This is a genomic window from Streptomyces macrolidinus (assembly GCF_023887685.1).
In the GTDB taxonomy this organism is placed as follows: Bacteria; Actinomycetota; Actinomycetes; order Streptomycetales; family Streptomycetaceae; genus Streptomyces; species Streptomyces macrolidinus.
Map to the genome: position 1 here is coordinate 55,233 of NZ_JAMWMR010000022.1, position 56,775 is coordinate 112,007.

Consider the following 56,775-nt stretch of genomic DNA (forward strand, 5'->3'; position numbering starts at 1 on the left):
GTCACTACGGCGACTGGGGCCGCGACCGGCACCACCACGGTGGGTACGGCCACCGGCGCTGGGACTGGGGCCACAGCCGTCACCACGGCGGGTACGGCCACCACCACGGTCACCACCGCGGCCACGGCCGCTTCGGCGGCTACTTCGGCCACTTCGGCCACCGCTGACCGGCCCCTTCGAGGGCGTGCTGTAGCACGCGCCCCGGGAGCATGACCGTGTTCGCCCATGCTTCCCGTCGGGCACCGTGACACAGCGGACTCAGCGACGCGGCCTTCGCGCTGGACGCGTACTCCGTTCCCCGGAGCACATGTTCGGCCGAAGGCCGCTTGCGTGTGCGCCGACTGCCGCGTCAAGAGACCTCAGACACCTACGTAGTTCTCGGCGAAGCAGTCCTGGTGTGCGCGGGAGGTGCGCAGGGTCTCCAGGCGGGCGAGTTGGAGGCCACTGAGGAAGACCACCTCGTCGTCGTCTCCCGAGGGCGCGTGCAGCAGGTTGATCATCCAGTGGGAGAACTCCTGCGCCCGCCAGATGCGCGGCAGACAGTCCGCCGAGTAGCGGTCGAGGAGCGTCTCGTCATGGCTCCCGAGCGCGGCGACGAGGGCCCGCGCGAGGATCTCGGCCTCCATCACCGCGAGGTTGGCGCCCTTGGCGGCTGCGGGGCTGATCAGGCTGGCGGCGTCCCCCACCAGGTACATCGATCCGTACCGGATCGGGTCCAGGACGTCGGACTGCATGTCGACGACGCCGCGTTCCAGGATCGGGCCCTCGTTCAGCGCACCGAACCGGTCGACGCGCATCCGCAGGTTCAGCTCTTCCCAGATCCGCTCGTCGCTCCAGCCCTGCGGGTCGGTTCCCTTGGGGCGTTGGAGGTAGTAGCGGGTGACGGAGGGGGTGCGGGCCATATGTCCGGCGAAGCCCCGCTCATGAACGGCGTACCCGATGGCGGACATGCTCGGCGGTGCCTCGGCCAGCAACGCCAGCCAGGTGACGCCGTGATCGCGTCGGTGGTACCGATACGTTCCTTCGGGTATCGCGCGGCGGCTGACGCCGTGCCGACCGTCGCAGCCGGCCACATACCGGCCACTGCGTCGGAGCGCGGTGCCGTCGGCGGTCCGCGCGGTGATGCACGGTCGGTCGCCGTCCAGGCCGGTCACCTCGGTCACTTCGGTCTCGAACCACAACTCTCCACCGCGCGCGAGGAATTGGGCGACGAGGTCGGTCACGAGGTCCTGTTGCGGGTATACATGATGCACCTCACCGCGCCCCAGCGTGCCGTACTTCAGCTCGAACCGGCCCTGTTCGGTGAGGAAGGCGCAGGCGTCATGACGCTGCCCCCGGGCGAGCAGGCCGTCCGCGAGGCCGTTCTCGGTCAGCACGCGTACGGTGTTGGCGGCCAGGAACCCGGCGCGCGCCCGCCGTTCGACATGTTCCCGGCTCTGCCGCTCCACCACCAGGCAGTCGACTCCGGCGTCCAGCAGGAGGTTGCCCAGGACCAGTCCGGCCGGTCCGGCACCGATGATCAGGACCGCTGCCCCGTCCTCCACGACACGGCTCGTCATGGTCGCTCCCCCGCTTCCCCGTAGACCTTGGGGAAGTCATACCAGATCGGTGGCGCAAGTGAGCTGCGTATGCAGGGCACTTGGCGAGTTGTCAGGTTCCAGACATGCCGGTTTCGGACAGGAAGCCGTCATTCAGCAATGGGCCGTCGGGATTACAGACTGGGCGGCGCCCACGGATGCCCCCTCCGGGCACCCTTGAAAGGAGTCCCGTGAAGAAGACCCTCTCCATGGCGGCGAGCCTGGCAGTCGCCGCGACCTGTGCCCTCGGTATGGCCCTTCCCGCTCACGCCGCCGATGCGGCCGGGACCACGACCGTCGCCAGCCGGTCGCTTCCGGCGTCCATCGACACCTCCGCCCTGTCTCCGCAGACCAAGGCGCTGGTCGACCGGATCCTGGCGAAGCTGCCCGCCGACTGGGAGTCCCGTCTCAGCACGGCTCGCGCGCAGTACGGCCTGAGTGACTCGCAGTGGAGCGAGATCCGCGACAGCGCGATCAACCCCGGCGACTACCAGTGCCAGACCACCGACCTGTCGACGTACGCCAACTCGCTCCTGGACGGCGCCCAGGACCCGTACACCCTCCTCATACTCCAGCTCTTCGGTGGCTTCGACCTCCCGACCTACGACGCACTGATCTTCGGCACGCAGTCGTCGTCCAACACCTTCGGTGTCCACGGCGAGTACACCCAGAAGCTCACCTCCGAGATGAAGAACCTCAAGCGGTTCTGGGACATCGACTCGGCGGGTATCTCCCTGGTTCCGATGCACGGTGCGGATGTCTTCTCCAGCCCCGAGCGGCTCTCCCGTACGCTCTCCGTGCTGTACGGCGGGACGCCCGAGGAGAACATGGACCTGGCCGACATGTTCATCGAGCTGGTCGACTCGGAGCCGGTGCTCCAGGGTGGCGCCAACCCGATCTTCACCTTCAACGCCTTCGCCTACAGCGAGGCCGGTGACCCGGAGCCCCTGGGCATCTCCGACCGGATCATCATGGGTGACGGCATCCTCCAGGGCATGGACGCCGTCGGTCTCGGCGATGTCGCGCCGAAGGGCATCCTGGGCCACGAGTTCGGGCACCATGTGCAGTACCAGGACAACCTCTTCGAGAGCGACCTGACCGGCCCGGAGGCGACCCGCCGTACCGAGCTGATGGCCGACGCGTTCGGGACGTACTACCTGACGCATTCGCGCGGCGAGTCGCTGAACGCCGCCCGGGTCCTCGACTCGGAGAAGTCCTTCTACCAGGTCGGCGACTGCAGCTTCAACAGCTCGGGCCACCACGGCACACCGAAGCAGCGTCTCGCGTCGTCGACTTGGGGTGCGAGCGTGGCCAACGAAGCGCCGAACCAGGGCCACATCCTGCCGTCGCTCAAGCTGGACGAGATGTTCGAGGCCAAGCTCCCCGACTTGGTCAAGCCGGACACCCAGTGACAACTGCGGTTCCTACGCAGGGCGTTGAGCGCCTGAGCGGATGAGCCGCTGAAGCTGCGCGGGGTGGGGCGGGTTCATCCACCGGCCCACCTCGCGCTTCCATGTACGGGCCCGGTGCCCGGCCCGCTCGGGGCCGTGGTTCAGAGCCAGCCGCGGCGGCTGGCCTGGACGCCGAGTTGGAAGCGGGTCTGGGCGCCGAGCATCTCCTGGAGGCGGGCGATCCGCCGGGCTACGGTCCGCTCGCTCACCCCCAGCTCACGGGCGATGGACTCATCGGTCAGCCCGGCACTCAGGTAGCTCAGAAGCTGCCGGCTCTCGGGACTGGCCTCGCTCTTGACGGACTCACCGGCCGGGAGCGGGGCGGCGATCCGCCAGTACGACTCGAAGACGCCGATCAGCCCGTCCAGCAGACCCGACGGCTGGACGACGACGCTGTGATGGCCCCTGCCGTCCGGCGCGGTGACGGACACCACGGCGAAGCGGTCGTCACAGACCAGGACGTTCAGCGCGACATCGGGGAAGACCCGCGCCTGCTCCCCGCGTTCGACGCAGGAGTGCGCCACCTCCAACGCCTTGGGATCCTGAAGGATGTTGGCGCTGTACACCACCCGGTGGGCGATCCCCCGGTCCAGCGCGTCCAGCGTTCCGGGGCCGACCTCCGGCTCACGGTCACCCCCGCCCACCGGACCGATCGACAGCGCGCGCACCTGCTCCATCGCCTCGCTGTGGACCCGGAGTTGGATGGCCTCGGGATGCCCGGAGGTGTCGACGACCTCGACATAGCTCGACCCCGCGGTGTGGTCGAGCCAGAACCGGGACAGGACCATCGCGCTCTCGTACGCGATCCGGGCCTCGCGCGCGCGTTGCTCGGCGACCGCCTCCACCATCGCGCGCGGCGGCTGTGCGGTCAGCCGGTCGCCGGTGCGTGCCACCAGACCGATGTCACCGAGTTCGGTCACCGCGCGCTGCAGGACTTCGAGAGGCAGCCCGGCCAGCGTCGGCCGGTCGGTCAACTCGGCCAGGGTCCGCGGCCCTTGCTCCACCAGCGCGACATAGGCGGCCTCGGCTGTCGCGGAGAGACCGAGGGCCTGTAGTGGACGCAGGTCGCGCATGTCCCGTCCCCCCAACCCGGCGGCGCTCGCGACGCCGGCCCCTGGCTCCGTCTCCACGGTGACTGTTCGCCTGCTGAAGATCGCCAGAGTAGCACCAGGCGATCAACCGAATGGTGGGGCGAAGAAGGCCGGCCGTACGACGTCGGTCGGCGGCGATTAGCTGAAAGCTAATATCCGGCGCATTCGGCGCCTGTCAACTCACCCCGTGCCTACGATCGTTCGACCGGTACATCAGCCTCGCAGGGACGGAACACCACATGACTCGCGCCTCTTCGACACCCCAGCTCTCCGGGCCCCGGACAGGTGGGGGTGGCCTCGGCGACCAGGTCTTCAACAGGCTCCTCGACGAACGCATCGTCTTCCTCGGTCAGGCCGTGGACGACGACATCGCCAACCGGATCACCGCCCAACTGCTCCTGCTCGCAGCGGACCCGGACAAGGACATCTTCCTCTACATCAACAGCCCGGGTGGCTCGATCGCCGCCGGTATGGCGATCTACGACACCATGCAGTACATCAAGAACGACGTCATCACCATCGCGATGGGCATGGCCGCGTCGATGGGACAGTTCCTGCTGACCGCCGGGACGCCGGGGAAGCGGTTCGCGCTGCCCAGCGCGGAGATCCTGATCCATCAGCCGCTCGCGGGCCTCGCCGGATCTGCCACGGACATCAAGATCCATGCCGAGCAACTGCTGCGCACCAAGAAGAAGATGACCGAACTCTCGGCTCTGCACAGCGGCCAGACGGTGGAGCAGTGGACGCGCGACGCGGACCGGGACCACTGGTTCAGCGCGCAGGAGGCGAAGGAGTACGGGCTGATCGACGAGGTCATCACGTCGGTGGCCGACATGCCGGGAAGGGCAGGAGCATGACGTACCAAGACTGGCAACTCGACGGCATCACAGGGCACTTCACCGGCCTGACGGCCGAGGCCCGCTATGTGGTCCCGCGCTTCGTGGAGCGTACGTCGCAAGGTGTGCGTGAGTACGACCCGTACGCGAAGCTCTTCGAGGAGCGCGTCATCTTCCTCGGCGTCCAGGTCGACGACGCCTCGGCGAACGACGTCATGGCGCAACTGCTGTGCCTGGAGTCGATGGACCCCGACCGGGACATCTCCCTCTACATCAACAGCCCGGGCGGCTCCTTCACCGCGCTCACCGCGCTCTACGACACCATGCAGTACGTCAAGCCGGACATCCAGACGGTGTGTCTCGGGCAGGCGGCCTCGGCCGCCGCGGTGCTGCTGGCCGCGGGCACACCGGGCAAGCGCATGGCGCTGCCGAACGCCCGCGTCCTGATCCACCAGCCCTACAGCGAGATCGGCCAAGGTCAGGCGTCCGATCTGGAGATCGCCGCGAACGAGATCCAGCGCATCCGCTCGCTGCTGGAGGAACTGCTCGCCAAGCACTCCAACACCCCGTTGGAGCAGGTGAGTCGGGACATCGAGCGAGACAAGATCCTCACCGCCGAGCAGGCGCGGGACTACGGGTTGATCGACCAGGTCATCACGGCGCGCATCCCCCACAACGCCGCCCTCCGCTGACCTGTCGTGCGAGGATCGGCGCGGGAACCGACACTCCCCGAGGGGGATGAACTGTGCTGGAAGGCAAGACCGCCGTGGTCACGGGTGGCTCCCGCGGCATCGGCCGAGCGATCGTGGCACGTCTCTGCGGCGACGGGGCGCACGTCGTCTTCACGTACCGCACCGACGGGGAGGCCGCGGAGGCGGTCGTCAGCGGCGTACGAGCGAAGGGAGGCCAGGCGCGAGCCATGCGTCTGGACCTCGCGGATCCCGAGGGGCCGGAAGAGTTGATGGCAGCGGCCGAGGCCCTACTCGGCGGTCTGGACATCCTGGTGAACAACGCCGCGGTGTCGCATGCCCGGATGCCTCTCGCGGAGACCGATGTGACGTTCTTCGACCGTGTGATGGCGGTCAACACCCGGTCGGTCTTCCTGACCATGCGTTACGCGGCCAGGCGGATGCGCGACGGGGGCCGGATCGTCAACATCTCCTCGGTGAACACCGCGCGGCCTGTCCCGGGCGTCGGCCCCTACAGCGCCAGCAAGGGCGCACTCGAGCAGTTGACCGCGGTCGCCGCGCAGGAGCTCGGGCCACGCGGCATCACGGTCAACACCGTCTCTCCCGGTGCGACCGACACCGAGATGCTGCATGGCGCCAATCCCCCTGAAGCGCTCGAGACGGTCGCGCGCATGACGCCTCTCGGCCGGCTCGGACAGCCGACCGACATCGCCGATGTCGTCGGATTCCTCGTCGGCCCGGACGGCCGGTGGGTCACCGGGCAGAACCTGCGCGCGTCGGGCGGCCTGGCCTGACAGACGGCGACGGACGACGCAGGTCGCGGCTCTCTCCGCGACCTGCGCGCCTCTGTACGGCGTCCGCGTCTGCGCGTCTATGCGTCGAGGCGCGTGCGCGCGGCCTTGAGCGCCGTGTCCAGTGCGTCGTCCGCCGGGACGGGGACGTCGGGGATCACGCCGACACCTTCCCAGTTGGTGCCGGTGACGCTGTTGACCGTGCGCGCGGTCGGCACGGTCACGAGGATGTGTTCGGTGACCACATGGCGGGCCGTCGGGTGTGCGCCGCCACGGGTCGTCTCACCGACGAGGACGGCGCGGCCATGTGCCTGGAGGGTGTAGGCCACGTCCTCGCCACCGGAGAACGTGGTCGCGCTGGTGAGTACGTAGACGGGGCGGTCCGGGTAGCGCGGGGCGGGCAGATGTGCGGTCGTCCAGTACTGCCGGGTGACGCCGGTGGAGCGCTCGTAGATGTCGTTGAGGTGTACCTCGTCGTCCGGGAAGAAGTAGCTGCACCACATCGCGGCGCCCGACGGTGCCCCGCCCGTGCATGCGCGCAGGTCCAGGACGAGCGCGGCGCTGTTCGCGACCAGGTGCATGGCCGCGCCGATCGCGGTGGCGCCCTCGTCGGCGGAGGCTATGCGCCGGATGTCGATGAGGGCGATGTTCCCGTCCAGGTGCTCGACGCGGCGGATGCCCTGGTGCTCCGCGCGGAGCAGCGCGAGGAACGCGGCCTGTCCCCCGTCCTCGTCCTCCGGTTCCAGTGACTGCGGCTGGTCCGTCCAGAGCAGCCGCAGATGCCGGTCCGGGCACACCTGCTGAAGGTGGGTGGTCACGGTCGCGCAGAGGGTCGGCCCGTCCAGGTCGTCGTACTCCCCCGCCGCGAGACGGCGCCGGATCGCGGCGTCGATGTCCACGGTCTTCTCGGGGAAGACGTAACCCGCCCCGATCCGCTCCAGAGCGCGCTCGACTGTCTGTTCGTTGGTAAGCATCGGGGCTGATGCTATGAGGGGAATCGACCGGTGGGTAGCCCGATTCGGGCGGCTGCTCCGCCGCTCGTTCTCGGCCGGTTCCCGGCTGTGGTGGGAGGCGGGCTCGCACCGCGTGGTGCAAGCTGCCGGTGGTGGGTGCGACCCGATCCGCGAAGGGCGGTCATGAGTGTGAGGGATCCGAAGGGCGAAGGTGTGGGGGCCGACGCCGGAGCGCCGTTGTCCGGATGTGCGGCATTGGTGACCGGTGCGTCCAGTGGCATCGGGGCGGCGACCGCCTGGGAGTTGGCGCGGCAGGGGGCGGCGGTGGCACTCGTCGCCCGGCGTACCGAGCGGCTGGAGGAGTTGGCCGCGAGGATCCGTGCTGAGGGCCGCTCGTGTGCCGTCCTCACCGCCGATCTGGGGGACGTGGGGCAGGCACGTCAGGCTGTCGAGGACACCGTCGATCGCTTCGCGCGGCTGGACGTGCTGGTGAACAACGCCGGTTACGTGGCCATGGGTCCCGTCGAGGAGGGTGACCCGGCGAACTGGCGGCGCATGCTCGACCTCAACGTCGACGCTGTCCTGCGTATGTCCCAGGCGGCGTTGCCGCACCTGCTGCGGGCGGCGGCGGACGGGCCGCGGCAGGTCGCCGACCTGGTGAACGTCAGCTCGGTCGCGGGCCGTGTGGCGCGCCGGAACAACGCCGTCTACTCGGCGACGAAGCACGCGGTGTGCGCGTTCAGCGAGGCCCTGCGCCAGGAGGTGACCGGACGGGGCGTCCGGGTGGGGCTGGTCGAACCGGGGATGACCGTGACGGAGATGACGACCGACGCCTCCGGCTACCTCGCCGCCCGTGACATGCCGCAGGAGGCCTGGCTCCACGCCGAGGACCTCGCCCGTGCGATCGCCTTCATGGTCACGCAGCCCGCACACGCGGCGATCAACGAGATCATGATGCGCCCGACGGCCCAGGAACACTGACACACCCGAGGCAGCAGCCTGCCCGTCGGCCCAGGTACATGACGTACCCGGCGGCCTGCCCGAAGACGTCCCGAAGCGACCCGCGGTCCCGTGCGGGAGGCCGTCGTCCACCACCCGTACGGACGGCCCACCGGTCATGTCGAGCACGTTTCGGGAACAGCTCACCCTATGGGTCCGAACCACGACGAGGCGCCCGTCCTCGATGCCCTCGCCCGCTATCACGACACCGACGAGCTGGGGTTCTCCCCGCCCGGGCACAAGCAGGCACGGGGCGCGGACCCCCGCGCCCGGTCCGTGCTGGGGGACGCCGCGTTCTTCGGTGACGTCCTGGCCAACGGCGGTCTCGACGACCGGCTCACCCGTGCGCGCGTACTGCGGCGGGCCGAGGAACTCATGGCCGACGCGGTGCACGCCGACCACACGTTCTTCTCGACATGCGGCAGTTCTCTGTCGGTCAAGGCCGCCATGCTGGCGGTGACCCGCCCGGGACACCGCCTCCTCGTCGGGCGCGACGCCCACAAGTCGGTGGTCGCCGGGCTCATCCTCTCCGGCGTCGAACCGGTGTGGGTGGAGCCCCAGTGGGACACCGGGCGGCATCTCGCCCATCCCCCGTCGCCCGCCGCGTACGACAAGGCGTTCACCGACCATCCCGACGCGGACGGAGCCCTCGTCACCAGCCCGACCCCGTACGGAGCCACAGCCGATCTCGTGGGCATCGCCGACCTCTGTCACCGCCGTGGCAAGCCGCTCATCGTGGACGAGGCGTGGGGCGCGCATCTCCCCTTCCACGAGGACCTTCCGTCCTGGGCCATGGACGCGGGCGCCGACATCTGTGTGACCAGCATCCACAAGATGGGCAGCGGACTCGAGCAGGGCTCGGTGTTCCACCTTCAGGGCGACCTCGTCGACCCCGCCGAGTTGTCCTCGCGGGCCGATCTCCTCAGCACCACCAGTCCGAACGTCCTGCTCTACGCAGGCATCGATGCCTGGCGTCGGCAGATGGTCCAGTACGGCCGCCAACTCATCGGCCGAGCCCTTGAGTTGGCCGCGCGTACACGCGAGGCCATCGAGACGATCGACGGCTTCCACGTCCATGGCGCCGCGGACTTCTGCGGTCCCGGGCTCGCCACGGGCTTCGACCCGCTGCCGGTCGTGATGGACATCAGCGCACTGGGCACGACCGGTTACCGGGCCGCCGACTGGCTGCGCGAGAGCCATCACCTCGACGTCCACCTGTCCGACCACCGGCGTATCAGCGCCCAGCTCACGCACGCCGACGACGAGGAGACCACCGCGCGTCTTCTGACGGCCCTGCGCGATCTGTCCGACCATGTCGCCGAGGTGCGGGGCGCGCCCGGCGTCGCCGTACCCTCCCCGGCCGAGCTGCGGCTGGACCAGGTCCGACTGCCCCGTGACGCCTACTTCGCGCCGCATACGCCGGTTGCCACCCGTGAGGCCGCCGGCAGGATCACCGCCGAGATGATCACCCCCTATCCGCCCGGCATCCCCGTCGTCCTGCCCGGCGAGCGCCTGACCGAGCCCGTGCTGAAGTACCTCATCACGGGGGTCGCGGCGGGGATGTTCCTGCCGGACGCGGCCGACCGCCGTCCGGACACCGTGCGTGTCCTCGCGGAGAGCTGATTCGCTGATTCCGGCATCGGAAGTCGGGGATCAGGCGCGCCCCGGGGCCGGGGCCACGTTCCGACTGGTGGTGGTCCGGGTACTCGGTGGCTCGTCGGGCGGCCACGGCCACCGTCCCTCAGGAGGTGTGATGACCGGGTTCGGGTACTTCCTGTCATGTGAGGAGCACGGTCCGGGTGCGCTTGTGGAGCAAGCGCGCATGGCCGAGGAGGCGGGCTTCAGCGCGCTGTGGATCTCGGACCACTTCCATCCTTGGAACGACCGCCAGGGGCAGAGTCCCTTCGTCTGGTCGGTGATCGGTGCTCTCTCGCAGGCCGTGTCCCTTCCGGTGGAGACCGCCGTGACCTGCCCCCTGGTCCGTGTCCACCCGGCCGTGATCGCACAGGCGGCTGCCACCGCCGCGGTGCAGTTGGACGGGAGGTTCCGGCTGGGGGTGGGCACGGGTGAGGCCCTCAACGAGCACATCCTCGGCGACCGTTGGCCCTCGGCCGCGGTGCGCCTGGAGATGCTCGAGGAGGCGATCCGGATCATCCGGCAGTTGTTCACCGGTGAGCGGACCAGCCATCGCGGCGCCCACTACACCGTGGAGAACGCCCGGCTGTACACCCGGCCCGAGGAGCCGGTGCCGATCGACGTCTCCGCGTTCGGGCCGCGCTCCGCCGAGGCGGCGGGGCGGATCGGCGACGGGCTGATCACGATGATGCCGGACGCCGATCTGATCAAGCACTTCCGGCGAGGCGGTGGCATCGGCAAGCCGGCCTGCGCCGGGCTGAAGGTGTGCTGGGGGCCGGTCAAGAGCGAGGCCGTACGGACGGCTCACCATCTGTGGGCCAACGAGCACCTGCCCGGAGAACTCGCACAGGTCCTGCCGACCCCCCGCCACTTCGAGCAGGCCTCCCGGCTGGTCACCCAGGAACAGGTCGAGGAGTCCGTACCCTGCGGCGATGACCCCGCCGCGCACATCGAGGCGCTGATCGCCTACGTCGATGCCGGATTCGACACGGTGTACGTCAGTCAGATCGGCGCGGACCAGCAGGGCTTCTTCGACTTCTACCGGGCCGAGGTGCTCCCTCACCTCCGCCGCTGAAGAGCTGGTGATCACCGTGCCGGGCACATCCGAGCGACCCTGTCGCATCGCACTGACCGACGACGGCCCGCTGCTCGTGCCGGGCCCGGTGGAGGTCACGCTGCCCGACGGCACCGTGGCCGTGTCCACGCGGTGCGTCGTGGCGCTGTGCACATGCCGCCGCAGCGCCATCTACCCGTGGTGCGACACCAGCCACCGCCGCCGGGCCTGCCACGCGGAGGAGGGTGGCTCGCCATGACCCCGCTCACCCCTCCTGCACCGGCACCGCCACTCCCCCGTGGCCCGCTGTCGTCCGCCGTCGTGACGGCGCTGACATCGGGACACACGGCAGGGCTGCCGTCACCTGAGGCTGTCACCCGCACGGATCCGTACGGCGATGACCTGCAGCTCGCTCTCTACAGTCTGTACGAGCAGCACTACTGGGGCTTCGCGGGCGTCGACCCGCGCCGGGAGTGGGACCCATGTCTGCTGGAGCTGCGCGCCACCCTGGAGGACCGCTTCATGGGTGCGCTCCGGCGTGACGTCGGCGGGGACGGCAGACCCGTACACGGCTCCGTACGCGAGGCGCTGGACGCACTCCTCGTGGAGCCGGTGCGCGATGACGGCACCAGTGTCAGCCACTACCTCCAACGCCACGGAGAACTCCGGCAGTTGCGCGACTACGCGGCGCTGCGCTCTCTCTACCATCTGAAGGAGGCCGACCCGCACGCCTGGGTCATCCCGCGGCTGCGCGGCCGGGCCAAGGCGGGCATGGTGGCCGTCGCCTACGACGAGTTCGGGGCGGGCCGCGCCGAGGACATCCACGCGGTGCTCTTCGCGGAACTCATGGCCGACCTGGGGCTGAACACCACGTACGGCCACTACCTGGACGCGGCGCCCGCAGAGGCCCTCGCCACGGTCAACCTGATGTCGCTCTTCGGCCTGCACCGGGTCTGGCGTGGCGCGTTGGTGGGTCACTTCGCGTCCGTCGAGGTGACCTCGTCGCCCGATTCGAGACGCTTGGCCCAGGCGATGCGCCGGACCGGCGCCGGTCCGGCCGCCGAGCGCTTCTACACCGAACATGTCGAGGCCGACGCCGTCCACGAGCAACTCGTACGCCGCGAGGTCATCGGCGGGCTGCTGGCGGACGAGCCGGACGTCGAGTCGGACGTCGTCTTCGGTATCGAGGCCACCGGGGAACTGGACCGGCGCCTGGCCACCCTCCTACTCACGACGTGGCGCCAGGACAGAAGTGTTCTCCGGACCTCCCCGGAGGCGCCACCGCTGTCGTGACCGGCCCCGTCCCGGCCCGTCAGCCCTGGCACACCGGGCACCAGACGGTACGACGTCCGGCGACGCGACCGGCGCACAGATGGTGGCCGCAGCGGGGACACCGCGGCTCGCTGTCGTCCCGCCGCCCGGTGAGCCAGGTACGTCGCGGTGGTACACAGGCGGCGCGCACGGCGGTCTCGAGTACGCGGCCCATCGCGGTGTGGACGCGCCGGAGGGCCGCCTCGCCGAGGTCCCGTACCGGGGTGCGTGGCTCGACACGGGCCCGCCAGAGGATCTCGTCGCACAGGAGATTGCCGAGCCCGGCGATCACGGACTGGTCCATCAACGCGCCCTTGACGGCGCCTCGTCGCCCCGACAGCAGCTCCCGGAACTCCGCTCGGCCCACGGTCAAGGCGTCGGGGCCGAGGCGGCCCAGGATCCGGTCGAGCCCGTCCCGGTCGGTCAACTGAACGCCCTGGAGCTTGCGTTGGTCCCGGTAGCGCAGGTGCCGGGTGTCGTCGAGGGTGAACACGATGCGGTCGTGCCGTTCGATCGGTTCGTCCGGGCGGCAGCAGCGCAGTGAGCCCGTCATACCGAAGTGACAGACGAGTGTGACATCGCCGTCGGTGGGCACGAACAGCCATTTGCCGTGGCGCCAGGGCTTCTTGAGACACCGTCCTGTCAGTTCGCCGCACAGCCGTCTCTCGGTGACACCGCGGAGTACACCGGCGTCCCGCACGTCGACGTCCGTGACGCACCGTCTGCTTCCGCACCTCATGAGGACCTGGCGGAACCCTTCGACATCCGGCAGTTCGGGCATGGGTCCGTACGTATACCCGCGCCGCCCTCGTCACCCGCCCCCCTGCGCGCGGTGGGGCCGCTGGTTCAGGCGGCGGGCCGCTCGGTCGTTGAGGGCGCCGCACCAGTCACGCAGTCGCCATGCCATCGTATGCCGCGCCCCGTCCGGACCCGGCGTGATGTCCCGCCCCTCGTGCAGCCCACCGCCGCCCTCTGCGCGGTCCGGCGCGGAGGGCAGCAACCCGGCCATGAGCGCGCTGAGTCGGGTGGTCAGCGCGGGGGCCACGCCATGGGCGAGCGCGGCTGCCTTCGCCATCGGAGTCAGCACGATCCGGGTCCGCCGCCGCTCCACGGCCGTCACGATGCGGTCGGCGGCGCGGCGCGCGTCCATCGACACCAGAGGGGCACCGGCGAGGGCCGAGAACCACGCGAACTCCGCGGCCTGGTCCCCGCCGAACTCGGCGGCCAAGTGCGAGCCGGTACGCATCAGTCCGGGGTGGACGGCCGTCACGCTCACGCCCTGGCCGCGCAGTTCGGCGTGCAGACCTTCGGCGAGCGCTGCGACGGCGGCCTTGGCGCAGGAGTACGGCAGCAGATGCGGTACGGCGAGCAGCCCGCCGACCGAGCCGATCAGCGCCAGCCTGCCCCCATTGGGGCTGCGCCGCAGCCAGGGCAGGGCTTCGAGCGAGGTGTGCAGGGCGCCCAGGTAGATGGTGTCCAGGGTCGAACGGAACGCGTCGGCGTCGAGGGACTCCAGGGGTGCGACCTGGATGACACCCGCGTTCGCGATCACCACGTCCACCCCGTCGTGGGCCTCGGCCGCTTCGGCCATCAGTGACGTGACCGACGCGCGGTCGGTCACGTCGCAGGGCACGCAGTGCACGCGCGCGCCGGACCGCGCGTGGGTGAGGAACTTCCGCGCGCGGCCCAGTTCCTCCTCGTTCCGCGCGGCGATCGTGACCGCGCACCCGCGCATCAGCAGATGCTCGGCGAGCAGCAGACCGAGGCCACGCGATCCGCCGGTGACCACCGCCGAGAGGCCTGCCATGGATTCGAGGTACGACCGGGACCGCAGCGATGTCATCAGGTTCACCTTCTGTGTCCTCGGGGTGTGCCGTTGGGGGTGTGCCTTGTGCGTGCGTGTGCCTGCCTGTGGGTGCGGGTACCGCGAGGACGCTGGTTCACACAGGTATGCGACTGGTGCCGTGCCCCTCGGGTACCCGGAAGGTCCCGGCGCGGACGGACCGTGTGACAGTGGCGCCACCGCTGACCTGCGGACGGTCGAAGACGGCCCTCCGCCTCCGCGCCTCTCTCCTCGCCCCTCAGGAAGTGGATCATGAAGGCAGCCGTATACGAAGGACCCCGGAGCGTAGCCGTCAAGGACGTGCCGGACGCGAAGATCGAGCACCCCTGCGACATCCTGGTGAAGATCACCACCACCAATATCTGCGGTTCGGATCTGCATATGTACGAGGGCCGCACCTCGTTCGAGACCGGGCGCGCCTTCGGGCACGAGAACCTCGGGCAGGTGGTCGAGGTCGGCTCCGCGGTGCGCAAGGTGAAGGTCGGCGAGTACGTCGTCCTGCCGTTCAATATCGCCTGCGGGTTCTGCAAGAACTGCGAACGCGGTCTGTCCAACTACTGCCTGACCATGCAGCCGGAACCGGCCATGGCGGGTGCGGCGTACGGGTTCGCCGACATGGGCCCCTACCAGGGCGGCCAGGCCGAGCTGCTGCGCGTGCCCTACGGCGACTTCAACGCTCTTCGCCTCGGCGAGGACGCGGCCGAGCGCCAGAACGACTATGTGATGCTCGCGGACATCTTCCCGACCGGCTACCACGCCACCGAGATGGCCGACGTCGAGCCCGGTGACCAGACCGTCGTCTACGGGGCCGGTCCCGTGGGGCTGATGGCCGCGTACTCGGCGATCCTCAGAGGAGCGAGCCGGGTGTGGGTGACCGACCACCAGCCGGACCGGCTGCGCGTGGCGGAGGCCATCGGGGCCATTCCCGTCAACTGCGCCGAGCAGGACCCCGTCGAGGTCGTCAAGGAGGCCACCCTCGGTCTGGGCGCCGACAACGGCTGTGAGTGCGTCGGCTATCAGGCGCATGACGACCGCGGCCACGAGGACGCCTCCCTCACGCTCAACGGGCTGATCGACGCCGTACGGTTCACGGGGTCCATCGGGGTCGTCGGTGTGTTCGTGCCCGAGGACCCGGGCGGCGCCAAGGCCCAGAACGACATGGAAGCGAAGGGCAAGGTGCCGATCGACTACGGCCTGATGTGGTTCAAGGGCCAGCGGATGGGCACCGGTCAGGCGCCGGTCAAGCGGTACAACCGTGCGCTGCGTGATCTGATCGCGGGCGGCAGGGCCGAGCCGGGCTTCGTCGTCTCCCATGAACTCCGCCTGGACGAGGCGCCGAGCGCGTACGAGCACTTCGACGCCCGTGACGAGGGCTGGACCAAGGTCGTCCTGCACCCCGACGGGTCCCGCTGACAGGCCCCAGGGGCCGGTACCCCCGACCGGCGGATGTCTGACGTCGCCCCAGGCGACGTTTCCCGCACTCGCGGCGTGAGACTCGTGAGTCCTGAAGAGGTTGTGACCGCACAGCTCGGAAGGAGAGGCCATGGGTGACGCACGCGAGGCCTCCACCGCGACGGACAGGGACGTGGTGGACATCCTGCAACAGCAACACGCCGAGATCCGCAAGCGTTTCGACACCGTGAACGCGGCGCAGGGCGCTCCGAAGAAGAAGGCCTTCGACGAACTGCGCGCTCTTCTCGCCGTGCACGAGACGGCCGAGGAGATGATCGTGCGCCCCGTCGCGGCCACCACCGCGGGCAAGGACGAGGCTCAGGCGCGCAACGCGGAAGAGAAGGAGGCCAACAAGGTACTGGCCGGCCTGGAGAAGATGGAGATCGACAGCGACGAATTCCGACGGGAGTTCGCCGAGTTCGAGGCATCCGTGCTGGAACACGCCGCGCATGAGGAGAACGAGGAGTTCCCGGCCATCCGGGCGGGCCGAAGCCAGGACGACCTCGTCAGGATGGGCCGGCGCCTCCAGCTCGTCGAAGAGCTGGCACCCACGCACCCGCACCCGTCGACGGCGGGCGCTCCCGCGGCGCAGTGGATGGTCGGCCCGTTCGCGTCGATGGTGGACCGGGTGCGCGACACACTCGGCCGCTGAGACCGACACCCTCAGCCGCAGACACGGAATGGGGAGCGCGACCGCCGCAGCGGTCGCGCTCCCCATCTACATCTACTCGGACTCAGTCGACGGCTCCCGGGTTGAGCAGACCGGGCCGTCGCATGAAGCGGTGCCGCTCGATCGCGGAGACGAAGGCGTCGGCGGCCTCGTCGGCGCTGTCGGCACTGATCACGCCCTGCTCGGGGGCGTTCAGCACCTCGCCGGGCACCCTGGCGGCGACCAGCAGCCGCTCGCCGTCACCCTGGACCGCGATGGGCTTGCCATGTCGGTAGCTCTCCTCGACGAAGCGCACGGCGGCCGGGTCGTCCAACAGAGTCTGCACCGCCTGCTTGCCTCCGGGCACCAGCAGCGTGTCGTACAGCACGGACGCCATCGTCGGCAGGGCCCGGTCCACCTCCAGTACCGCGCTGTCCTCGCCGTGCACACTGCCCTCGGCCGCCGCCAGGACCTCGACCAGGGCTCCCGCCTCGGTCAGCTTGGCGCGCATCGCCTCGACGTACGCCACATCGGTACCGTCCGCCGCGAGCACGGCGACCTTGCGGGTGCGGATGCCCTCGGCGCTCAGGTTCTCCTGGCTCAGCGCAGGTGAGGACAGGCTCGGGACGGTGGGGTCCGGTTGCGGCGCCGGCAGTCCCAGGCCCGCCGCCACGGCCCCGGCCAGGTCGCCGTGCACATGGGCCAGGTTCCCCACCATGCGCTCGCGCACCTCGTCGGACGTGACCTTGCCGAGTTCGAACCGGAACGCCTCGACGATATGGGCCTTCTCCCAGTCGGACATGCTGTTCCAGAACAGGGTGGCCTGGCTGTAGTGATCCTTGAAGCTCTCGCTGCGCACCCGGACCTTCTCGCCCGCCACGCTCTCCTGGTAGTGCCGGAAGACGCCGCTGAGGTCACCCGATCCCGCGTGCGCGGGACAGCCGCCGCTCAACGAGTTGGGGAAGTAGCTGTCCCCCGGCTGGATGACCTGCTGGCCGTAGCCGTCACGATGGTTGGTGTAGACGTCGGCGAGGGGCCGGTTGACCGGCAGTTGGGCGAAGTTGGGACCGCCCAGGCGGATCAACTGGGTGTCCAGGTAGGAGAAGTTGCGGCCCTGGAGCAGCGGGTCGTTGGTGAAGTCGATGCCGGGGACCACATTGGCGGTGTGGAAGGCGACCTGCTCGGTCTCGGCGAAGAAATTCTGTGGGTTGCGGTCGAGGACCATGCGTCCGATGGGCCTTACCGGTACCTGCTCCTCGGGGATGATCTTGGTGGCGTCCAGGAGGTCGAACGCGAAGGCGTGCTCGTCCTCCTCCGCGACCAGTTGCACACCCAGTTCGTACTCCGGGCAACTGCCGGACTCGATCGCCTCCCACAGGTCCCGGCGGTTGAAGTCGGGATCCCGGCCCGCGGCGATCTGCGCCTCGTCCCACACCAGTGAGTTGACACCGAGCAGCGGCTTCCAGTGGAACTTGACGAACGTACCGCGTCCTTGGGCATTGACGAACCGGAAGGTGTGGACACCGAACCCCTGCATCATCCGGAAGCTGCGCGGGATGGCCCGGTCGGACATCAGCCACATCAGCATGTGGGTGGACTCCGGTTGCAGTGAGCAGAAGTCCCAGAAGGTGTCGTGCGCGGAGGCGCCGGTGGGCATCTCGTTGTCCGGTTCCATCTTCACCGCGTGCACGAAGTCGGGGAACTTGATGGCGTCCTGGATGAAGAACACGGGGAAGTTGTTGCCCACCAGGTCGTAATTGCCCTGGCGTGTATAGAACTTGGTCGCGAAGCCCCGTACGTCCCGGACGGTGTCCGCCGAGCCCCGCGGGCCCTGCACGGTGGAGAACCGTACGAACACCGGGGTCTGCCGACCCGGCTCCTGGAGGAAGTCCGCGCAGGTGTACTCGGCCAGTGACTCGTACGGCTCGAAGTGGCCGTACGCCCCGGAGCCGCGGGCGTGGACGACCCGCTCCGGTATGCGCTCGTGATCGAAGTGGGTGATCTTCTCCCTGTTGTGGAAGTCCTCCAGCAGGGTGGGACCGCGCTCACCGGCGCGCAGCGCGTTGTCCGTGTCGTCGACCCGCACTCCCTGATCCGTGGTGAGCGCGTCGGACTCGGGTGCCGCGCGGAAGTCGTCGAGTTGCCTGTCCTTGTCGTCGTGGCCGTCGTGGCCGCGCCGCTTGGAGATCGGGTTCTCCGGGGCCATGGCTGCGCTCCTTCGCTGTCGGCTGCACTGTCGGCTGCGCTGTCGGCGAGCGGGAACTGCCCCGCGGGCTTACCCTGCCCGCCGGAGTCGCACGGTCCTGCGGGCTTGCGCCCGGCCTCCTTCAGCCCACCGCCTTCCAGATGGCCAGGGCCACCAGCAGAAGCAGCATGAGGACCATCACCAGCCAGAACGGGGTCATGGCGCCGGGACGCCAGCCTCTGCGGGGTGCTTCCTGTCGCGGGCCGAGTTCGGAGACACCCGACTCGGCGGGCGGTGCGGCACCAGCGGTCATCTGCGTGTCCTCCGGAACGGAGAGACCTTCGTCCGGCTTCTCTTCATGGGTCCGGGCCATCGTGTTCTCCCAACCGCGCGCGCTGCCAGAGCCCCCTCCGACCCCCTCCGCCTGGGCATTCCCCGTGCCGCGTACCCGTACGAAGCGGACCTACACCCGCAAACAGCCGCGCACATCGCGACTAGTCGGCATCACCAGGGGTACCGCGAGACTGTCGGAAGCAGTGACGTCCTTCGACGACATCAGGAGGTTGACATGGCACGCGTGAGCCCCGTCGATCTGCAGAAGGCCCTGTCGGGAACCGACTACCCGACCGACCGGGAGGCACTCGTGGAGTGCGCCAAGCGCAATCACGCCTCGAAGGAGATCACGGAGGAACTCTCCCACCTGCGGAAGAAGACCTTCGACAACCCGGCAGAGGTGAGCAAGGCCGTCTTCGGCCACAAGTGACCCACGGAGGCGACCGACCACCGAGGCCTCGTCACGACACCAGGCGGGTGGACAGTGTCCACCCGCCTCGGAGACCCCGGAGACCGAAGACCGAAGACCCGGAGACGACCGTGGCATCGACGCGCTCTCATGGGCCCGAGGACTACGACGCCGGGCCGTACGTCCCCGCGGACGCGGACCTGCGTGCGTTGCGGGAGGCGGCGGTGGGCTGTCATGGCTGCCCGCTGTATCGCGACGCCACACAGACCGTGTTCGGCTCCGGTGACACGTCGGCCCGCGTGATGCTCATCGGCGAGCAGCCGGGCGATCAGGAGGACCGCAGAGGAGAGCCGTTCGTCGGTCCGGCGGGCGGTGTGCTGACGCGGGCGATCGAGGAGGCGGGCATCGATCCCGGCGACACGTATGTCACCAACGCCGTCAAGCACTTCAAGTTCGTGGTCGCGGCCCGCGGCAAACGTCGTATCCACAAGCCGCCGAGTCTGCGCGAGATGACCGCGTGCCGCCCCTGGCTCGCGGCGGAGCTGCGGCTGGTCAGGCCCGAGGTGGTGGTTGCCCTGGGTGCCACCGCGGGCAAGGCCCTGCTCGGCTCCTCGTTCCGTGTGTCCGAGGAGCGCGGGGTGCCCCGGCCGATGCCCGCGCTCGACGGCGACCCGGCCGACGAAACGCTGGTGGCCACCATCCATCCCTCCGCCGTCCTACGAGCCGACGACGCGGAGCGGGCGCGGTTGTACGCCGGGCTGGTGGCCGATCTGACGGTGGCCGCGCGGCTGTTGAGCTGACGCACCAGGACGTCGTCCACCCCGTTCACTCGAACGCGCCGCGCGTCGTCCCCCGGCGGTTCGGCCTGTGCGCCCGAGCGGATCAGGCGCGGTGGCGGCACCGAGGGACCTCCGTAGGCTTGATCACGTACGAGACGTCTCGTACGTGATGTCGCATACGAGAAGTCTCTCGCGAGGAGATACGCCATGCCCGCTTCCCCTGGAGGTTCCCGCCGTTCGGAGAACGGTGCCGCCGCGTTCGCGGCCTCGCCGCAGTTGACCCGGGCGTTGCAGCAGATCGTGGTGGATCTGGTCGAACTGCATCTCCAGGGGAAACAGGCCCATTGGAACGTGATCGGCCACAACTTCCGGGATCTGCATCTTCAACTCGACCAGATCGTCGATGACGCCCGGGAGTCGGCCGATGTCATCGCCGAGCGCATGCGCGCGCTCGGAGCCTGCCCGGACGGCCGCTCCGACACCGTGACGGCGAACACCACACTCCCCGCGTTCCCGGAGGGCGAGCTGAGTGTGAGTACCGTGGTCGACCTCGTCACCGCGCGGCTGCGCGCCACGGTCGACACCGTACGCACCCACCATGACCAGGTCGACGGTGAGGATCCCGCCACGGCCGACCTGCTGCACACGATCATCGACAGCCTGGAGAAGCACGCCTGGATGGTCAGCGCGGAGAACCGATCGCACTGACCCCGCAGTATCACGCCCCCTCTCCCGCGAGCCCTACCCGAAGGACCACGTCATGTCTGCTCCCGTCGTCCTCATCACCGGCGCGCTCACCGGGATCGGCCGCGCGACCGCCCTCGCCTACGCCCGCGACGGTGCGAACGTGGTGGTCGGCGGACGCCACCAGGACAAGGGAGACGCACTTGTCGAGGAACTCCGACGCGAGGGCGGGCAGGGCCTGTTCGTGAAGGCGGACGTGCGCCATGACGCCGAGGTACGCAACCTGGTCGACCGCGCGGTGGAACACTTCGGACGGCTCGACGTCGCCTTCAACAACGCCGGTACCGAGGGCAAGCTCGCCCCGCTCACAGGGGTGACCGACGAGACGTACGAGAACACCTTCGACACCAACGTGAAGGGCACCCTGCTGAGCCTGAAGCACGAGTTCCGGGCCATGCAGACGCAGGACGGCGGCGGCAGCATCATCAACGTCAGCTCCGTCTACGGCCTGGTGGGCTACCCCGGGTTCGCTCTGTATGTCGGCAGCAAGCACGCCGTCGTCGGTATCACCAAGACCGCGGCCCTGGAGGGCGCCAGACACGGCATCCGTGTCAACGCCGTGGCCCCCGGCTACACACGGACCGAGATGTACGAGCGCGCCACCGGCAGCGACGCCGTACGCGACGCCGTCGACTCCGTTCTGCCGATGGGCCGTGCGGCCGTCCCCGACGAGATCGCGGCGGCCGTACAGTACTTGGGCTCCGACAAGGCCTCTTACATCACCGGCCGGACGCTCGCTCTGGACGGCGGCCTGCTGGCGGGCGCACCCCTCTTCCCCAACACCTGACGCGGCATCAGAACCGTTGTCGTCGCTTGCGGTATCCGTCCAAGACGTCCTGGCGGAGCAGGTGACCGAAGCCTGCGGACTCCAGTCGCAGCCCCAACTGGGCCTCGGTGATGCCGAGATCGACCGCCGTGTCTGCCAAGTGCCAGTTGTTGGCGGCGAGTCTGCTCAGCAGGTGGCCGCGGCGGACCTGGTTCTCCGACAGGCGGAACGTCTTGAGGTAGGCGATCCTGCCGGTGTCGTCGGTGATGGCCTCGCCGATGTGGTTCTCCTGCTTGGGCCGGAACGTCGGCAGGAAGCGGGAGAGCGTGAAGCGTCCCATCCGGTAGACCGTCTGCCAGGCGTACGTGTGCTCCAGCAGGCCGGTCGGCATGGTCGTGTCGTGGAAGCGCGCCCAGGCGTCCTCCTGTTCGGCGACCGCCGTGCGCAGATGGGCCAGGGAGCGGATGTGCGCGTCAGGTATGCGCGCCCGGAAGTCCTGCACCGGCGGCATCAACGTGACGTAGTGGTGGATCAGTTCGCCGTACAGGTCCTGCAGGAGTGTGGGGTGGAGTGTGCGGTAGTCGTCGGGATGCGGGACCACGAACACAGCCGCGAGCGCGTCGGCGACGTAGACCAGTACGCCGCATTGGCCGGGGTGGATCTCGAAGACGCGCAGTGCGTCGGAGGGTTCGCGTATCTCGGCGCCCACGTAGGCTTCCTCGACACGCGGGGAGAGCCCTTGGCGGATCGCGCGCTGCGACCACTCCTCCCAGGCGAACGAGGGGCCACCGAAGTGCAGTGCCAGATAGCCTTCCAGGGCCAGATGCAAGGGAAGGAACCGCAGCCGGTCCCCGGCCTGGCGGCGGGCCGTCCTGCGGTGGATGCGCAGACCCATGACGGCGGTCGGAGCCGAGTCGTCGTCACTGGCGGAGAGTTGGGTGCCGTAGGCGGCTGCCGGGGTGCCGTCCCCGGTCCATGTGGCGACGAACCCGTGCGGGATGTAGGAGACATAGCCGTGGCGCGGGCCGACCTGGACCAGACCGGCCGCGCCACCGTAGAGCTGGGCGCGCAGCCGGAGATCCGCGACCGGTTCGTCACGTACGAGCGGTACCAGGCGGACGGCACCCCAAACCTGTGCGGGGCGGGTGGTCAGGCCGGTCAGGTCCAGTGTGGTCATCGCGCCCGCTCCTGGTCGTGGTCGCCCGTCATGCGGGCCGCGCGGGTGTCCAGGTAGGTGGTCAACTCGGCCAGGCCGGTCCGGCCTTCCGCGAACTGGGCGAGTTCCACCAGTGCGGGAAGGTCCTCGGCGTCACGGATACCTGCCGTGGGCACCGTCGGGGACAGGCGACGCACATCGAAATCGGCCGCGTCGTAGACGGGGTTGAGATGTACGACGCTGGTGCGGCGCTCGGGGTCGAGCCGGGTTCGCCAGATGCGCAGCACCTCGGCGGCCAGGCCGGGAGGCGCGTTGTCCCAGCCATCGGAGACGATCACCAGCCTGGACGGTGCGATGTCCAGCGCGTCGAGGATCCGTCGACCGAGCGGCGTCGGACCGTGCGGACGGGTCAGCAGCGCGTCGGTGCGGCCTGACGTCCACAGCCCCGTGTAGTCGTCGGCGAGGGCCGCGAGCAGATAGTGGCAGGCCAGGGCCACGGCCAGCGGTCGACGGCGCTTGTGCACCGAACCGAAGGTGGAGAAGCTGTCGTCCAGGACGGCGGTGACCTTGCCCCAGCTCCTCCGGTGGGATCCGGCCACTCGGTCGGCGGCCGATTCCAGGGCGCGGGTCAGTTCGGCACGTTGGCGCAGACGGTCCTCGACCGACAGCGAGAGCACATAGGTCGCCAACCGGGTCAGCGGCATCCCGGCCAGGTCCGCCCGTACGGCTGTGGCCCCGCGCTTGTGCGCGGACTCCTGTAGCCGCAAGGTCTCCTGACGGGTCATGCGCGGGGCGATGCGCTCCAGGAACACGTCGCGAGGGATGCCGTGCTTGGCGGCGAAGCCCTCGGCGGCCGTATAGGGCAGTTCGTACAGCGCGGCCTGTTCGTAGTGCGCGCGGCGCCACGTCTCCAAGAGAGGTGTCGCGTAGTGCTTGCGGGTCAGTGGCGCGAAGACGAACGTCCCCAACTCCTCGGTGGCGGGGACCAGATGGGCGTGGCGAAGGGCTCGCTTCAGGCCGCTGCGGTACTTCACGGCGTCGAACGCCAGGTCCGGGCGGGTGGACAGCCAGTCGCGCATGATCGCGCGGGTGCGACGGTTGTTCACTCCGGCCCGGCGCAGGGCACCGAACAGCCCGTACACGCGCTGCGGCGGCAGCGTGGCCAGACGGCACGCGATCAGTCGGCCCTCGCTGCGCCGCTGATCGGCGGTGGCCTCACCGGCGGTCTCCAGCAGATGTCGGATGACGAGGGCGGCGTTGTGGTCGTTGATGTCCAGCGCGAGGACCGCGGCGTACAGGTCGCGGTAGTTCCCCAGCATATATGCGTGGAGGAAGTCCAAGGACAGCCACTGCTCGCCCTCGTCGCTGTGGAATTCGCATTGACCGGTGGAGGTGATCGCCGCGTTGACGAAGAGCAGCACGTCGTCGGCCGCGATGAGGTCCCCGTACGAATCCATCCGGTTCTTTCCCCGTAGATGCCCCATGGGTGCCCCGATGGCCCCATGAATGCCCCATGGATGCCCCATAGTTGTCCATAGATGCCCATAGAAGTGGACGCCGGCCGGGGAATGGGGGCACGAGCTGCGAATCATTGCTTCAGAGGCAGGTTCCGGAAGTCGCACCGGAGTCCCGCGGCCGGCCATGGGACCGTAACAGAGCAGGCCATACGCGCTCTACTGACTTCCCTTGCCCGCGATCGGCCCGCACTTCCATCAACCCGAGGTGTGAAGTCGCGCCTGGTTCCGCCGATTTCAGGCCAGATCGCAAGTTGACGGCACGTCAGGCTGCCGCCCCCGGTACCCGTATCAGCAGTGCGTCGCCCTGGCCTCCGCCGCCGCACAGTCCCGCCGCGCCGAGGCCGCCGCCGCGGCGGCGCAGCTCGTAGGCCAGGTGGACGACGAGCCGGGCCCCGGAGGCGCCGATCGGATGGCCGAGCGCGAGCGCGCCGCCGTCGACGTTCACGATGTCCGGGCTGACGCCCAGCCGCTCGGTGGCGACGATGCCGACCGCGGCGAACGCCTCGTTGATCTCCACCAGGTCCAGGTCGCCGGGGACCAGCCCGGCCTTGGCGAGCGCCGCCTTGATCGCGTTGGACGGCTGCTCGTGCAGGCTCGCGTCGGGCCCGGCCACCACGCCGTGCGCGCCGATCTCGGCGATCCAGGGCAGGCCCAGCTCCTCGGCCTTGTTCCTGCTCGCGACCACCACCGCCGCGGCACCGTCGGAGATCTGCGACGCGGTCCCGGCGGTGATGGTGCCGTCCGCGCTGTACACGGGCGGCAGCTTCGAGAGGATCTCGACCGTGGTGTCGGGGCGCACGCCCTCGTCGGTGTCGCACACGATCGGGTCGCCCTTGCGTTGCGGCACGGTCACCGGGACCAGCTCCTCGGCGAAGCGTCCGGCCGCTGCCGCCTCGGCCGCCTTCCGGTGCGACGCGGCGGCGAAGGCGTCCTGCCTCTCGCGGGTCAGCCCCGCATAGCGGCTGTTGTCGTGCTCGGTCGAGACGCCCATGCCCCGCTGCTCGAACGGGCAGAACAGGCCGTCGTGGAGCATGTGGTCGATGAGTGGTACGTCACCGTGTTTGAAGCCCGCTCGCGACTTGCCCAGCAGATGCGGCGCCTGGGTCATGGACTCCTGGCCGCCCGCGACGACGAGATCGAACTCACCGGCCCGGATGAGCTGGTCGGCCAGCGCGATCGCGTCGAGCCCGGAGAGGCACACCTTGTTGACGGTCAGCGCGGGGACGCTCATGGGGATACCGGCGGCGACCGCGGCCTGCCGGGCCGGGATCTGGCCGGCGCCCGCGGTGAGCACCTGCCCCATGATCGTGTAGTCCACCTGCTCGGGCGCCACCCCGGCCCGCTCGAGGGCCGCCTTGATCGCGATGCCTCCCAGTCGGACTCCGGAGAAGTCCTTCAGGGCCCCGAGCAGGCGACCGGTGGGGGTGCGGGCCCCGGCCAGGATGACGGATCCGGACACGACGTCCTCCGCGGGTAGAGGTGTTGGCCACAACACGCCCACGGTACTGAGGAGTCGGGGTTCGAGCGCAGGGCATCTTCGGCGGTGTGAGCTACGGCACAACCGAGGTGGCGCCGGCACCGCGTTCGGCCCGGCTCACAACACGCCCTGACGGACCGGGCCCTGATCGGCTGGTTCACACCCCCACGACCAGTGAATCCACTCGGAACGTTCCGTTAGCATGATCCGAACTCATGACGAGCGTCCCCAACGCCCGTCCTTCACCGGAAACCGATGCTATCCGGAACGAAGAGTGACCTGATCACATAACTCCTCACACATTGGCCGAACGTTGATACCTAGAGCGTCGCGGGTGCCTTCGCGAAGAGACAGCAGTACTACCGTCGCCGCCTGGCGTCAACCACGGGTCATCCTGTGGGCCGTGGCCGGTGTGATCACCTTGGGCTTCCTTGTCGCGCTGGAGATCGTCGCGCGCGGCTACGGCCTGGGCGGGCCGATAGCCAACCAGGTGCGTGAGGTGATATTTCCCCCCAGATCAGGATTCGTGCTGTACGGCAGCATGGCGCTGATGATGGTGGTGCTCACCTGGCGGCAGCGGCTCGTCTCGTTCCTCACCGCGCTCGGTATCGACGCCGTCATCCTGCTGGTGCGCTGGGTGGCCGACATCAAGGTGACCGAAGGCCACCCCTTCGGCAACGGCGCGTTGTGGGTGATCGTGGGCTGGACGGTGATCGCCGTCACACGTCGCACGGGTGAGGACCGACTCCACATACTGAAGGGCGTCGCGCTCGGCCTGCTGCTGGTGACCGGCCGCAAGATCGGCGACACCTGGCTGCTCATCACGTCCAAGACCCGCCCGCAGGTACTCGACCAGTACGTGGCGACCGCCGATCACGCGCTGGGCAACCCGTCGTGGCTGGTGGGCCGGATCGTCGAGGCCACGGGCGTGGTCGGCTCCACCTTCCTCCACATCGTCTACGCGCAGCTTCCGGCGGCGGCGGTCGCCGTCGCGTTCTACCAGCTCCGCAACGTCGCGACCGAGCGCCGCTTCCCGCGCCACCACTTGGTGCACACGTTCCTGGTCATCGGTCTCCTCGGGCCGGCCATCTACATGATCTTCCCGGTGGTCGGACCGGTCTACGCCTACGGCGCCGAAGGGGGGCACTGGGCGCTGGCCGATCTGTGGCCGAACACGCTGCCCTCGATCGGCACCCCGCAGCACATGCCCTTCGACGAGATCACCCCGCGCAACTGCATGCCCAGTCTGCACACGGCGTGGGCCACCGCGATCTTCCTGCACTCCCGCAACGGCCCGCGCGCGCTGCGTTTCGCGGGAACGGCCTGGCTGATCGCCACGCTCACCGCGACGCTCGGGTTCGGCTACCACTACGGCGCGGATCTCGTGGCCGGTGTGGTGTTCACGCTGACGATCGAGGCGGGGCTGCGCGCGTTCGAGCGCGGCTGGGACCGGTCGGGGATCCAACTGGTCGCCTACGGTACGGCGGTCTTCACCGCGCTCCTGGTGGCCTACCGGTATCTGCCGACGCAGATGGCCGCGTACCCCTGGGTGTTCGGACCGCTTCTCCTGCTGGCGCTCGCCTCGGTGATCCACCTCTATGTGCGGACCACCAGACTGTGGGACCCGAAGGCCGCGCCGGTACCCCAGCCACAGCCGCAGCCCGAACCGGCCTGAGCAGGGCGGGTGCTGAAGGGCGCCCGCTCGGGCCGCTTCCCTGCCGTGCCGGAGGGCGTTGTCAGTGGGCGGAGTTAGGTTCGTTCCTGTTCCGCCGACCTGGCGTGAACGCCCCCTTGTTCTGCCTGCATGGGAGAGATGCGTTGCCAGTCTGGGAGAGGTCGAGCACGGTGCGGGTCGTCCCGCCCGCGCGACCGCGGAAGCTTGCCAAGGTGCCGTTCGTGGAGCTGGCCGACGGGCGGTTGCAGGGCGTGGTGTCCAGCGGGTCCGACATAGGGCGCGTGTACGTGTCCTCGATCGCGGCCGGGACGTACGCGTACGCGTGCAGCACCAACAACAACCGCCCCTGCGGCGGCGCGCGGGGCGGCTTCTGCAACCACATCCGCGCGCTCGTCGCTGAGGCCGTCCTCCAGTACGGCGCGGAGCGCGTCGCCCGGTATCTGAAGGCCGAGCCGGGCGACGGGGAACTCGACGGCGCCGGGCTCGTCGCGTCGTTGGCCGCCACGCGCCCCGCGCCGGGCGGCAGTTCGGCCGCCGCCCCGGTCTTCAGCCGGTTCCTGCGCCATCTGACCTATCTCGAACTGGAGCCGGTCACCGCGCCGTTGCCGGAGATGCACTGGTTCCCGTCGACGGGGGCGGTGGCCTGATGCGGACGGATCTGTTGTTCGACCCCGTCGACGGGCTCGACGAGGCGCTCGCGGCCGTGGACGCCTTCGACGGCGTCCTGGTGGACGGGCTGCTGCGCCCGCAGCCCGCGCAGGTCGCCGGTCTGACGGCGCTCGCCGACGCCGTCGCGGGCACGCCGCTGGCCGCGCGGGTCACGGAGGCGGTGGAGAAGGCCGTGGCCGGTGCCGCTTCCGAGGACCACTTCGTCGTGCTCGCCGCCGCGCGCACCGCCCTCATGGGCTCCGTCCACGACGCGCTGACGGCCCGTATCGGGGAGGTGACCGGACGGCCGCGCGCCGCGGAGACGGCTCCCGCCGCCGACGGCGAGGAGCACGCGGTGAACGTCCTGGCCGCCGCTCGCGCGTGGCTGTGCGATCTCGCGCGAACCGGCTGGCACGGGATCGATCACGATCTGATCGCCGGGGCAGCGCCCGTGGTCTCCGCGATGCTGCCCGACCCGCTGCTGCGGCGGCAGGCGGCCCTGCTCGACGGCTTCGCCGCCGAACTCGCCGCGTCCTGCCCGGGAACGGCCCTGGAGCGTGTTCCGGAGCGCCGCTGGGCGGATCTGTGGTCGCGTGCGCTGCTCCTGACCCTGCCGGGCGCCGCCCGCACGCCCGCCGTCTCCCCCGCTACCGGCCGCCTGCTGCCGCTCGGCGTCGATGTGCAGGAGCACGCGACCGCGGTGCAGGCGCAGGTCCACGCGGTGTTCGAGCCCGCCGACGGCGCGGCGCCGCGCCTGGTCCGGGCCTCGGTGTCCGCGCCGAAGCCGGACACCGTCGTCGGCGCCGGGCTGTGGCAGTTGCTCCGCCCGCGGATGTCGCTGCTCGCCGCCGTCGGCGAGGGCCGCTCCATGGAGCTCGACGCCATGCCCCTGACCGCCGAGGGCGACCTCCTCTGGGACGACGAGCGGGCCCGCGCGGGCGAGGCCGCCGACCCGTTCGCGACGGCCCGGGTGATCCTGTCCACTGCGACCGATCCCGTCACCGCCCCGCTGGACCGCCATCCGGCCCGGATCGCCGTACCCGTCCTGCTGGAGGGGTACGCGGCCGAGTCGGCGGACGACGGGACGCTGACGTTCGACCTCGCCGGGCAGCGGCTGGCCGTCGACACCGACCGCGCCCCAGCGGCGGGCCCGCTCACCGCGAAGGCCGTCGCCACGTCCGGCGCGTGTGTGGGGCTTCTGCGCTGGGACGCCGGGGAGTTCGTCCTGCAGCCGGTGGCCGTGGAGACGACCGTACGGAAGAAGACCGTCGCCGTGCACGCGGGCGCGTGGGCCGGTGGCACCACCGACAAGGCCGGGGCGCGGGCCGAGAAGGCGGCCACCGACGCCGTCACCGTCCTGCGGGAACGCGCGGGAAGGCTGCTGCGGAAATGACCGACCACGCCCTGGGCGGCGGACCCGGTTCCGCTGCCGCGCCGCCGACCGGGCCGGACGCCGACGACAACCGCCGCCAGGTCCTGTACTGGCGGCTGCTGGCCCGGCTCTTCGACCACGAGGAGCAGAGCGCGCTGGAAGCGGCGAGCCTCGCCGTGGTGGAGGACATCGGCCTGCCGACCGCGCTGCTCGACCCGGGCACGTCCGTCGACTCCGTCGTCCAGCGCCATCCCGAGCTGGCCGCCGAGTTCGACGGCCTGATGACCCCGGAGCCCGAGGCGGACGACGCACGCGACCGCGCCGCCGAGGTGCGGCGCGCCGCGCTCGCGTCCAAGCTGCTGCTCAACGTCTTCGCGACCGGCTCCGGGACGGTCAGCGCCGGGCAGTTGGCGCGCTGGCAGTCCGACAAGGGCTGGCTGGAGCGCGCGCTCGGCTGCTCGCCGAGCGAGCGGTCCGCCGGGGCGGCCGGCGGCGGCCTGGGGGCCGAACTCGGCTCCATCGAGGCCGACTTGGTGCACCGTATGCACTTGCGCGAGGTCCTGGCCGACCCCGCGCTCGCCGCCCGGCTCACCCCGAGCATGTCCCTGATCGAGCAGTTGCTGCGTGACAAGGGCAATCTCTCCGGGGTCGCGCTCGCCAACGCCAAGTCCCTCATCCGGCGTTACGTCGACCAGGTCGCCGAGGTGCTGCGGACGCAGGTGGAGAAGGCCACGGTCGGTGAGCTGGACCGTTCGGTGCCGCCCAAGCGGGTCTTCCGCAACCTCGACCTCGACCGCACCCTCTGGAAGAACCTCACCAACTGGAGCCCGGAGGAGGAGCGGCTCTACGTCGACCGGCTCTACTACCGGCACACCGTGCGCCGGACGACTCCCCAGCGACTGATCGTCGTCGTGGACCAGTCCGGCTCGATGGTCGACTCCATGGTCAACTGCACCATCCTGGCCTCCATCTTCGCCGGGCTGCCCAAGGTGGACGTCCACCTCATCGCGTACGACACGCGCGCGATCGACCTCACGCCCTGGGTGCGCGATCCCTTCGACGTCCTGCTGCGTACGAATCTGGGCGGCGGCAACGACGGACCGGTCGCCATGGCCATGGCCCGGCCGAAGATCGCCGAGCCCAAGAACACCGTCATGGTGTGGATATCGGACTTCTACGAGTTCGACCGTTCCCAGCCGCTGTTCGAGGGCATCGAGGCGGTCCACCGGTCCGGGGTGAAGTTCATCCCCGTCGGCTCGGTGACCAGCTCGGGACGCCAGGAGGTCAACCCCTGGTTCCGGGAGCGGTTCAAGGCGCTCGGCACCCCGGTGGTCTCCGGCCACATCGACAAGCTCGTCCACGAACTCAAGACGTTCCTCACCTGAGACGGCCCCGGCCCGGCCGCCCGCCGTCCCCGCGCGGGGACGCCCGCCCGCCGGTGCCCGCACGCCGCCGTCTCCCCCTGACCTGATCCGTACCGAAAGGCCTTTGCCATGTCCGACCTGCTGCGCGCCCCCGCCGAGATCAAGTACGCCGAGGAACTCGAGTGGTTGGAGTCGATCGACGACAGCCCCAAGCCGTTCTCCTGGCGGCTGTCCCCGAAGATGGTCCGGCTGTTCATCCTCGGCTCCGAGCGCGCCGACGGCCTCGACCGCGAGGTGTCGCAGAAGTGGTTCGGTGACCGGAGCTTCGTCGAGCGCTCCATCGTCACCCTCGCCTCCGACCGCGGCCTGCTGCTGATCGGCGACCCCGGTACGGGCAAGAGCTGGCTGGCGGAGCTTCTCTCGGCCGCGATCTGCCGCAACTCCACCCTGGTGGTCCAGGGCACGGCCGGTACCACCGAGGACCACATCAAGTACTCCTGGAACGTGTCCATGGTCATCGCCAAGGGCCAGTCACGCGAGTCCATGATCCCCTCGCCGATCATGACCGCGATGGAGACGGGCGCCATCGGCCGCTTCGAGGAGCTGACCCGCTCCACCAGCGATGTGCAGGACGCGCTGATCTCGATCCTCTCCGAGAAGTACATCTCCGTACCGGAGTTGGAGAGCGACGGCGGCGGCGACAACATCGTCTTCGCCAAGCCCGGGTTCTCGATCATCGCCACCGCCAACAGCCGTGACCGGGGGGTCAACGACCTCTCCTCCGCGCTCAAGCGCCGCTTCAACTTCGTCCGCATCCCCGTGGTGACGAACAAGAAGAGCGAAGCCGAGATCGTCCGCTTCCGCACCGAGGAACTGCTGCGCCGCCATCGGATAGAGCTGGAGGTACCGCCCACGCTCCTCGACGTCCTCCTGCAGAGCTTCGCCGATCTGCGCGCCTCGGCCGCCGCGGCCGGCAGCGACGACGAGAAGCTGGAGTCCACGCTGTCCACCGCCGAGCAGATCGGTGTGCTCGAAGACGCCGTCCTGCACAGCAACTTCTTCGGTGAGCGCACCCTGACCGCCCGCGGCCTCGCCTCCTCGCTGGTCGGTTCGCTCGCCCGCCGCGAGCCCGAGGACCTGGCCATCCTCAACAAGTACCTGCACGGGGTCGTCGAGCCGCGCGGCAAGGAAGAGGGCGGCTCCTGGCCCGAGTTCCTGGAGGGCGGCCGGGACGCGATCGCCAAGCTGTCATGAGCGACGTTCCCGAGAGCCACGAGCACGAGAGCCGCGAGCACGAGAGCCGTACGACCGCGACCCCGTTCGCGGCCCTGCGCGGTCAACTGCACGAGGCGGCAACGCGGTTCGCCGACGGTCCCGAGGCGCTGGAGGGCCTCCTCCTGGGCATGGTCGACGACGTCGACCGCGCGCTGGGCGAGCGCCTGGAGATCTTCCCCGTCTGCCACCACTCCCCCGCCTCGGCCCTCGCGATGGCCCGCCGGCTGCGCGAGAAGCAGCCGAAGGTGGTCTATCTGGAGCTGTGCGAGGACATGGCGCCGCTCCTGACCGAACTGCGCAACTGCCGACTGCCGGTGGCCGTGCAGGCGTTCGCGAGCGAGATCGAGGGCCTGCCCGCCGAGTGGGCCCCGCTGTCGGTCGTCGCGCCGATCACGGAAGCCTCCGCCGAGTACCAGGCCATCTCCTACGCGCTGGACACGCCCGGCGTCGAACTCGTCCTCGTGGACCGTTCGTCCGACCACGTCTTCCAGTGGGACTCCCGGCACGAGCAGCCGAAGGAGCCGAAGGAGCCGACCGGCGAGGACACGGCGAGCCCCGCCGCCGAACCGGCCGAGGCCGCGCTGCACGGCGAGGCCGTCGGCGTCGAGATCGGCGATCTCCGGCCGCGCTTCGCCGAGTTGGAGGAGCATCTGCTGCGCCACGGCAAGGTGCGGCACTGGTCGGAGTGGTGGCATCAGTACGTCGAAGTGCCGCTCGGCGACAGCGATCACGACACCTACCGCCAGGTCATGTTCCTCATCGGCAGCCTGTTCCGGCGGCTCGCCCCGGGCGACGGGGACCGGGTGCGCGTGGACGAGGACCGCGAGCGGTACATGTGGACCCGGATGCGCGCGCACCTGCGCGCGACCGGCGCCGACCCGGAGGACTGCCTGTACATCTGCGGTGCCTTCCACGCGGCCAGCCGCGTCAAGGAGTTCGGCGTCCAGGGCACCGACACCTTCGCCATCTCCCCGCGCACGGCGACCCGTTGGCAGTACGGCCTGATCCCGTCGAGCCACGCGGCGATCGAGGCGCAGTTCGGCCTCGCCTCCGGGTCGGTGTCGATCGCCGCGACGCAGTGGGCGAAGAACCTCAAGCGCACCCGCGTGAAGCCGTACCGTCTGCAAGGGCAGGCCGGGACGAAGAAGGAGCGGCCCACGAAGGCCTCGGCGCCCGCGCCCGTCGTCCCCGCCGCGGCCACGGACCAGCTCTCCGGCTTCCTGAGCCGGCCACCGGTACTCGACACGCTGGACGAGGCCGAACTGCTCGGCTGGTCCGTGGACATCACCCGCGCCGCGCGCCGCAACGGCTATCTCGCCTCCACCGCCGACGCCATCGCGGTGTTCGAGACGTCGATCCTGCTCGCCGGGGTGCGGGACCGGGCCAAGCCGACGCCGTACGACTTCCAGGACGCGGCGATCACCTGCATCGAGAAGGACACCGTCCCCGGACGGCGGGACGTACGCCGTCTGGTCGAGATCATGATGGGCGGGGACCGGATCGGCCAGGTCGGCTACGACGCGCTGCCGCCCCTCGCCCGCGACGTCCATGACCGGCTGGCGCCGCTGGAGCTGAACCTCCAGCAGCGCGGGGTGCGCCGCGCCCTGCTCGACATGGCGTCGCATCCGGAGCTGCGGGCCTGCTCGGACGTGCTCTGGATCCTGCGCAGGCTGATGCCGGCCGGGGCCGCACGGCCCATCATGGGCGAGCGGCGCCTGGGCGAGCGGTCCATCCAGGAGTCATGGGACCTCTCGCTCGGCACACATCAGCGGGCGCTCATCGAACTCGGCTACGAGGGCGTGAGCCTGGAGCAGGTGCTGGAGCAGCGGCTGCGGCGCGCCGCGTACGGGCCACAGGCGACGACGGCGCAGGTGCTGGCGGCGCTCGAGGACGCGACGCTCCACCTCACCGGCCGCCGTCTGGCCGACGAGCTGGGCGCCCGCGCGCTGGAGGTCCTCGCGTCCGAGCGCACCGTCGACGGGGCGCCCGAGGTGCTGCGCCGCATACGCGGACTGCTGGCGTACTACCGCACCCATGAGCCCGTGCTGCCCGCGTGGATCGAGTCGTTCGTCAAGGCCGGGTACGCCCACTACTGCACCCTGCTGCCGATGGCCTTCGCCGACGAGGATGCCTCCGTGCGCCATGTGGCGGCGATGCTGGGCTTCCTGTTCAGCATGGAGGGCCTCGCGCTCTCGCTGGGCTGCGACCGGACCCAGCTCGAGCTGGCCGTCGCCCAGTCGCATCCGAAGGATCAGGCGAAGACGGCCCTGCTGTGGGCGGCGCAGGTGCAGCTCGGCACCCTCTCGCGGGAGCAGGTGCGGACCTGCTGCGCCGAGTTGCTGGCCAACCCGCTGGTGGTGCCCTCCTACCCGCAGTACCTCAGCGGCTTCGTCCACGCCTTGGAGCCGGTGCCGGGCCTGGCGGATGTGGTGGTGGAGGCCGTGTCGAACGCGTTCGGGCGGCTTCCGGACGCCGTGCTGCTGCCGTGGCTGCCGGTCCTGATCACCACGCTGCGGTCGAACGCGGCGGAGCTGGCCCCGTTGCTCATTCGCGAGGCCGGGCGGATCTTCCCGGCGCGGCTCGCGGCACTGGACACCTGGGTGCCGCCCTGGCGGCAACAGCAGCCGACAGCAGCGGCCTCGCACGGCCTCGCCTCCGAGGGGGTGGCGCTGCTCCCGGCCCACCCCGCGACCTGCGACGCGGTCGCGGATCTCCTGGGCTGCACGGACGGCTGGGGGGCGCGGGCCGAGGAGGGGGCTCGGGGCGCACGGCTGCTCCCCGCGTATCCGGCGACGTGCGACGCGCTGGCGGATCTCCTGGGCTGCGACGCCCCGTGGTCGTCGGCCACCCGGCCGCCCGGCACCGCGGCGCTGACGGCCGAGTACCCCGACACGGCGCAAGCGCTGGCGGAGCTGCTCACCGGCCCGTGACACCGGCATCGGCCGCCGGGGCATCGCGCCCCGGCGGCCGTGGCCGCTCGATCGGGAGGCGTTCGACGGCGATGAGGGCGGCGTCGTCGCCGATGTGGCCGTCGGCGTGGTGGAGCAGATCGTTGTGGACGTACGCGACGAGGCGCTCCGGGCCGCCGTTCCCGTCCCAGGCCGCGACCCGCTCGGCCAAGGGGTAGAAGGTGCCTTCGCGGTTCCGTGCCTCGATGACTCCGTCGGTGTACAGGAGCAGGATGTCGCCGGGCTCGAAGCCGAAGGTGTCGACCACGTACTGGTCCTCGGCGGGGGGCATCAGACCGAGCGGGCACCCCGGGCTGCTCGCATCCAGCGGGCGGACCGTGCCCCCGTGCAGCAGCAGGGGCGGCGGATGACCGCAGCTCACGATCTCCACCAGGCCGACGTCATCGGGTATGTCCAGCAGCAGCGCGGTCACGAACGACTCCGCTGCCACGGGGTCGTCGACGGCATCGCGCGCCCACTTCCAGTACATGGCGTGCCCCAGGTGCAGCACCATGTGCAGCAGCGAGAGGTTGCGATAGGAGGAGCCGTGAAAGGCCCCGACCAGGAGTGACGTGTCCTCGATGGCGTTCAGCCCCTTGCCCCGGACATCGCCGATGACCAGCCGGGTCGCGTCGCCGTGGCGTACCGACGCGTACAGATCGCCGCCGACCTGGGCCTCCTCCTCGGCCGCGATGTAATCGGTCGCGATCCGCAGCGGGCCGGAGCGCCGGGGAAGCGGCCGGATCAGGACCTCCTGCGTGGCCACGGCCACGGAGCGTGTCCGTGCGAGCTGCTGCTCCTGCCGACCTCGGAGATAGCGGAAGGCGACCAGGAACCCTGAGATCAGCGTGATACCGAGGGCCTGTGCCTGCAGGCTCGCCGTCATCCGGCTGCCCTGGGAGACAGGCACGAGGATCTGCCCGGTCACGGCCAGGACGCCCATGACGCCGGTGAGGAGCGGACCGGCGAAGGACGCGGTGAGGGCGGGGGCGACGACCAGCAGGGGGCCGAGCTGGATACCCGGGGTCAGGATGTCCGTGATCGTGATCGCGACGATCAGTGCGAGCGGAATCAGGAGCAGCAAGTGACGAGCCCGCACAGCCCGGAACCTTTCCCATATGTCCCGCTTTACGCTCATACCTCATGTTCGCATCCGGAACAGTTCGCCGCCTTGAGCTGTGGATGCCTCGCCCTGCGTACGCCTCAAGCCGTGGCGGCGTAGGCCTCGCCCTCGTCGCGCAGCACATCGGCCTCGACCGTGATCACCAGCGCCGGGGGGCAGGCCGCGCAGGTGCTCGGTCATGGACCTGTAGCGGGGACGCGGTGATCCGGGCGCCGCGCGACGACGAAGGCGTGCGCCGCGCCTACTATCGTCGCGCCTGTGACCGCATCACTGACGTGCAGGCAGACACTCTCCCTCGAAGCGGGGTCCGTCTACGCCTGGGAAACCGCGGCAGGGGCCACCGGGAACATCCTGATCGACCCGGCGGGATCAGTCGCCCGCCCCTGCTCGGCGGAGGGAATGCCCCTCGGCGGCATGTTCCTCGTCAAGAGCGTGGGGAACGTGGAGAATCCGCACCCGGACCCGGGAATCCGTCGCGCATTCCTGATCGCCGCATCGGTGATCTTCCAGGAGGCCGAACGGCAGGGACGACTGCCGGACAAGGTCACCCGCACCTACTGGTAAATGCCCCACCCCACCTCGGAGTTCCACCTCGCCTCGCAAGGAAGAGCGAGCACATCGAATTCCCGTTCAATCAACTCGGCTGGTTTTTTGAGGAATTTACCAACCATACGAACCAGGAAATCGTTTCTCCATCTCTACGATCGCGAGCTATGACCGAAACTCCACGGGACAACTCCGCCACCCCCGCATGCACAGTCGCCCGCTATCTCGCGCTACGGCTGGGCGAGTTGGGCATCACCCATCTGTTCGGTGTGCCCGGCAACCACCTCGGCCCGTTCCTGACCACCCTGCGGGCCGAGGGCGACATCGAGTGGGTCGGCACCCCCACCGAGGGCGGCGCGGGCCAGGCCGCCGACGCCTATGCCCGCGTCCACGGTGTGGGCGCCGTCGCGGTCACGTACAGCGTCGGCGCGTTCAATCTGCTGAACGCCTGCGGTGGCGCCTACGTCGAGCGGGTCCCGCTCGTCGCCATCAACGCCTCCCCGCCCTACGAGCAGTGGCAGAACTACCGCGCCCTCGGCCTGCTCACCTCGCACATGAGCCCCCGCGCGGAGAGCAACCTGGACGCCTACCGGCAGGTCACCGTGGACGCGCAGGTCATCTCCAACCCGGGCCTCGCCGCCGGTCAGATCGATGCCGCGCTCACCGCGTGCCTCTCCGAGCGCAGGCCCGTCTATCTGGAGGTCATGGAGGACCTGTGGGACGAGCCCTGCCCCGAGCCCGAGGGGCCGATCGTGTGCCACGAACGGCCGTTCAGCGCGCGCAACCAGCGCATGCTGGACGACGCCGTCAACGCGGTTCTCACCCTGATCGCGGAGCACCCCGGCCCGGACGGCAGGCCCCGCCCCGTCGTGTGGGCGGGCGAGGAGATCGACCGGTTCCGCCTCGGCGAGCAGCTCACCGAGCTGGTGGAGGCCACCGGTGTACCGTTCTGCACCACCGTCGGCGCCAAGGCTGTCGTGGACGAGGACCTGGCGCAGTTCCACGGGGTCTACAACGGCCACGCCAGCCACCCTGATGTGCACAGGATCTTCAAGGACTGGGCCACCTGCCGGATCGGCCTCGGCGCCTGGTCCACGTCGAAGAACCTCGAGGGCGAGCAGTCCGTGGGCGGCGACTGGGTGATGGCGGCGAACGGCGGTGTCAGCGTGGGCACTTCGTACTTCCCCGACGTCCAGCTCCGACACCTGCTGCCCGCCCTCCAGGACGCGCTGGTGAAGAGCTACGGCTTCGGGGGTCTGGCCGCCGACTACTACGCCGAGGCCCACGCCCACCACGGAGCCCAGAGCGACCGCCCGGCCGGCCTGGCGCAGCACCGCGCCTCGCTCCGCGTCAGCGGCTCGCGGTCCCGGCAGCCCGAACCCCTCACCTATGACGGCGTGTTCGACCGGATCAACCACTTCCTGGGCCACGAGACCGAGCAGAACTGGACGGTGGTGTCCGACGCCGCGTTCTCCCTCATCGGTTCGATGAACCTCTCCCTGTCCGCGGGCCAGTACCTGTCACAGGTCAGTTGGCTGTCCATCGGCTGGTCGGTCGGCGCGGCCACCGGCGCCGCGCTCGCCCCCGAGCGCGGGCACGCCCGCCCGATGGTGTTCGTCGGCGACGGCGCCTTCCAGGAGACCTGCCAGGAGATCTCCACTCACACCCGGCTCGGGCTGCGGTCGGTGGTGTTCGTCATGGACAACGAACACCTCTACGGCATCGAGCAGATGCTGGTGCACCCGTCCTACTTCGCCGAGCAGGCCGCCGAGTCGGACGGGGCGGACTTCTACAACGTCCTCCACCCGTGGCAGTACGAGCGCCTCGCCGCCGTCTTCGCCGGCCCGAAGACCCCGGCGAACGGGGTCACTGTCGCGCACACCTCGGACCTGGACGATCTGCTGGTCCGCCTCGCCGACCCGACGGACCCGGTCAACACCGGACCGCTCCTGGTCCGCGTCCGACTGCCCCGGCACGACTATCCGCGAGCGATGGCGTACAAGGTGCCGAAGCCGAAGGCTTCGTAGCAGCCCTCGCGGTCCGGGTGTCGCCCGGCCGTCTACAGCAGCGCCATGGGTCCGCCCGCGTCCAGGGCCGCGATCCGTTCGCCGACCTCCGCGACGAGACCGGTGTCCTCGGCGAGGTCCGACGCGCCGAGGACGGAGAGCAGTTCGCGCACCTCTGCTCGGGGTTCGCCGGTCCAGGCCGCGCGGATCCGGTCGGCCAGCGGGTCGTCCAGGTCCTGGTCGCGGGTGTGACGGGCCCAGGCGGCGAGGGCGCCGGTGAGCATCGGCGCGGACCCACCGGCCGCGCGGAGTTCACGCAGCGGGGGCAGCCAGCGCTCGGTGACCTTGAGCGAGCCGTCGGTGGCGATCTGCCGGAGCAGATGGCGCATCGCCGGGTTGGCGAAGCGGGCCACCAGGCCGTCCACGTACGCGTCGGCGTCGAGCCCGGCGGGCAGCGTGCCCGCCACCTCGGCGGCGTAGGCGCGCAGCACCGGCTCGCCCCACGGGGCGGCCATGGCGCCCGCGACGGTCTCCCGGCCGTCCGCGAGGCCGAGGCAACTCAGCAGCGTGTGCGCACCGTTGAGCAGGCGCAGCTTCATCATCTGGTACGGGGCGACGTCCGGTACGAAGAGCGCGCCGGTCTCCTCCCAGCGGGGGCGTTCCGCGGCGAATGTGTCCTGGAGGACCCACTGGGTGAACGGCTCGCCCACCACGGCGCCTTCGTCGCGTACCCCGAGCGCCGCGCTCGCCGCGTCCCGGTCGGCGCCGGTCGCGGCGGGGACGATGCGGTCGACGACGGTGGACGGGAAGGCGACGCGGGTCGTGATCCAGTCGAGGAGCGCGTCGGCGTCCGGCCAGCCGGAGGCCGCTATGAACTCGCGGACCAGCCGTGCCAGGACCCGCCCGTTGTCGGCCATGTTGTCGCAGCACACCACCGACAGCGGGGCGTCGAGGGCGCGCCGGGCGCGCAGGCCGTACGCCAACTGCCCGACCACGCTGGCCGGTTCGGGCCTTCCGGCGAGATCGGCGGCGACCGGCGGGGCGGTGGTGTCCAGGCCGCCGTCGGCCGCGCGCCCGTAGCCCTTCTCGGTCACCGTCGTGGTCACCACGGTGACGTCCGGGCAGACCAGGAGTTCCCGCAGCCGGGTGGCGTCGTCCACGGCGTGGCGCACCTCGGTGAGTTGGCCGATCACCCGGGTGCGGGGGCCGTCCGGGGTGCGCAGGGTCAGGGAGTAGAGCCCGTCCTGCGGGGCCAGTGTGTCGAGGACGGCGCGGGAGCGCTGGGAGAAGCCCGCGATCCCCCAGCCGCCGCCGTGCAGCGCCTCGGCCTGCTCGGTGTGGACGGCCTGGTGGGCGCGGTGGAAGGCGCCGAGGCCGAGGTGGACGATCCGCGTGCCGAGGGCGCGCGGGTCCACCAGGGGGCGGCTCCCGGCAGGGAGGGAACCGAGCGTCGCGTACGAGAGCCTGTTCACCAGTCGTGCACCGATCCGTCCGAACGACGGCCCACCGGAAGGTACTTGGGGTCGTACGGGAAGCGGGCCGCGGCCTCTTCGTCGAGTTCCACGCCGAGTCCGGGCGCGTCGGAGGGGTGCAGGGCGCCGTCGCGCAGCTCGTAGCCGGGCCGGAACACCTCGTGGGTGACCGGGGCGTGCTCCATGTACTCCTGGATGCCGAAGTTGGGCACCGTGACGTCGAGATGGACGGCGGCGGACATGGAGACCGGGGACAGGTCGGTGGCGCCGTGCGAGCCGGTTCGGACCTGGTACAGCTCGGCGAGGTGGAAGATCCGCCGCAGGTGGGTGATGCCGCCGGCGTGGGCGACGGAGCAGCGGATGTAGTCGATCAGGCGCTCGGTGATGAGCTGTTGGCAGTCCCAGATGGAGTTGAAGACCTCACCGACGGCGATCGGGGTGGTGGTCGCCTGCCTGATCTGCCGGAAGTTCTCCTGGAGTTCGGCCGGGGACGGGTCCTCCATCCAGAACAGGCGTAGTTCCTCGAGCTGTTGGCCGAGGCGTCCGGCTTCGGTGGGGGTGAGGCGGTGGTGGACGTCGTGCAGGAGATGGAAGTCGAAGCCGAACCTCTCCCGGATCTCGGTGAGATAGCGCGGGGCGAAGTCCAGGTACTTCTCGGTGTCCCACAGTTGCTCGTCGGGAAGGGCCGCCGCGGCCGGTTCGTAGACGGCTCCCTTGCGGACGCCGTACGTACCGGCCACACCGGGCACTGCGGTCTGCGCGCGGATCGCGCGGTAGCCGAGGTCCTTGAACCGGGCGACGTCGTCGATGAGTTCGCTCACCGTCGCCCCGCTGGCGTGGCCGTACACGAGGGCGCCCTCGCGGGCCTTGCCGCCGAGCAGGTCGTACACGGGCATGCCCGCGACCTTGCCCTTGATGTCCCACAGCGCGGTGTCGACGGCCGAGACGGCCGTCATGGTGACCGGGCCCCGGCGCCAGTAGGCACCCTTGTAGAGGTACTGCCACATGTCCTCGATGCGGTCGGCGTCGCGGCCGAGCAGCAGCGGGACGAGGTGGTCCCGCAGGTAGGAGGCGACGGCGAGTTCACGCCCGTTGAGCGTGGCGTCGCCGAGGCCGGTCACCCCGTCGGAGGTGGTGAGCTTGAGGGTGACGAAGTTGCGGCCCGGCGAGGTCACGATGACCTTCGCGTCGGTGATGGTGGCCAAGGGAGCAGCCTTCCCGGAAGCAGGGTGGATCAGTGGCTGGAGGACGTGGTGGTGGCGGCGGGTCGGGACTTCGCGGCGGCGGGCCCCCAGTCGGCGTACTCGACGCCGCCGCGCTTGCCGGGCGCGGTCTCGGGCATGAAGAACAGGGCGACCACGGAGACCAGGATCAGCGCCGCGACGTAGACCGCGACCCAGGTCCAGGAGCCGTCACCGGCGATCAGCAGCGCGGAGGCGACCACGGTGAAGGGGCCCGAGGCGATCATCGAGCCGAACTGCCAGACCACCGAGACACCGCTGTAGCGGGCGCGGGCCGGGAACAGTTCGGGGAAGTAGGAGGCCTGCGGCGCGTAGGTACCGGCGTGGCCGAGGGCGAGACCGGCGATCAGCAGCGCGACGATCACGGCCATGTCGCCGGACTCGATCGCCTTGAAGGCGGGGACGACCAGGACGAGGTTGAGCAGCGCGGCGGTCAGATAGACCGGGCGGCGGCCGACCTTGTCGGTGAGGCGGCCGATCAGCGGTATCGCGACCAACTCGCAGGCGATGGCGATCATCACGGCGTTGAGGATCATGCCGCCGTCGACGTCGTGCTCCTTGCCGTAGGCGACGAGGAAGACCGTGTAGAACGGGAAGACCGCGGCCTCGACGAACTTGGTGAACAGACCGCCGAACAGCTCCCGCTTGTGGTCACGGGCCAGAACCTTCAGCGGCGCGACCTCCTTGGCCTCGGGCTTCTTGGCCTCGGTCTCCTTGGCGGCCTCGAAGGTCTCCGACTCGTCGATCTTCAGACGGACGAACAGGCCGATGACGACCACGAAGAGGGAGAGCAGGAAGGGGATGCGCCAGCCCCAGGACAGGAACGCCTCCTCGGAGAGCTGCGTGGTCAGCAGGGCGAACAGGCCGGTCGGTACCAAGTAGGCCGCGGGCGAGCCGAGTTGGACGAAGCTGGCCAGGAACCCTCGCTTGCCGGGCGGCGACTTCTCCGCGGTCAGCAGCACGGCGCCGCCCTGCTCGCCGCCGACGCCGAAGCCCTGGACCAGACGGACGAGGACGAGGATCACCGCGGCCCAGATGCCGATCTGGTCGTACGTCGGCAGCAGCCCGACCACGAAGGTGCCGAGGCCGGTGAGGAGCAGCGTGAAGACGAGCGCCTTCTTGCGGCCGACGCGGTCACCGATGTGGCCCCAGACGAGACCGCCGAGCGGGCGCGCGAAGAAGCCGACGGCATACGTCGAGAACGCGGCCAGGGTGCCCACGGTGGGGTCGACCTCGGGGAAGAAGACCTTGTTGAAGGCCAGGGCCGAGGCGGTGCCGTAGATGAAGAAGTCGTAGTACTCGGCGATGGTGCCGACCACCGAGGCGCCGATGGTGCGCCGCAGGTCCTTCGGCGGGGCGTCGCCGAGGGGGATCGTGTCGCTCATCTTCCTGCCTCCTTGCAGGCTCAACAAGGCCACGTGGCCCGTCTGTCGGAGATGGCCCGCGCATCCGAGCCGTGGCGCGAACCGCGCCGAAACGCCACCGTGACCCAGTGACGTCGGCTACCATACAAGTACGTCAGAAATCGTCAAGTGTCGGAGGAACGACGATGGCCTCGTCCTCAGGACTGCACGCCGCACGGGCGCGAGGAGGCAACGCACGGCAACTGGTCCACGAGCTGCTGCGCGCACGGATCGTAGGGCTCGAACTGCCGCCCGGAGCACCGCTGTCGGAGAACGAGTTGGCGGCCGAGCTGGGGGTCAGCCGCACCCCGGTGCGCGAGTCGCTGATCCTGCTCGCCGAGGAGGGACTGGTCGACGTCTATCCCCAACTCGGCACGTTCGTCTCGCGGATCAGGGAACGGGACATCGCCTCCGCCCAGTTCGTCCGCGAGGCGCTGGAGTCGGCCGCGTTGCGCGACAGCGTCGAGCGGACCGATGAGCGGGACCTGCTCGAACTGCGGGCCCTGCTCGCCGCGCAGGCCGACGCCGAGCGACGCGCGGACCCGGAGACCTTCTTCCGTCTCGACGAGGAGTTCCACGCCCGGCTGATGGCCGCCGGGGGCCACCCCGAGGCCTGGTCGTTCGTGCAGCACGCCAAGGCACATCTGGACCGGGCCCGCCGACTGTCACTGCCGCTCGAGCACCAACTCGCCCTGCTGATCCGGCAGCACACCGACGTCGTGGACGCGGTGGAGCGCCGCGACGCGGCAGGCGCGGACGCGGCGCTGCGCGGGCATCTGCGGCAGGTGTTCGCGGACGTCGAGACGGTACGCACCCAGCACCCGGAGCTGTTCGCCGACGAGGACGCCCCGCCCCGGCCCCGTCGCGGCCAGCGCAAGCGGCCGACGGCAGGCTGAACCGCGCGCGTGCGCCGGCTCCCGCCCGCGCGAGTACGTGCTCGGCGCGGCGCCGGGTGCGCGCTCGCCCGTACGTACTGACCACCCCTCCCCACTCCCCTCACGAAGGAGCCGCCCCATGCGTACGTCCGCCACAGCCGACGGGTCCCGGACCGAGCCCGGACCCGGGCCCCGGCCGCTGAGTTCGATCCTCCTGCGGACGCAGGTGATCGCCGTCCTGCGCGCGGCGGACGCCCGGTATCTGCGTCCCGCCGCGGAGGTGCTCGCCGAAGAGGGCATCCGCAGCATGGAGGTCACGCTGACCACCGCGGGCGGCGTGGCCGCGATCGCCGAACTCGCCGCGGCCCTCGGTGCGGACGCCGAGGTCGGCGCGGGCACCGTGCTGTCCGTACCCGACCTCGACGCCGTGATCGAGGCGGGCGCGCGGTACGTCGTCACCCCGCACACCGACCCCGAGCTGATACGCGCGGCCGTGGCGCGCGGCGTACCGATCGTGCCGGGCGGGCTCACCCCGACCGAGCTGCGCACCGGCTGGGCGGCGGGGGCGAGCGCGGTGAAGCTGTTCCCGGCCTCCGCGGTCGGTCCTGGCTATGTCAAGGATCTGCACGGGCCGTTCCCGTCGATGCCGGTGATCCCGTCCGGCGGTGTGGACCGCGCCACGTGCGGCGACTGGATCCGCGTCGGCTGCCCCGCCGTCTCCATGGGCGGCCCGCTGCTGGGCGACGCGCTCAAGGGCGGTGACCTCGGCGAGCTGCGCGAGCGCGCCCGCGAGGTGGTACGGAACGTGTCCGAGGCGGCGCGGGAGGTCTCCGGTGGCTGAGCGGACGGAAGCGGCGGCGCGAGAACCGGAGCCGCGGGTCGTCACGCTCGGCGAGACAATGGCGCTGCTCACGCCGGACCGGGTGGGCTCCCTGGCCCATGTGCCGGGCATGTCGCTGTCGGTGGGCGGCGCGGAGAGCAACGTGGCGATCGGGCTGCGGCGGCTCGGGGTGGCGGCCACCTGGATCGGGCGGGTCGGCGACGACCCCTTCGGACGTACCGTCGTACGGGAGTTGCGGGCCGAGGGCCTCGACGTGCGGGCCACGGTGGACAGTTCGGCGCCGACCGGCCTGATGGTCAAGGAGCGGCGCACCGCGCGCACCGCGGGCGTCTGGTACTACCGCGCGGGCAGCGCGGGTTCCCGCCTCTCCCCCGCCGATGTGACCGCGGACGCGCTCGACGGTGCCGCCCTGCTGCACGTCACCGGCATCACCCCGGCGCTCTCGGCGACCGCCGCGGACGCGGTGCGGAGCGCCGTGCGGGCGGCGCGGGAACGCGGCATGACGGTCTCCTTCGACGTCAACCTCCGTACGAGGCTGTGGAGTTCGGCCGAGGCGGCGAAGGGCCTCAGCGACCTGGTGCGGGCCGCCGACGTGGTCTTCGCGGGCACCGAGGAGGCGGAACTCTTCGTCGACGCGCACGACGACCCGCTGGAGACGGCCGCCGCGCTGTGCGCCCTCGGCCCGTCGCAGGCCGTGGTCAAGCTGGGTTCCGAGGGCTGCGCGGCCGTGGCCGACGGGGAACGCCTCGCCGTACCCGCGGTCCGGGTGGACGCCGTGGACACGGTCGGCGCGGGCGACGCGTTCGTCGCGGGCTACCTGGCCGAACTCCTCGCCGCGAAGCCACTGGAGGACCGCCTGCACACGGCCGTCGCGACCGGCGCGTTCGCCTGCACGGTCCCCGGAGACTGGGAGGGCCTGCCGACCCGCGAGGAGCTTTCGTTGCTGACGGCTACGGAGAACGTGAGGCGCTGAGGGACGCGTACGGGACCGCCCCGGCGCGGTCGACTTCGGGGCCTGGTCGGCTGGTGGGGCAGACGCAGAAGCCTCTTGCGTCCGGCGGCCCTCCTGCAGTGGGCTGACCTCATGAAGAACACTGCGAAGAACACTGCGAAGAACGCTGTGAAGAAGAGAAGCTGTGTGGCGCTGACCGTGGCCCTGGCCGTGGCGCCCCTTCTGGCGGCGGGGGTGCCGGGGCAGCGTGCGCCGGCCGCCGACTCCGGTGCCGCCGGTTCCTCGTCCCCCACCGAGTCGACGCTCCTGCGCGGAGTGGACCTGGAGACGGTGACCATCCCCGAGTTACAGGCGCACATGAAGCGCGGATCCCTGACCTCGTCGGAGCTGACCCGGGCGTACCTGCGGCGGATCAAGGCGATCAACCCGAAGATCAACGCGGTGTTGCGCACCAGCCCGACGGCCCTGCGCCAGGCGGCTGCCAGCGATACGAGGCATCGCCTCGGCAAGGTCCGCGGCCCGCTCGACGGCATCCCCGTCCTGCTGAAGGACAACGTGAACACCCGTGACATGCCGACGACGGCCGGGTCACTGGCGCTGGCCGGAAGCCCGCCGGACACGGACGCGGAACTGGTCGTGAGGCTGCGCGCGGCAGGCGCGGTGATCCTCGGCAAGGCCAACATGTCCGAATGGGCCAACTTCCGCGCCGCGAAGCCGACTTCGGGCTGGTCGGCGGTGGGCGGGCAGACACACGACCCGTACGTCCTGGACCGCAATCCGTGCGGTTCGTCCTCCGGTTCGGCCGCCGCGCTCGCCGCGTCGTTGGCGCAGGTGGCGATCGGCACCGAGACGGACGGCTCCATCGTGTGCCCGGCCGGGATGAACGGAGTCGTCGGCCACAAGCCCAGCCTCGGCCTGGTCAGTCAGTCCGGCGTCGTCCCGATCTCCGCCGAGCAGGACACGGCCGGCCCCATGGCACGCAACGTCATCGACACCGCGATCACCCTCTCGGTGCTCAGCGGTCACAACACCGCGGGCGCCGACGCTGCCCTCACGGATGCGGTCACGCGCCCCGGCGGTCTGCGCGGCAAGCGGATCGGCCTGTGGCGGCTCCCTTCGCTCGGCGCCGAGGTGGACGCCCTGATGACCCGGACCGCGGCACAACTGCGTGCCGCCGGGGCCACGGTCGTCGAGGTGACACCGCCCTACCAGGACAGGCTCGCGGAACTCGAGTTCCCGGCCCTGCTGAGCGAGTTCCACCGGGACATCGACGCCTACCTGTCCACCCGCAAGGGGCCTCGCGACCTCGCCGAGCTGATCGAGTTCAACCGCACACACCCGGCCGAGCAGTCCTGCTTCGCGGGCCAGGAACTGTTCGAGCAGGCCTTGGCCGCGCCGTCGACCACGGACCCGCGCTACCGGGCCATGCGCGCCGAGTTGAAGGACCTGTCCCGGCGGTCCATCGACGAGACCATGGCCGCCCACGACCTGGACGCCATCGCCTCCCCGACGAACCCGCCCGCCTGGACGACGGACTGCGCGCGCGGCGACAACGACGTGATCCCGTCCTCCACCCCGGCCGCCGTCGCCGGCTACCCCTCACTGTCCGTACCCGCGGGTTCCGTAGGCGAGTTGCCGGTCGGCCTGCTCCTGATGACGGGCAACCACCGAGACGCCGAACTGCTGTCACTGGGGGCGGCGGTGGAACAACACCTGAACGCCTGGCGCACACCGCGATACCTGCCGTCGGTGACGTCCGACACCGCTCATGGAGAGTGATGTCGGTGCCGTGTGATGGGATGACCGGACTCTGCCACTGATCTTCCACTGATCCGCCGTCGATCTGCCCTTGACCTGCCGGGAGCCCGTCGTGACGCCCTCGTACCCGTCCCTGACCCATGCCTTGGCTGAGGCTTTGGTCGATGTCCTGTGGTTCGTCGAGGGCAGTGAGGACGAGCAGATGGATCCGGACGATGCCGTCAAGGTCCTGGAGGGAGTTGCCCACTTGGTCAGCAAGCTGTCGAATGACCAGCGGCAGGAGTTGACCGGTCTGGTCGGGGCGATGGCAGAAGCGGAGTCCGACCCGGCTCGACGCGCGTTCCTGGAAGGGTTCCCGGAAGGCTTCGGACTCCTGGACGGTGCGTACTGAACAGCGAGCGCCGACCTCAGAACGATCAAGGGGCCGTCGGCCAGGGCGGACACGGTGTCAGCGCCTGAGGCGGCGGAGCATGCGGGCGTCCTCGAAGCCGACCTCGCGGGCGGCCGACTCGACGGTCGTGCCCTGGCTGATGAGGTGTTCGGCGCGTTCCAGCCGGAGGGCCTGCTGGTAGCGCAGCGGGGTGAGGCCGTCCGTGGCCTTGGCGAACAGGCGTGTCAGCGTACGGGCGCTGACGCCCGCGTGGGCGGCGAGACGGGACAGTGGAAGGGGCTCGGCGTAGTGGGTGTCGATCAGGCTCTGCACGCGGTGCACGGTGTCGTCCAGATGGCTGCGGTGCCGGAGCATGGCGCTGGCCTGAGGCGCGTTGCCGTTGCGGCGGGCGTAGACCACCATGTCGCGCGCCACTCGGGCGGCGAGGGCCGGGCCGTGCCGCGCGGCCAGCAGGTGCAGGGCGAGATCGATGCCGCTGGCGATGCCCGCCGAGGTCACGACCCGGTCGTCGGTGGTGAACAGCACGTCCCGTACGACCGTGGCCCGGGGGTAGCGGGCGGCGAGTTCGTCCTGGAGCTGGTGGTGGGTGGTGCAGCGGCGCCCGTCGAGCATGCCGGCCTGGCCCAGGGCGTCGGCGCCGGCGCAGACACTGGCGATGGTGCCGCCCGCGGCGTGGTGCGCGCGCAGACGCTCGACGGCGGACGCGTGCAACACGGGTCCGTCCCGCAGAACGGGCCCCCGCCACCCCGGCACCATGATCAGATCGTCGCGCCCCAGGACGGGCCAGTCGGTCCGGGCCACGAGGGGAAGGCCCTCGGCGCTCAGGACCTGGGGCCGCTCGGCCACGTAGTCGAGCGTGTACGGCTGCCCGAAGCCGTCCGCGCCGGCGAAGACCTGAGCGGGTCCGGCCAGGTCGAGCAGGTGGACTTCGGGCAGCAGGACGAAGACGACGCGGGTCATACCGCCGATGGTGCCAGCTCCGCCACGGTGGCGATCCGGGCGAAGCGGTCCCGCAGGACAGCCTGCGTGCGCTCCATGATCGCTTCGGCGCTCAGCTCACCGATCGGATTGGTGGCGGTCGCGTCGGCCACGAACACGACGTCGTAGCCGAGGTCGCTGCCGAGCCGGGCCGTGGTCTCGACGCACTGCTCGGTACGGATACCGCACACCCACAACTCACTCACGCCCGCCTCGGTCAGCCGCTGCTGAAGGTTGGTGGTGGTGAACGCGTTGTGCGAGGTCTTGTACAGCACCAGCTCCCCCGGCAGCGGCTCCTCCAGCTCCTCCAGAAGCCGGACATGCCCCAGCGCCGGATCGAACACGTCGTTGCTGCCGGGCTCGTTGTGCAGCACCCAGACCACAAGGTCACCGTTCTCCCGCGCGATCCGGACCAGCCGGTTCACCGGGTCGGCGATCTGCGGGTTACTGATCTCCTCCCACAGCGGTCGAGCACGAAAGGACTCCTGGACATCGATCACGATCAACGCTCTCTTCATGCCCCCAAGTCTGACCTGGGACGATCCGTGAACGGCAGACACGATCGGGGCCGGATACGGAACGATCTGGTCAGACACCATGCCTGGACCCGGATGGCGCCGCCCCTTTGCGGCAGGCATACGACCACGGCAGCAGTACGGCGTCCATCACCCCCTGCCAGGAACCAGCGACTGCCCATGGACGACGAGCGGAGGCACAACCTGCCCGGCCGCAACCGCGAGTTGAGCACTCCTCGCCGCGACTGCCTGTGGGACGGCCAGAGTGTCCGGCCACCTCACGATCCCTGGTCCGCCCCTCAGGACGACCATGTCCCAGTCGGTGTCCTCCGTCGCTCCGGAACGGTCCACGACCAGGCCCAGGCAGTCGCTCCACGTCTGTTGCAGGACCCAGGTGATGGAGCCGATCACGGACTCCTGCCGCGCCCCGAGCCCGTCGAGCCCGAACTCGATGACAGCCGCATCCCCGTGGACCCGGCGAATTCGTACGTATACGTCGGTCTCCCCGTCCAGCCACCACTGGAAGTCGACCTCGGAGTCACTGGCCGACTCCGCAATCTGGGCGAGTTGCTGGGAGGTGACGGGAACCTGTTCGCCCCAGGAGCCGGGGCCGTTCGTGATCGCGGTGACACGGCCGGATACCGGGTTGGCGAGGCCAAGCCCCGCCCGCTCCGACGACCGGAACAGAGAAGCCGGGGCGCCTTGCCGCCATGCCTGCCGGTACCAGAAGACGAATCCGTCGGTCATCGCGTGCTCCCACCTCGGGAAAACGTGAACATCAATGTCACCAAGAATCTCTCGGGCAACTCCTCGAGCACCTTTGAGTGCCGCCTCTGAACAGCGTCTGCCCCTGGCGAAACCTCACCGGCCAGGCCAGTACGCATCCCCGCCAACCGGGCCCCGGAGCACGGCCTCAGGCGTCGATGCCTTGTCTCGCGAGACCGGCTGCGATGCCGTCCAGGACACCGGCGAGGCCTGAGGCGAACGAGGCGTCGAGATCCCAAGGGGAGGCGCCCGCGCGCATCGCGCGGGCGAGCCGAGGGTACGCCACGGGATCGTACAGCGGGTTCTGCGCGTGGTCCGGGGCTTTCGCGCCTTGCTCCGCGGCGGTCTTCGCGTGCCGCTCCGCCTCCGCATCGCTGACAAGGATCAGCGCCACGCCTTGCACGTAGGAGGCGAACATGAACATGTACCGGAAAGCATCGGCGGGTTCGAGGTCGAGACCGTCGAACGAGGAGAAGGCGCTCTCGCTGTCCGCCGCGAGAGCCGGGCTGAAATACGCGCGGGTCGTCACCATGACCCTCGGCAGGATCCACGGGTGAAGGTGGTACAGCTCCCAGTCACGGTACGCGGCGCGTTCGAGGCCGTGCCGCCAGTTCCTCGGCGGCGAGTCGGGCAACGGCACGTCGGTCATCGCGACTTCCACCATCAGGGTCACCAGGTCGTCCTTGGACGCCACATGCCGGTACAGGGACATCGTGCCGGTGCCGAGTTCCATGGCGACCCGGCGCATCGACAGCGCATCGAGCCCCTCCGCGTCGGCGACGGCGATCCCGGCCCGCACGATGCGCTCCACGGTGAGAGGTGACGCGCTTCCGGTGGCGTCCGGGACATCGGTCAGCGCTTCCGTCCTGCGTGCCCGATAAGCCCTCGCCTGGCACGCGCGGGAACAGTAGAGCCTGGGCCGTCCCCGGTCAGTGGACTCCAGCGCCTTTCCGCACGACGCGCATCCCGGCTGTACGGACATCGAAGAACCCCTTTTCGTCACACCCAAGGCTTGTGACGAAATTCTAGCCCCCAGCGCAGGCGTAGGGGTAGGTCAAGGCGAACTAGCAGGTCGGAAAACTCATTGCGCCGCCTCGACATGCCTGCATACGCTGCGCGCGTCGTTGCGTACATCGTACGCACCAGTACGCATCCTGCGACGGTCCATTCCGCCGGAACCGCGCGGCTACAGGAGAGGCCATGACTGAAGAAGAGAAACGAGCCGGAGCCAGGGAGTGGGTGGGTCTCGCCGTTCTGGTGCTGCCCTGCGTACTGGCATCCATGGACATGGCCGTCATGTTCATCACGCTCCCGTCCCTGACGACCGACCTGGGTCCGAGCAGTTCAGAGCAACTGTGGATCATGGACACCTACGGGTTCCTTCTCGCCGGCCTGCTCATCACGATGGGCACACTCGGCGACCGCTTCGGGCGGCGACGGGTGCTGCTCACGGGCGCCGCGGCCTTCGGTGCCGCCTCGGTCCTGGCGGCCTGCTCCACAAGCCCCGAGACACTCATCGCGGCCCGCGCGCTGCTGGGCATCGCCGGAGCCACACTGGCACCGTCCACGCTCTCTCTGATCCGGAGCATGTTCCGCGACCCCGCGCAGCGGGCCACCGCGGTCGGCGTCTGGACGGCGGGGTTCGCGGGAGGCGCCGTGCTCGGCCCCATCATCGGCGGTCTGCTCCTGGAGCACTTCTGGTGGGGATCGGTCTTTCTGATCAATGTGCCGGTGATGGTCCTGCTGCTGATCCTCGGCCCGCTACTGCTCACCGAACACCGCGACCCCGAGCCGGGCCGTTTCGACCTGCTCGGCGCCGCCATGTCGCTCGTGGCCGTGCTCGGCGTCATCTACGGCATCAAGGCGATGGCGGAGCACGGCTTCGGGTGGATTCCGCTGACGTGCTGTGCCACGGGACTCGCCGTGGGAGCGGCCTTCCTCCGCCGCCAGCACAGGGCCGCGAACCCGATGATCGACATGGCGCTGTTCGGCACGCGCCGGTTCACCGTGCCCCTGCTCATCAACGCACTGGCGACGTTCGGACTGGTCGGCTTCAGCCTGTTCAACTGGCAGTTCATGCAACTCGTCCTGGGCATGGACCCGTTGGAGGCGGCCGTGTGGTCCTTGCCCACCTTCCTCGTGATGCCCCTGGGCATCGCGCTGGCCACCGCGATCGCCCCCCGCATCGGTCAGCACAACGTGATCGCCGCCGGGCTGCTCGTGGCCACCACCGGCTACGTCACGCTGGCCCTGCTGCAGGCCGATTCACACATCGTGCACCTCGTCAGCGGCATGGCCATCGTCTCGATCGGCATCGGCGCCGTCTCCGCCGTCGTCACCGAGGTGATTCTGTCCGCCGCCCCACCGGAGCGAGCCGGGGCCGCCTCCGCCATGGCCGAGACCTCTGCCGAATTCGGCGGGGCGCTGGGCATCGCGATCCTGGGCAGCATCGGCACCGCCTTCTACCGTTCGGAACTGACCGACAAGGCTCCTGACGCCCTCACCCCCAAGGCGTTGGACGTGGCGAGGAGCACCCTCGGCGGCGCCGTCGAGACCGCTGCCACCCTCCCCAGAAGCACCGCGGAATCCCTGCGAAACGTGGCCTTCGACGCCTTCGCCCGGGAGGCACGGATCGCCGCGCTGCTCAGTGCCGTCCTGATGACGGGCGCGGCGATCCTCATCGCCACCCTGCTCCGCACCACACGCACCCGACCCAGCCCCTTGGACTCCCAAACCGCTGCGGAACAGGGAGACGGGGACCGAACGAGGCCCCCGCACTCCCCGGCAACCCCGTCCTGAGCAAGGCACTCGTGGGCGCTACCGGCCCCGCGCCGACGGCGGAGAAGGCGAAGTCGGACCGGATGCGGCCAGCGGTCTTCACCGGCCAGGTTCACGAACTCCGCCGCAGCCCTCTCCGCCCGAAGTGGCCTGGGACGGCTACGACTTGTCGTCCAGCATCTGCTGCATCATCTGGACTTGGGCGTACTGGGTGGCCAGCATGTCGGTCGCCCACGTCTGTATGGTCTCGTCGGTGCCGTTGGTGAGCACCTCCGTCAGCATGTCGATCGCACCGTTGTGATGCTTGATCATCAGCCGCAGGTACTGCACGTCGAAGGCGTTGCCGGTCGCCGCGCTCAACTGGTCCAGTTCCTCGGGGGTGGCCATCCCCATCTTCTCGACCATCATCGGATCCTGCAGCATCTCCTCGTAGGCCTGCTGGGGATCCGTCTTCTCGAGACCGTTCCACTCCTGCCACGACTGCATCATGTAGATCTCGAGGCCCTGTTCGACGTCGATCCGATCGGCGAGCGCACGCAGATCGCTGTCACCGGACCTCGACGGGGCCATCCGGCTCAGGATGAGCGCCTGTTGGTGATGCGGGATCATCATGGCGACGAAGTCCGCATCGGCGTTGTTCGACTCGACCTGTGGGCTCTGTGGGCTCTGTGGGCTCGTCGACACCGGGGCGGGATCAGCCGCCGCGGCCCGAGGTATCTGCCCGGCCTCCGCATCGGCGGACACGGTCGCGACGCCGAGCAGGCAGGCGACTGTCAGCAGCACACTTGCGACTCTGCGGTACCTCACTGTGTGCCTGTTCCCTTCTGCCTCGCCACGCGGCCCCGGGGAGCCACGCACGCGGCGGGCCGAACTCGTGGGTTGCTGCACGTGTGGGTGCGGCCCCGGCGGACGTGCCGGTCGCCGGGGCCATGGGCGGAATCAGGGCTTGTAGCTGTACTGGGTCTGCGCGTTCATGAAGTCCAGCCGGACCCGGTCGGCGTTGTTCGGCGCTCCGGTGAGCTGGAGCACGTCCAGGCCCTTGGTGATGTCACTGGAGTAGATGCGACCGTTGTACCAGTACGCCGACCAGGAGCCGCCGAGCTGCAAGGTCTCCTCGGAGAGCGGGCCGCGCTCGAAGTAGCCGATCTCCTTCGCGTGATCGGGGTCGGTGAAGTCGATGACCGACACGCCGCCCTGGTACCAGGACTGCACCATCATGTCGCGGTGCTTGGCCGGGATCAGCGAGCCGTTGTGAGCGACGCAGTTCTCCGTCTGCTGCTGCATGCGCGGAATCTTGAAGTAGCTGCGGAACACCAACTCGCGGTTGTCGCCCTCGCCCTTGATGTCGTAGATGGCGTCGGCCCCGCGGTTCGGCCCGATCTGCTCGTTGCAGGTCGGCGCGCTGCCGCCCCCGAGCTCATCGGTGAAGACCACGCGGTTCCCGTCGTTGGTGAACGTCGCCGAGTGCCAGAAGGCGAAGTTCGCGTCGGTGGCACTGGTGATCACGTACGGGTCGACGGGATCCGAGATGTCGATCAGAGCGCCCTCGCCCATGCAGGCACCGGCGGCCAGATCCTTCTCGGGGAAGACGGTGATGTCGTGGCAACCCGCGGTGGCGCCTGCGCCGCCGTCTGGGAAGAGCACGGGCGTGGCGACCACGGATGCGGACACGGGGTCGTCCAGGGGAACCTTCACGATCGAGATCGAGTCGTGCGGAGGCTGGCAGTGCGGGAACGCCGGGGACGGGCCGTACGAGGAGATGTAGAGGTAGGCCGTCTCTCCGCCGTCAGCGGGAACGTACGTGTGCGTGTGGGAACCGCAGTCGGTCCGCACCGACTTCAGGTACTCGGGGTTCCGCTTGTCGCTGATGTCGAAGATGCGGATGCCTTCCCAGGCGTCCGGGTTGGCCGCATTGGAGTTCGTGCTCGCGCAGGACGGATCCGACTGCGGACTGTCGACCGACACGAACAACAGCTTCCCGTCCTCGGAGACGGTGGGGTCGCCCTGCCCCCCGTTGCACGCCGTCTGGGAGACGATCGTCGGCTTCGTGGGGTTCTGGATGTCGTAGATCGTGAACCCGGCATAGGTGCCCTGAATGGCGTAGTTGCCGTAGAACGCCAGGTCGCTGTGGGTGGCATCGGCGAGCGGACCCTGCCTCGGAACGTTCGCCAGGTGCTTGATGTTCGCACTGTGTGATATCTCGTCGACGCGGAGGTCACGGTCCTGGGCGGTGGACGGGCCGACCATCCCGAACGACGTGACGACGAGTACGCCGGCGAGTACGGCCGCCTTGAGCGCGCGGCGCGTTCTTCGCACGAATGCCGATCCTTGCAACGCAGGGCCTCCTGTCACGAGGGGCGTTACGGACCCAGGCAATATAGAAGCCTTGTCATGATCAGATCTAGGCATGGTCATGACACGCCCGCTCAGGGCAGTGATCAACTCAAGCTACCCACCCACGGGTCGATGCAACAGGGGGCGTGAGACCGGGAGGTCCACTGCAACAACTCCTGGAAATGCCGGTCGACGTGGAGCGAGCGCGGCTTGTAGACGACCCGGTGCCCGTCTGCGAAAGTGACAATGCCGACCGAGCGACCGCCGCGGTGCCCATCTCCCGCCTCGAACTGCACATCGATCGGTTGCAGGTCCACCGCGTCCGGCACGAGGTGGCCGATCGCGGACGGATCGGCACACAGGTAGGCGCAGAACTCCAGCCGAGCAGCGACCAAGACGCTGATCGGCCGGCTGTTTCACGTTTCGCAACGTCCGCCTGCACCTCACCCACGGCATGCGGTAGTTCATCGACCGGAACTCCGACTGGCTGACCGTGCTCCAGCTGCCCACCATGCCCCGGACCTCAATCCGCAGGAGGGCATCTGGTCGCTGGTCAAGCGCGAGATCGGTAACCTCGCGGCCGCTGATCTTTCCCAGGTCACCCGAGCCGTCAAGCGCAAACTGAAACAGATCCAGTACCGGCCCGACATAGTCGACGGCTGCCTCGCCTGCACAGGCCTGGCCCTGAACGACTGACCGACATCAGGAATTCAAGTTCAGCTAGCCTGGGTTCACGGCTGACCGGTCAGGCTCGACCGGAGCGGTTGATCGGGTGCCGTCGTGGTTCGCGATGTGCAGTGTCGTGTATTCAGCAAAGGTGTTGGGGTCTGACTATGGCTATGGGCAAGGTCGTCCGGTTCGACGAGGTTCGCGGGTACGGGTTCGTCTCTCCCGACGGCGGTGGCCCCGACGTGTTCCTGCACGTCAACGACCTCCTCGTTGACAAGTCGCTGATCAGCCCCGGTGTCCTCGTGAGCTTCGACCTGGAGGACGGCGACCGCGGCCTCAAGGCTTCCGCCATCTCCCTCGCAAGCGAGCGCCTGTCCCGTTCACCGCACACCGACTCGCGTCCGTCGTCGGCGGCCCCCCACACACCGGCGACGGTTCAACGGACGGACCTGGACGACGACACTTGCGAGATCCTCTCTGCCAAGGACTTCACCAACGAGGTCACCGAGGCGCTGCTCGTCAGCAACCCGGCGCTGACCGGTGAGCAGATCCTGGACGTCCGGAAGTGCCTGGTCCGGATCGCCGTGAGCCACGGGTGGGTGGAGTCGTAGAAGCTGGTACCGGAGGAAAGCCGGCCGGGCCGCGGCGACGTGACCCGGCCGCTGTGATGTCGGACCGTTCCATGGCGTGCGCAGCGTCAGAGCAGGTTGGAGCGGGAGGCCGCGAGGAGGCTGCCGTGGGCGGCGACAGGTCGAGGCAGCCTCGAAGTCATCACAGGTTGCTGGGAGTTACTGTCCGGCCAGCCGCTTTCGGACCGACCAGCCCCAGGACTGCTCGTCCTCGTCCTACAGTAGGCTTCCGTTTCCCATAGTGACTTTACCTACGCCGAGTGGAGTAGTCATGACCAACGTCCGCCTTTCGACGACGATGGGTGACATCGTCCTTTCGCTTGACGAGGCCAACGCGCCGAAGTCGGTGGCGAACTTCCTGACGTACCTCAACAGCGGGCACTACGCGGGCACGGTGTTCCACCGCGTCATCAGCGGCTTCATGATCCAGGGCGGCGGCATCGACACGAACATGCGCATCAAGCCCGCTCCCCACCGGGTGGAGAACGAGGCGCGCAACGGCCTGAAGAACGTCAAGTAC

General features: G+C 69.8%; 53 protein-coding genes and 2 pseudogenes (2 of these 55 running past the window's edge). 33 read left to right on the top strand and 22 right to left on the bottom strand.

The annotated features are described in order from the left end of the window. Positions 1-167: the 3' portion of a hypothetical protein gene (locus tag NGF19_RS22350; RefSeq protein WP_252426894.1), read on the top strand. 163 nt of this gene lie to the left of the window's left edge; 167 of the gene's 330 nt are visible here — the last part of the coding sequence; its start codon lies beyond the left edge, outside the window; the stop codon is at positions 165-167. Positions 168-359: 192 nt separating this feature from the next. Here NGF19_RS22350 and NGF19_RS22355 read toward each other — a convergent pair whose 3' ends face one another. Continuing rightward, a complete protein-coding gene (locus tag NGF19_RS22355; RefSeq protein ID WP_252426895.1) occupies positions 360-1,559 on the bottom strand; it encodes a 4-hydroxybenzoate 3-monooxygenase in 1,200 nt (399 codons plus the stop codon). Between the two features lie 209 nt (positions 1,560-1,768). Here NGF19_RS22355 and NGF19_RS22360 point away from each other — a divergent pair, with 209 nt between their 5' ends. Beyond that, entirely contained in the window at positions 1,769-2,989 is a 1,221-nt protein-coding gene (locus NGF19_RS22360) for a hypothetical protein (RefSeq protein ID WP_252426896.1), read from the top strand. Positions 2,990-3,129: 140 nt separating this feature from the next. On the opposite strand, the gene NGF19_RS22365 is transcribed toward NGF19_RS22360, so the two are convergent. After that, positions 3,130-4,101 carry a helix-turn-helix transcriptional regulator gene (locus NGF19_RS22365; protein ID WP_252426897.1) on the bottom strand — a complete coding sequence of 324 codons (972 nt, stop codon included), beginning with the start codon at positions 4,099-4,101 and terminating at the stop codon, positions 3,130-3,132. Between the two features lie 257 nt (positions 4,102-4,358). Between NGF19_RS22365 and NGF19_RS22370 the strand changes: the two genes are divergently transcribed. Genes NGF19_RS22370 through NGF19_RS22380 form a run of 3 tightly spaced genes read left to right on the top strand, consistent with a single transcriptional unit; the run spans position 4,359 to position 6,438 of the window. Beyond that, positions 4,359-4,976 (top strand): ATP-dependent Clp protease proteolytic subunit, encoded by a 618-nt coding sequence (locus NGF19_RS22370; protein ID WP_252426898.1) that lies wholly within the window; start codon positions 4,359-4,361, stop codon positions 4,974-4,976. Beyond that, positions 4,973-5,647, top strand: a complete 675-nt coding sequence (locus tag NGF19_RS22375) for an ATP-dependent Clp protease proteolytic subunit (protein ID WP_252426900.1) — start codon at positions 4,973-4,975, stop codon at positions 5,645-5,647. The genes NGF19_RS22370 and NGF19_RS22375 overlap by 4 nt, the downstream gene beginning before the upstream one ends. A 53-nt stretch (positions 5,648-5,700) precedes the next feature. After that, complete coding sequence (locus NGF19_RS22380) at positions 5,701-6,438, top strand: glucose 1-dehydrogenase (RefSeq protein WP_252426902.1); 738 nt, start codon at positions 5,701-5,703, stop codon at positions 6,436-6,438. A gap of 77 nt (positions 6,439-6,515) precedes the next feature. Here the strand turns inward: NGF19_RS22380 and NGF19_RS22385 are convergent, their stop codons facing one another. Continuing rightward, a complete protein-coding gene (locus NGF19_RS22385) occupies positions 6,516-7,409 on the bottom strand; it encodes a S41 family peptidase (protein WP_252426904.1) in 894 nt (297 codons plus the stop codon). 237 nt (positions 7,410-7,646) lie between these two features. Here NGF19_RS22385 and NGF19_RS22390 point away from each other — a divergent pair, with 237 nt between their 5' ends. From NGF19_RS22390 to NGF19_RS22410, 5 genes are all read left to right on the top strand, one after another. Beyond that, positions 7,647-8,369, top strand: coding sequence for an SDR family NAD(P)-dependent oxidoreductase (locus NGF19_RS22390; protein WP_308288514.1), 723 nt, complete (start codon positions 7,647-7,649; stop codon positions 8,367-8,369). 168 nt (positions 8,370-8,537) lie between these two features. Further along, complete coding sequence (locus NGF19_RS22395; protein ID WP_252426908.1) at positions 8,538-10,010, top strand: aminotransferase class I/II-fold pyridoxal phosphate-dependent enzyme; 1,473 nt, start codon at positions 8,538-8,540, stop codon at positions 10,008-10,010. A gap of 130 nt (positions 10,011-10,140) precedes the next feature. After that, positions 10,141-11,097, top strand: a complete 957-nt coding sequence (locus NGF19_RS22400; RefSeq protein ID WP_252426910.1) for a TIGR03557 family F420-dependent LLM class oxidoreductase — start codon at positions 10,141-10,143, stop codon at positions 11,095-11,097. A gap of 16 nt (positions 11,098-11,113) precedes the next feature. Continuing rightward, entirely contained in the window at positions 11,114-11,335 is a 222-nt protein-coding gene (locus tag NGF19_RS22405) for a CDGSH iron-sulfur domain-containing protein (protein WP_252426912.1), read from the top strand. Next, the gene (locus tag NGF19_RS22410) at positions 11,332-12,369 is read left to right on the top strand and encodes an iron-containing redox enzyme family protein (RefSeq protein ID WP_252426913.1); all 1,038 of its coding nucleotides are present in this window, start codon (positions 11,332-11,334) and stop codon (positions 12,367-12,369) included. The genes NGF19_RS22405 and NGF19_RS22410 overlap by 4 nt, the downstream gene beginning before the upstream one ends. Before the next feature lie 19 nt (positions 12,370-12,388). On the opposite strand, the gene NGF19_RS22415 is transcribed toward NGF19_RS22410, so the two are convergent. Further along, complete coding sequence (locus NGF19_RS22415) at positions 12,389-13,168, bottom strand: Fpg/Nei family DNA glycosylase (RefSeq protein ID WP_252426915.1); 780 nt, start codon at positions 13,166-13,168, stop codon at positions 12,389-12,391. Positions 13,169-13,198: 30 nt separating this feature from the next. Then, positions 13,199-14,230, bottom strand: coding sequence for an SDR family NAD(P)-dependent oxidoreductase (locus tag NGF19_RS22420; RefSeq protein ID WP_252426916.1), 1,032 nt, complete (start codon positions 14,228-14,230; stop codon positions 13,199-13,201). Positions 14,231-14,482: 252 nt separating this feature from the next. On the opposite strand from NGF19_RS22420, the gene NGF19_RS22425 reads away from it, so the two are divergent. Beyond that, on the top strand, positions 14,483-15,643 hold the full coding sequence (locus NGF19_RS22425; RefSeq protein WP_252426918.1) for a glutathione-independent formaldehyde dehydrogenase: 1,161 nt from the start codon (positions 14,483-14,485) through the stop codon (positions 15,641-15,643). A 130-nt stretch (positions 15,644-15,773) separates the two neighbouring features. Further along, entirely contained in the window at positions 15,774-16,334 is a 561-nt protein-coding gene (locus tag NGF19_RS22430) for a hemerythrin domain-containing protein (RefSeq protein WP_252426919.1), read from the top strand. A gap of 82 nt (positions 16,335-16,416) precedes the next feature. Here the strand turns inward: NGF19_RS22430 and NGF19_RS22435 are convergent, their stop codons facing one another. Beyond that, positions 16,417-18,537: a catalase gene (locus tag NGF19_RS22435; protein WP_252426920.1), complete on the bottom strand. Its 2,121-nt coding sequence runs from the start codon at positions 18,535-18,537 to the stop codon at positions 16,417-16,419. 121 nt (positions 18,538-18,658) lie between these two features. Further along, the gene (locus NGF19_RS22440; RefSeq protein WP_252426922.1) at positions 18,659-18,889 is read right to left on the bottom strand and encodes a DUF6480 family protein; all 231 of its coding nucleotides are present in this window, start codon (positions 18,887-18,889) and stop codon (positions 18,659-18,661) included. A 195-nt stretch (positions 18,890-19,084) separates the two neighbouring features. Here NGF19_RS22440 and NGF19_RS22445 point away from each other — a divergent pair, with 195 nt between their 5' ends. The 4 genes from NGF19_RS22445 to NGF19_RS22460 all read left to right on the top strand — a co-directional run bounded on the left by NGF19_RS22445 (position 19,085) and on the right by NGF19_RS22460 (position 21,568). Then, positions 19,085-19,279 carry a DUF2795 domain-containing protein gene (locus tag NGF19_RS22445; protein WP_252426923.1) on the top strand — a complete coding sequence of 65 codons (195 nt, stop codon included), beginning with the start codon at positions 19,085-19,087 and terminating at the stop codon, positions 19,277-19,279. Positions 19,280-19,389: 110 nt separating this feature from the next. Next, complete coding sequence (locus NGF19_RS22450) at positions 19,390-20,058, top strand: UdgX family uracil-DNA binding protein (protein ID WP_252426924.1); 669 nt, start codon at positions 19,390-19,392, stop codon at positions 20,056-20,058. A gap of 186 nt (positions 20,059-20,244) precedes the next feature. After that, on the top strand, positions 20,245-20,745 hold the full coding sequence (locus tag NGF19_RS22455; protein WP_252426925.1) for a Dps family protein: 501 nt from the start codon (positions 20,245-20,247) through the stop codon (positions 20,743-20,745). 52 nt (positions 20,746-20,797) lie between these two features. Continuing rightward, the gene (locus NGF19_RS22460; protein WP_252426926.1) at positions 20,798-21,568 is read left to right on the top strand and encodes an SDR family NAD(P)-dependent oxidoreductase; all 771 of its coding nucleotides are present in this window, start codon (positions 20,798-20,800) and stop codon (positions 21,566-21,568) included. A gap of 7 nt (positions 21,569-21,575) precedes the next feature. Here the strand turns inward: NGF19_RS22460 and NGF19_RS22465 are convergent, their stop codons facing one another. The 3 genes from NGF19_RS22465 to NGF19_RS22475 all read right to left on the bottom strand — a co-directional run bounded on the left by NGF19_RS22465 (position 21,576) and on the right by NGF19_RS22475 (position 25,679). Further along, positions 21,576-22,724 carry an ARPP-2 domain-containing protein gene (locus tag NGF19_RS22465; RefSeq protein WP_252426927.1) on the bottom strand — a complete coding sequence of 383 codons (1,149 nt, stop codon included), beginning with the start codon at positions 22,722-22,724 and terminating at the stop codon, positions 21,576-21,578. Continuing rightward, positions 22,721-24,160, bottom strand: coding sequence for a hypothetical protein (locus tag NGF19_RS22470; RefSeq protein WP_252426928.1), 1,440 nt, complete (start codon positions 24,158-24,160; stop codon positions 22,721-22,723). Before NGF19_RS22470 ends, NGF19_RS22465 begins: the two co-directional genes overlap by 4 nt. A 322-nt stretch (positions 24,161-24,482) precedes the next feature. Continuing rightward, positions 24,483-25,679 (bottom strand): acetyl-CoA C-acetyltransferase, encoded by a 1,197-nt coding sequence (locus tag NGF19_RS22475; protein WP_252426929.1) that lies wholly within the window; start codon positions 25,677-25,679, stop codon positions 24,483-24,485. 409 nt (positions 25,680-26,088) lie between these two features. On the opposite strand from NGF19_RS22475, the gene NGF19_RS22480 reads away from it, so the two are divergent. The 6 genes from NGF19_RS22480 (at position 26,089) to NGF19_RS22505 (ending at position 34,961) form a co-directional block, all read left to right on the top strand. Beyond that, on the top strand, positions 26,089-27,372 hold the full coding sequence (locus NGF19_RS22480) for a phosphatase PAP2 family protein (RefSeq protein ID WP_308288515.1): 1,284 nt from the start codon (positions 26,089-26,091) through the stop codon (positions 27,370-27,372). A 143-nt stretch (positions 27,373-27,515) separates the two neighbouring features. Then, positions 27,516-28,019, top strand: a complete 504-nt coding sequence (locus NGF19_RS22485) for a hypothetical protein (protein ID WP_252426931.1) — start codon at positions 27,516-27,518, stop codon at positions 28,017-28,019. Then, entirely contained in the window at positions 27,989-29,413 is a 1,425-nt protein-coding gene (locus NGF19_RS22490) for a hypothetical protein (RefSeq protein ID WP_252426994.1), read from the top strand. The genes NGF19_RS22485 and NGF19_RS22490 overlap by 31 nt, the downstream gene beginning before the upstream one ends. Continuing rightward, positions 29,410-30,777: a VWA domain-containing protein gene (locus NGF19_RS22495; protein ID WP_252426932.1), complete on the top strand. Its 1,368-nt coding sequence runs from the start codon at positions 29,410-29,412 to the stop codon at positions 30,775-30,777. Before NGF19_RS22490 ends, NGF19_RS22495 begins: the two co-directional genes overlap by 4 nt. Before the next feature lie 108 nt (positions 30,778-30,885). Further along, complete coding sequence (locus tag NGF19_RS22500; protein WP_252426934.1) at positions 30,886-32,010, top strand: ATP-binding protein; 1,125 nt, start codon at positions 30,886-30,888, stop codon at positions 32,008-32,010. Beyond that, positions 32,007-34,961 (top strand): DUF5682 family protein, encoded by a 2,955-nt coding sequence (locus NGF19_RS22505; RefSeq protein WP_252426936.1) that lies wholly within the window; start codon positions 32,007-32,009, stop codon positions 34,959-34,961. Before NGF19_RS22500 ends, NGF19_RS22505 begins: the two co-directional genes overlap by 4 nt. On the opposite strand, the gene NGF19_RS22510 is transcribed toward NGF19_RS22505, so the two are convergent. Beyond that, positions 34,948-36,078 carry a PP2C family protein-serine/threonine phosphatase gene (locus NGF19_RS22510; RefSeq protein ID WP_252426938.1) on the bottom strand — a complete coding sequence of 377 codons (1,131 nt, stop codon included), beginning with the start codon at positions 36,076-36,078 and terminating at the stop codon, positions 34,948-34,950. The two genes, NGF19_RS22505 and NGF19_RS22510, sit on opposite strands and share 14 nt — an antisense overlap. 113 nt (positions 36,079-36,191) lie before the next feature. Further along, positions 36,192-36,304 (bottom strand): annotated as a pseudogene (locus NGF19_RS22515) (alpha/beta hydrolase fold domain-containing protein); the annotation flags it as partial. A gap of 56 nt (positions 36,305-36,360) precedes the next feature. Between NGF19_RS22515 and NGF19_RS22520 the strand changes: the two are divergent. Together NGF19_RS22520 and NGF19_RS22525 are read left to right on the top strand one after the other, a co-directional pair. Further along, a complete protein-coding gene (locus tag NGF19_RS22520; protein WP_252426940.1) occupies positions 36,361-36,666 on the top strand; it encodes a hypothetical protein in 306 nt (101 codons plus the stop codon). 149 nt (positions 36,667-36,815) lie between these two features. After that, the gene (locus NGF19_RS22525) at positions 36,816-38,675 is read left to right on the top strand and encodes a thiamine pyrophosphate-binding protein (RefSeq protein ID WP_252426942.1); all 1,860 of its coding nucleotides are present in this window, start codon (positions 36,816-36,818) and stop codon (positions 38,673-38,675) included. A gap of 32 nt (positions 38,676-38,707) precedes the next feature. Here the strand turns inward: NGF19_RS22525 and NGF19_RS22530 are convergent, their stop codons facing one another. Genes NGF19_RS22530 through NGF19_RS22540 form a run of 3 tightly spaced genes read right to left on the bottom strand, consistent with a single transcriptional unit; the run spans position 38,708 to position 42,752 of the window. After that, on the bottom strand, positions 38,708-40,126 hold the full coding sequence (locus NGF19_RS22530; protein ID WP_252426944.1) for a mannitol dehydrogenase family protein: 1,419 nt from the start codon (positions 40,124-40,126) through the stop codon (positions 38,708-38,710). Then, on the bottom strand, positions 40,123-41,331 hold the full coding sequence (manD, locus tag NGF19_RS22535) for a D-mannonate dehydratase ManD (RefSeq protein ID WP_252426946.1): 1,209 nt from the start codon (positions 41,329-41,331) through the stop codon (positions 40,123-40,125). Before manD ends, NGF19_RS22530 begins: the two co-directional genes overlap by 4 nt. A 29-nt stretch (positions 41,332-41,360) precedes the next feature. Further along, a complete protein-coding gene (locus NGF19_RS22540) occupies positions 41,361-42,752 on the bottom strand; it encodes an MFS transporter (RefSeq protein WP_252426947.1) in 1,392 nt (463 codons plus the stop codon). Positions 42,753-42,916: 164 nt separating this feature from the next. On the opposite strand from NGF19_RS22540, the gene NGF19_RS22545 reads away from it, so the two are divergent. The 5 genes from NGF19_RS22545 (at position 42,917) to NGF19_RS22565 (ending at position 47,587) form a co-directional block, all read left to right on the top strand. Beyond that, on the top strand, positions 42,917-43,666 hold the full coding sequence (locus NGF19_RS22545; RefSeq protein ID WP_252426949.1) for a GntR family transcriptional regulator: 750 nt from the start codon (positions 42,917-42,919) through the stop codon (positions 43,664-43,666). A gap of 118 nt (positions 43,667-43,784) precedes the next feature. Then, a complete protein-coding gene (locus tag NGF19_RS22550) occupies positions 43,785-44,486 on the top strand; it encodes a bifunctional 4-hydroxy-2-oxoglutarate aldolase/2-dehydro-3-deoxy-phosphogluconate aldolase (protein WP_252426951.1) in 702 nt (233 codons plus the stop codon). Beyond that, positions 44,479-45,459, top strand: a complete 981-nt coding sequence (locus tag NGF19_RS22555) for a sugar kinase (protein WP_252426953.1) — start codon at positions 44,479-44,481, stop codon at positions 45,457-45,459. Before NGF19_RS22550 ends, NGF19_RS22555 begins: the two co-directional genes overlap by 8 nt. Before the next feature lie 111 nt (positions 45,460-45,570). Beyond that, positions 45,571-47,217 carry an amidase gene (locus tag NGF19_RS22560; RefSeq protein ID WP_252426955.1) on the top strand — a complete coding sequence of 549 codons (1,647 nt, stop codon included), beginning with the start codon at positions 45,571-45,573 and terminating at the stop codon, positions 47,215-47,217. A gap of 124 nt (positions 47,218-47,341) precedes the next feature. Beyond that, a complete protein-coding gene (locus NGF19_RS22565; RefSeq protein WP_252426956.1) occupies positions 47,342-47,587 on the top strand; it encodes a hypothetical protein in 246 nt (81 codons plus the stop codon). Between the two features lie 57 nt (positions 47,588-47,644). Here the strand turns inward: NGF19_RS22565 and NGF19_RS22570 are convergent, their stop codons facing one another. The 4 genes from NGF19_RS22570 to NGF19_RS22585 all read right to left on the bottom strand — a co-directional run bounded on the left by NGF19_RS22570 (position 47,645) and on the right by NGF19_RS22585 (position 50,656). Then, on the bottom strand, positions 47,645-48,547 hold the full coding sequence (locus NGF19_RS22570) for a GlxA family transcriptional regulator (protein WP_252426957.1): 903 nt from the start codon (positions 48,545-48,547) through the stop codon (positions 47,645-47,647). Next, entirely contained in the window at positions 48,544-49,083 is a 540-nt protein-coding gene (locus tag NGF19_RS22575) for a cysteine hydrolase family protein (RefSeq protein ID WP_252426958.1), read from the bottom strand. Before NGF19_RS22575 ends, NGF19_RS22570 begins: the two co-directional genes overlap by 4 nt. A 147-nt stretch (positions 49,084-49,230) precedes the next feature. Beyond that, positions 49,231-49,827: a hypothetical protein gene (locus NGF19_RS22580; protein WP_252426959.1), complete on the bottom strand. Its 597-nt coding sequence runs from the start codon at positions 49,825-49,827 to the stop codon at positions 49,231-49,233. A gap of 166 nt (positions 49,828-49,993) precedes the next feature. Continuing rightward, on the bottom strand, positions 49,994-50,656 hold the full coding sequence (locus tag NGF19_RS22585; protein WP_252426960.1) for a TetR/AcrR family transcriptional regulator: 663 nt from the start codon (positions 50,654-50,656) through the stop codon (positions 49,994-49,996). A gap of 389 nt (positions 50,657-51,045) precedes the next feature. Here NGF19_RS22585 and NGF19_RS22590 point away from each other — a divergent pair, with 389 nt between their 5' ends. Further along, positions 51,046-52,644: an MFS transporter gene (locus tag NGF19_RS22590; protein WP_252426961.1), complete on the top strand. Its 1,599-nt coding sequence runs from the start codon at positions 51,046-51,048 to the stop codon at positions 52,642-52,644. 138 nt (positions 52,645-52,782) lie between these two features. Here NGF19_RS22590 and NGF19_RS22595 read toward each other — a convergent pair whose 3' ends face one another. From NGF19_RS22595 to NGF19_RS22605, 3 genes are all read right to left on the bottom strand, one after another. After that, positions 52,783-53,406, bottom strand: a complete 624-nt coding sequence (locus tag NGF19_RS22595; protein ID WP_252426963.1) for a DUF305 domain-containing protein — start codon at positions 53,404-53,406, stop codon at positions 52,783-52,785. A gap of 156 nt (positions 53,407-53,562) precedes the next feature. Next, positions 53,563-55,038, bottom strand: coding sequence for an LVIVD repeat-containing protein (locus NGF19_RS22600; protein WP_372505722.1), 1,476 nt, complete (start codon positions 55,036-55,038; stop codon positions 53,563-53,565). A 23-nt stretch (positions 55,039-55,061) separates the two neighbouring features. Next, a complete protein-coding gene (locus NGF19_RS22605; RefSeq protein WP_252426965.1) occupies positions 55,062-55,352 on the bottom strand; it encodes a DUF4135 domain-containing protein in 291 nt (96 codons plus the stop codon). 32 nt (positions 55,353-55,384) lie between these two features. Between NGF19_RS22605 and NGF19_RS31290 the strand changes: the two are divergent. The 3 genes and pseudogenes from NGF19_RS31290 to NGF19_RS22615 form a co-directional block, all read left to right on the top strand. Then, positions 55,385-55,653 (top strand): annotated as a pseudogene (locus tag NGF19_RS31290) (transposase); the annotation flags it as partial. A 137-nt stretch (positions 55,654-55,790) separates the two neighbouring features. After that, a complete protein-coding gene (locus NGF19_RS22610; RefSeq protein WP_252426967.1) occupies positions 55,791-56,237 on the top strand; it encodes a cold-shock protein in 447 nt (148 codons plus the stop codon). 289 nt (positions 56,238-56,526) lie between these two features. Continuing rightward, positions 56,527-56,775: the 5' portion of a peptidylprolyl isomerase gene (locus NGF19_RS22615; protein WP_252426969.1), read on the top strand. Its footprint extends 240 nt past the window's final position; 249 of the gene's 489 nt are visible here — the first part of the coding sequence; it begins with the start codon at positions 56,527-56,529; the stop codon falls past the right edge of the window.

Bases quoted from the DNA above. Each gene is read 5' to 3' on its own strand.
- NGF19_RS22590 (WP_252426961.1), top strand. From the start codon at position 51,046: ATGACTGAAGAAGAGAAACGAGCCGGAGCCAGGGAGTGGGTGGGTCTC.
- NGF19_RS22460 (WP_252426926.1), top strand. From the start codon at position 20,798: ATGTCTGCTCCCGTCGTCCTCATCACCGGCGCGCTCACCGGGATCGGC.
- NGF19_RS22545 (WP_252426949.1), top strand. From the start codon at position 42,917: ATGGCCTCGTCCTCAGGACTGCACGCCGCACGGGCGCGAGGAGGCAAC.
- NGF19_RS22365 (WP_252426897.1), bottom strand. From the start codon at position 4,101: ATGCGCGACCTGCGTCCACTACAGGCCCTCGGTCTCTCCGCGACAGCC.
- NGF19_RS22445 (WP_252426923.1), top strand. From the start codon at position 19,085: ATGGCACGCGTGAGCCCCGTCGATCTGCAGAAGGCCCTGTCGGGAACC.
- NGF19_RS22385 (WP_252426904.1), bottom strand. From the start codon at position 7,409: ATGCTTACCAACGAACAGACAGTCGAGCGCGCTCTGGAGCGGATCGGG.
- NGF19_RS22370 (WP_252426898.1), top strand. From the start codon at position 4,359: ATGACTCGCGCCTCTTCGACACCCCAGCTCTCCGGGCCCCGGACAGGT.
- NGF19_RS22600 (WP_372505722.1), bottom strand. From the start codon at position 55,038: ATGACCATGCCTAGATCTGATCATGACAAGGCTTCTATATTGCCTGGG.
- NGF19_RS22420 (WP_252426916.1), bottom strand. From the start codon at position 14,230: ATGACATCGCTGCGGTCCCGGTCGTACCTCGAATCCATGGCAGGCCTC.
- NGF19_RS22410 (WP_252426913.1), top strand. From the start codon at position 11,332: ATGACCCCGCTCACCCCTCCTGCACCGGCACCGCCACTCCCCCGTGGC.
- NGF19_RS22495 (WP_252426932.1), top strand. From the start codon at position 29,410: ATGACCGACCACGCCCTGGGCGGCGGACCCGGTTCCGCTGCCGCGCCG.
- NGF19_RS22610 (WP_252426967.1), top strand. From the start codon at position 55,791: ATGGCTATGGGCAAGGTCGTCCGGTTCGACGAGGTTCGCGGGTACGGG.
- NGF19_RS22580 (WP_252426959.1), bottom strand. From the start codon at position 49,827: ATGACCGACGGATTCGTCTTCTGGTACCGGCAGGCATGGCGGCAAGGC.
- NGF19_RS22560 (WP_252426955.1), top strand. From the start codon at position 45,571: ATGAAGAACACTGCGAAGAACACTGCGAAGAACGCTGTGAAGAAGAGA.
- NGF19_RS22500 (WP_252426934.1), top strand. From the start codon at position 30,886: ATGTCCGACCTGCTGCGCGCCCCCGCCGAGATCAAGTACGCCGAGGAA.
- NGF19_RS22550 (WP_252426951.1), top strand. From the start codon at position 43,785: ATGCGTACGTCCGCCACAGCCGACGGGTCCCGGACCGAGCCCGGACCC.
- NGF19_RS22440 (WP_252426922.1), bottom strand. From the start codon at position 18,889: ATGGCCCGGACCCATGAAGAGAAGCCGGACGAAGGTCTCTCCGTTCCG.
- NGF19_RS22470 (WP_252426928.1), bottom strand. From the start codon at position 24,160: ATGGATTCGTACGGGGACCTCATCGCGGCCGACGACGTGCTGCTCTTC.
- NGF19_RS22400 (WP_252426910.1), top strand. From the start codon at position 10,141: ATGACCGGGTTCGGGTACTTCCTGTCATGTGAGGAGCACGGTCCGGGT.
- NGF19_RS22525 (WP_252426942.1), top strand. From the start codon at position 36,816: ATGACCGAAACTCCACGGGACAACTCCGCCACCCCCGCATGCACAGTC.
- NGF19_RS22415 (WP_252426915.1), bottom strand. From the start codon at position 13,168: ATGCCCGAACTGCCGGATGTCGAAGGGTTCCGCCAGGTCCTCATGAGG.
- NGF19_RS22430 (WP_252426919.1), top strand. From the start codon at position 15,774: ATGGGTGACGCACGCGAGGCCTCCACCGCGACGGACAGGGACGTGGTG.
- NGF19_RS22375 (WP_252426900.1), top strand. From the start codon at position 4,973: ATGACGTACCAAGACTGGCAACTCGACGGCATCACAGGGCACTTCACC.
- NGF19_RS22570 (WP_252426957.1), bottom strand. From the start codon at position 48,547: ATGACCCGCGTCGTCTTCGTCCTGCTGCCCGAAGTCCACCTGCTCGAC.
- NGF19_RS22465 (WP_252426927.1), bottom strand. From the start codon at position 22,724: ATGACCACACTGGACCTGACCGGCCTGACCACCCGCCCCGCACAGGTT.
- NGF19_RS22575 (WP_252426958.1), bottom strand. From the start codon at position 49,083: ATGAAGAGAGCGTTGATCGTGATCGATGTCCAGGAGTCCTTTCGTGCT.
- NGF19_RS22540 (WP_252426947.1), bottom strand. From the start codon at position 42,752: ATGAGCGACACGATCCCCCTCGGCGACGCCCCGCCGAAGGACCTGCGG.
- NGF19_RS22395 (WP_252426908.1), top strand. From the start codon at position 8,538: ATGGGTCCGAACCACGACGAGGCGCCCGTCCTCGATGCCCTCGCCCGC.
- NGF19_RS22505 (WP_252426936.1), top strand. From the start codon at position 32,007: ATGAGCGACGTTCCCGAGAGCCACGAGCACGAGAGCCGCGAGCACGAG.
- NGF19_RS22425 (WP_252426918.1), top strand. From the start codon at position 14,483: ATGAAGGCAGCCGTATACGAAGGACCCCGGAGCGTAGCCGTCAAGGAC.
- NGF19_RS22435 (WP_252426920.1), bottom strand. From the start codon at position 18,537: ATGGCCCCGGAGAACCCGATCTCCAAGCGGCGCGGCCACGACGGCCAC.
- NGF19_RS22455 (WP_252426925.1), top strand. From the start codon at position 20,245: ATGCCCGCTTCCCCTGGAGGTTCCCGCCGTTCGGAGAACGGTGCCGCC.
- NGF19_RS22355 (WP_252426895.1), bottom strand. From the start codon at position 1,559: ATGACGAGCCGTGTCGTGGAGGACGGGGCAGCGGTCCTGATCATCGGT.